This window comes from Sulfuracidifex tepidarius, assembly GCF_008326425.1.
Lineage (GTDB): Archaea > Thermoproteota > Thermoprotei_A > Sulfolobales > Sulfolobaceae > Sulfuracidifex > Sulfuracidifex tepidarius.
In genome coordinates, this window is sequence record NZ_AP018929.1 from 2288218 (window position 1) to 2345191 (window position 56974).

General features: G+C 42.6%; 61 protein-coding genes and 1 pseudogene (1 of these 62 cut by a window edge). 34 read left to right on the forward strand and 28 right to left on the reverse strand.

Annotated elements, in window-relative coordinates; translation table 11 throughout:
- The first annotated feature begins 31 nt into the window (after positions 1-31).
- The 8 genes and pseudogenes from IC007_RS11570 to IC007_RS11605 all read left to right on the forward strand — a co-directional run bounded on the left by IC007_RS11570 (position 32) and on the right by IC007_RS11605 (position 5672).
- Positions 32-1249, forward strand: coding sequence for a hypothetical protein (locus tag IC007_RS11570; RefSeq protein WP_149528806.1), 1218 nt, complete (start codon positions 32-34; stop codon positions 1247-1249).
- Between the two features lie 100 nt (positions 1250-1349).
- Positions 1350-1574, forward strand: a complete 225-nt coding sequence (locus IC007_RS11575) for an AF_0619 family ribbon-helix-helix protein (protein WP_054845853.1) — start codon at positions 1350-1352, stop codon at positions 1572-1574.
- A pseudogene (locus IC007_RS11580) lies at positions 1564-1942 on the forward strand (type II toxin-antitoxin system VapC family toxin); the annotation flags it as partial. The gene IC007_RS11575 and the pseudogene IC007_RS11580, both read left to right, overlap by 11 nt.
- Positions 1943-2332: 390 nt before the next feature.
- Positions 2333-2725 (forward strand): CBS domain-containing protein, encoded by a 393-nt coding sequence (locus IC007_RS11585; protein WP_054845854.1) that lies wholly within the window; start codon positions 2333-2335, stop codon positions 2723-2725.
- A gap of 42 nt (positions 2726-2767) precedes the next feature.
- A complete protein-coding gene (locus IC007_RS11590; protein ID WP_054845767.1) occupies positions 2768-3418 on the forward strand; it encodes a DUF5752 family protein in 651 nt (216 codons plus the stop codon).
- Positions 3415-4614, forward strand: a complete 1200-nt coding sequence (locus IC007_RS11595) for a glycosyltransferase (RefSeq protein WP_054845768.1) — start codon at positions 3415-3417, stop codon at positions 4612-4614. The genes IC007_RS11590 and IC007_RS11595 overlap by 4 nt, the downstream gene beginning before the upstream one ends.
- Before the next feature lie 172 nt (positions 4615-4786).
- Positions 4787-5116, forward strand: a complete 330-nt coding sequence (locus IC007_RS11600; protein WP_084739702.1) for a winged helix-turn-helix domain-containing protein — start codon at positions 4787-4789, stop codon at positions 5114-5116.
- Between the two features lie 94 nt (positions 5117-5210).
- Positions 5211-5672 (forward strand): hypothetical protein, encoded by a 462-nt coding sequence (locus IC007_RS11605; RefSeq protein ID WP_149528807.1) that lies wholly within the window; start codon positions 5211-5213, stop codon positions 5670-5672.
- Between the two features lie 65 nt (positions 5673-5737).
- Here the strand turns inward: IC007_RS11605 and IC007_RS11610 are convergent, their stop codons facing one another.
- From IC007_RS11610 to IC007_RS11625, 4 genes are all read right to left on the reverse strand, one after another.
- Positions 5738-6586: a hypothetical protein gene (locus IC007_RS11610; RefSeq protein ID WP_054845771.1), complete on the reverse strand. Its 849-nt coding sequence runs from the start codon at positions 6584-6586 to the stop codon at positions 5738-5740.
- A 73-nt stretch (positions 6587-6659) separates the two neighbouring features.
- The gene (locus IC007_RS11615; RefSeq protein ID WP_054845772.1) at positions 6660-8225 is read right to left on the reverse strand and encodes a cation:proton antiporter; all 1566 of its coding nucleotides are present in this window, start codon (positions 8223-8225) and stop codon (positions 6660-6662) included.
- Positions 8226-8319: 94 nt separating this feature from the next.
- Complete coding sequence (locus IC007_RS11620; RefSeq protein WP_149528808.1) at positions 8320-9189, reverse strand: DMT family transporter; 870 nt, start codon at positions 9187-9189, stop codon at positions 8320-8322.
- A 428-nt stretch (positions 9190-9617) separates the two neighbouring features.
- Entirely contained in the window at positions 9618-10928 is a 1311-nt protein-coding gene (locus tag IC007_RS11625; protein WP_173569919.1) for an ATP-binding protein, read from the reverse strand.
- 287 nt (positions 10929-11215) lie between these two features.
- Between IC007_RS11625 and IC007_RS11630 the strand changes: the two genes are divergently transcribed.
- Both IC007_RS11630 and IC007_RS11635 read left to right on the forward strand, forming a co-directional pair.
- Entirely contained in the window at positions 11216-11452 is a 237-nt protein-coding gene (locus IC007_RS11630) for an AbrB/MazE/SpoVT family DNA-binding domain-containing protein (protein ID WP_054845774.1), read from the forward strand.
- Complete coding sequence (locus tag IC007_RS11635) at positions 11418-11789, forward strand: PIN domain-containing protein (protein WP_232048927.1); 372 nt, start codon at positions 11418-11420, stop codon at positions 11787-11789. Before IC007_RS11630 ends, IC007_RS11635 begins: the two co-directional genes overlap by 35 nt.
- Before the next feature lie 86 nt (positions 11790-11875).
- Here the strand turns inward: IC007_RS11635 and IC007_RS11640 are convergent, their stop codons facing one another.
- Positions 11876-12871, reverse strand: coding sequence for an alcohol dehydrogenase catalytic domain-containing protein (locus tag IC007_RS11640; RefSeq protein WP_054845775.1), 996 nt, complete (start codon positions 12869-12871; stop codon positions 11876-11878).
- 239 nt (positions 12872-13110) lie between these two features.
- Between IC007_RS11640 and IC007_RS11645 the strand changes: the two genes are divergently transcribed.
- From IC007_RS11645 to IC007_RS11665, 5 genes are all read left to right on the forward strand, one after another.
- Positions 13111-13290 (forward strand): hypothetical protein, encoded by a 180-nt coding sequence (locus tag IC007_RS11645; protein WP_054845776.1) that lies wholly within the window; start codon positions 13111-13113, stop codon positions 13288-13290.
- A 76-nt stretch (positions 13291-13366) separates the two neighbouring features.
- A complete protein-coding gene (locus IC007_RS11650; protein WP_054845777.1) occupies positions 13367-13828 on the forward strand; it encodes a tetratricopeptide repeat protein in 462 nt (153 codons plus the stop codon).
- Positions 13829-14123: 295 nt separating this feature from the next.
- Entirely contained in the window at positions 14124-14333 is a 210-nt protein-coding gene (locus IC007_RS11655) for a hypothetical protein (RefSeq protein WP_054845778.1), read from the forward strand.
- A gap of 23 nt (positions 14334-14356) precedes the next feature.
- On the forward strand, positions 14357-15043 hold the full coding sequence (locus IC007_RS11660) for a dTDP-4-dehydrorhamnose 3,5-epimerase family protein (RefSeq protein ID WP_054845779.1): 687 nt from the start codon (positions 14357-14359) through the stop codon (positions 15041-15043).
- Between the two features lie 8 nt (positions 15044-15051).
- Positions 15052-16272 carry an MFS transporter gene (locus tag IC007_RS11665; protein ID WP_149528809.1) on the forward strand — a complete coding sequence of 407 codons (1221 nt, stop codon included), beginning with the start codon at positions 15052-15054 and terminating at the stop codon, positions 16270-16272.
- 468 nt (positions 16273-16740) lie between these two features.
- Here the strand turns inward: IC007_RS11665 and IC007_RS11670 are convergent, their stop codons facing one another.
- Positions 16741-18075, reverse strand: coding sequence for a DUF711 family protein (locus tag IC007_RS11670; RefSeq protein WP_149528810.1), 1335 nt, complete (start codon positions 18073-18075; stop codon positions 16741-16743).
- A 1-nt stretch (position 18076) separates the two neighbouring features.
- Entirely contained in the window at positions 18077-18349 is a 273-nt protein-coding gene (locus tag IC007_RS11675; protein ID WP_054845781.1) for an ACT domain-containing protein, read from the reverse strand.
- Positions 18350-18462: 113 nt separating this feature from the next.
- Here IC007_RS11675 and IC007_RS11680 point away from each other — a divergent pair, with 113 nt between their 5' ends.
- The 3 genes from IC007_RS11680 to IC007_RS11690 all read left to right on the forward strand — a co-directional run bounded on the left by IC007_RS11680 (position 18463) and on the right by IC007_RS11690 (position 22399).
- A complete protein-coding gene (locus tag IC007_RS11680; protein WP_054845856.1) occupies positions 18463-19428 on the forward strand; it encodes an alpha/beta hydrolase-fold protein in 966 nt (321 codons plus the stop codon).
- A gap of 2 nt (positions 19429-19430) precedes the next feature.
- Entirely contained in the window at positions 19431-20609 is a 1179-nt protein-coding gene (locus IC007_RS11685) for a hypothetical protein (protein WP_149528811.1), read from the forward strand.
- 356 nt (positions 20610-20965) lie between these two features.
- Positions 20966-22399, forward strand: coding sequence for an MFS transporter (locus tag IC007_RS11690; protein ID WP_149528812.1), 1434 nt, complete (start codon positions 20966-20968; stop codon positions 22397-22399).
- A 116-nt stretch (positions 22400-22515) separates the two neighbouring features.
- Here the strand turns inward: IC007_RS11690 and IC007_RS11695 are convergent, their stop codons facing one another.
- Positions 22516-22947, reverse strand: a complete 432-nt coding sequence (locus IC007_RS11695; protein ID WP_054845783.1) for an NUDIX hydrolase — start codon at positions 22945-22947, stop codon at positions 22516-22518.
- A gap of 228 nt (positions 22948-23175) precedes the next feature.
- On the opposite strand from IC007_RS11695, the gene IC007_RS11700 reads away from it, so the two are divergent.
- Positions 23176-24054 (forward strand): fumarylacetoacetate hydrolase family protein, encoded by an 879-nt coding sequence (locus IC007_RS11700; RefSeq protein WP_054845784.1) that lies wholly within the window; start codon positions 23176-23178, stop codon positions 24052-24054.
- On the opposite strand, the gene IC007_RS11705 is transcribed toward IC007_RS11700, so the two are convergent.
- The 3 genes from IC007_RS11705 to IC007_RS11715 all read right to left on the reverse strand — a co-directional run bounded on the left by IC007_RS11705 (position 24041) and on the right by IC007_RS11715 (position 25722).
- Positions 24041-24598: a hypothetical protein gene (locus IC007_RS11705; RefSeq protein WP_054845785.1), complete on the reverse strand. Its 558-nt coding sequence runs from the start codon at positions 24596-24598 to the stop codon at positions 24041-24043. The genes IC007_RS11700 and IC007_RS11705 overlap by 14 nt on opposite strands.
- Entirely contained in the window at positions 24591-24881 is a 291-nt protein-coding gene (locus tag IC007_RS11710; protein WP_054845786.1) for a winged helix-turn-helix domain-containing protein, read from the reverse strand. Before IC007_RS11710 ends, IC007_RS11705 begins: the two co-directional genes overlap by 8 nt.
- Positions 24882-25068: 187 nt before the next feature.
- Entirely contained in the window at positions 25069-25722 is a 654-nt protein-coding gene (locus IC007_RS11715) for a hypothetical protein (RefSeq protein ID WP_054845787.1), read from the reverse strand.
- Between the two features lie 36 nt (positions 25723-25758).
- Between IC007_RS11715 and IC007_RS11720 the strand changes: the two genes are divergently transcribed.
- From IC007_RS11720 to IC007_RS11735, 4 genes are all read left to right on the forward strand, one after another.
- Positions 25759-26721, forward strand: coding sequence for a phosphomevalonate kinase (locus IC007_RS11720; protein WP_054845788.1), 963 nt, complete (start codon positions 25759-25761; stop codon positions 26719-26721).
- On the forward strand, positions 26714-27706 hold the full coding sequence (gene mvaD, locus IC007_RS11725) for a diphosphomevalonate decarboxylase (RefSeq protein ID WP_054845789.1): 993 nt from the start codon (positions 26714-26716) through the stop codon (positions 27704-27706). The genes IC007_RS11720 and mvaD overlap by 8 nt, the downstream gene beginning before the upstream one ends.
- Positions 27707-28054: 348 nt before the next feature.
- Positions 28055-29329 carry a glutamine synthetase family protein gene (locus IC007_RS11730; protein ID WP_149528945.1) on the forward strand — a complete coding sequence of 425 codons (1275 nt, stop codon included), beginning with the start codon at positions 28055-28057 and terminating at the stop codon, positions 29327-29329.
- Entirely contained in the window at positions 29329-30339 is a 1011-nt protein-coding gene (locus IC007_RS11735; RefSeq protein ID WP_054845857.1) for an alcohol dehydrogenase catalytic domain-containing protein, read from the forward strand. The genes IC007_RS11730 and IC007_RS11735 overlap by 1 nt, the downstream gene beginning before the upstream one ends.
- On the opposite strand, the gene IC007_RS11740 is transcribed toward IC007_RS11735, so the two are convergent.
- On the reverse strand, positions 30320-30622 hold the full coding sequence (locus IC007_RS11740) for a ribosomal protein L13e (protein ID WP_149528813.1): 303 nt from the start codon (positions 30620-30622) through the stop codon (positions 30320-30322). The two genes, IC007_RS11735 and IC007_RS11740, sit on opposite strands and share 20 nt — an antisense overlap.
- Positions 30623-31020: 398 nt before the next feature.
- Entirely contained in the window at positions 31021-32706 is a 1686-nt protein-coding gene (gene treH1 / locus IC007_RS11745; RefSeq protein WP_167751119.1) for an alpha,alpha-trehalase TreH1, read from the reverse strand.
- A 349-nt stretch (positions 32707-33055) separates the two neighbouring features.
- Here treH1 and IC007_RS11750 point away from each other — a divergent pair, with 349 nt between their 5' ends.
- A complete protein-coding gene (locus IC007_RS11750) occupies positions 33056-35002 on the forward strand; it encodes a 4Fe-4S binding protein (RefSeq protein WP_054845791.1) in 1947 nt (648 codons plus the stop codon).
- A 132-nt stretch (positions 35003-35134) separates the two neighbouring features.
- On the opposite strand, the gene IC007_RS11755 is transcribed toward IC007_RS11750, so the two are convergent.
- On the reverse strand, positions 35135-35812 hold the full coding sequence (locus IC007_RS11755; protein ID WP_054845792.1) for a hypothetical protein: 678 nt from the start codon (positions 35810-35812) through the stop codon (positions 35135-35137).
- A gap of 327 nt (positions 35813-36139) precedes the next feature.
- On the opposite strand from IC007_RS11755, the gene IC007_RS11760 reads away from it, so the two are divergent.
- On the forward strand, positions 36140-37108 hold the full coding sequence (locus IC007_RS11760) for an NAD(P)/FAD-dependent oxidoreductase (RefSeq protein ID WP_149528814.1): 969 nt from the start codon (positions 36140-36142) through the stop codon (positions 37106-37108).
- A 134-nt stretch (positions 37109-37242) separates the two neighbouring features.
- The gene (locus IC007_RS11765) at positions 37243-38016 is read left to right on the forward strand and encodes a hypothetical protein (RefSeq protein ID WP_054845793.1); all 774 of its coding nucleotides are present in this window, start codon (positions 37243-37245) and stop codon (positions 38014-38016) included.
- 166 nt (positions 38017-38182) lie between these two features.
- Here IC007_RS11765 and IC007_RS11770 read toward each other — a convergent pair whose 3' ends face one another.
- The 3 genes from IC007_RS11770 to IC007_RS11780 form a co-directional block, all read right to left on the reverse strand.
- On the reverse strand, positions 38183-39235 hold the full coding sequence (locus tag IC007_RS11770; protein ID WP_054845794.1) for a glycosyltransferase family 4 protein: 1053 nt from the start codon (positions 39233-39235) through the stop codon (positions 38183-38185).
- A gap of 244 nt (positions 39236-39479) precedes the next feature.
- Positions 39480-40181, reverse strand: coding sequence for a class II glutamine amidotransferase (locus IC007_RS11775; protein ID WP_084739715.1), 702 nt, complete (start codon positions 40179-40181; stop codon positions 39480-39482).
- Positions 40182-40493: 312 nt separating this feature from the next.
- A complete protein-coding gene (locus tag IC007_RS11780) occupies positions 40494-40898 on the reverse strand; it encodes a hypothetical protein (protein ID WP_054845796.1) in 405 nt (134 codons plus the stop codon).
- Between the two features lie 497 nt (positions 40899-41395).
- Here IC007_RS11780 and ppa point away from each other — a divergent pair, with 497 nt between their 5' ends.
- Both ppa and IC007_RS11790 read left to right on the forward strand, forming a co-directional pair.
- Positions 41396-41902, forward strand: coding sequence for an inorganic diphosphatase (gene ppa / locus IC007_RS11785; RefSeq protein WP_054845797.1), 507 nt, complete (start codon positions 41396-41398; stop codon positions 41900-41902).
- Positions 41903-41911: 9 nt separating this feature from the next.
- Positions 41912-43045, forward strand: coding sequence for a glycosyltransferase family 2 protein (locus IC007_RS11790; protein ID WP_054845798.1), 1134 nt, complete (start codon positions 41912-41914; stop codon positions 43043-43045).
- Between the two features lie 171 nt (positions 43046-43216).
- On the opposite strand, the gene IC007_RS11795 is transcribed toward IC007_RS11790, so the two are convergent.
- From IC007_RS11795 to IC007_RS11810, 4 genes are all read right to left on the reverse strand, one after another.
- Positions 43217-43753, reverse strand: a complete 537-nt coding sequence (locus IC007_RS11795) for an HD domain-containing protein (RefSeq protein WP_054845799.1) — start codon at positions 43751-43753, stop codon at positions 43217-43219.
- Positions 43754-43755: 2 nt separating this feature from the next.
- Positions 43756-45105 carry a bifunctional hydroxymethylpyrimidine kinase/phosphomethylpyrimidine kinase gene (thiD, locus tag IC007_RS11800; protein WP_054845800.1) on the reverse strand — a complete coding sequence of 450 codons (1350 nt, stop codon included), beginning with the start codon at positions 45103-45105 and terminating at the stop codon, positions 43756-43758.
- Positions 45092-45787, reverse strand: coding sequence for a MoaD family protein (locus IC007_RS11805; protein ID WP_054845801.1), 696 nt, complete (start codon positions 45785-45787; stop codon positions 45092-45094). Before IC007_RS11805 ends, thiD begins: the two co-directional genes overlap by 14 nt.
- Positions 45788-46014: 227 nt before the next feature.
- Complete coding sequence (locus tag IC007_RS11810) at positions 46015-48291, reverse strand: 4Fe-4S dicluster domain-containing protein (RefSeq protein WP_054845802.1); 2277 nt, start codon at positions 48289-48291, stop codon at positions 46015-46017.
- Between the two features lie 55 nt (positions 48292-48346).
- On the opposite strand from IC007_RS11810, the gene IC007_RS11815 reads away from it, so the two are divergent.
- Together IC007_RS11815 and IC007_RS11820 are read left to right on the forward strand one after the other, a co-directional pair.
- Positions 48347-49087, forward strand: coding sequence for a GHMP family kinase ATP-binding protein (locus IC007_RS11815; RefSeq protein WP_054845803.1), 741 nt, complete (start codon positions 48347-48349; stop codon positions 49085-49087).
- On the forward strand, positions 49042-49842 hold the full coding sequence (locus tag IC007_RS11820) for a phosphopantothenate/pantothenate synthetase (protein ID WP_149528815.1): 801 nt from the start codon (positions 49042-49044) through the stop codon (positions 49840-49842). Before IC007_RS11815 ends, IC007_RS11820 begins: the two co-directional genes overlap by 46 nt.
- Here the strand turns inward: IC007_RS11820 and panB are convergent.
- Complete coding sequence (gene panB, locus IC007_RS11825) at positions 49821-50621, reverse strand: 3-methyl-2-oxobutanoate hydroxymethyltransferase (RefSeq protein WP_054845804.1); 801 nt, start codon at positions 50619-50621, stop codon at positions 49821-49823. The genes IC007_RS11820 and panB overlap by 22 nt on opposite strands.
- Complete coding sequence (locus IC007_RS11830; protein ID WP_054845805.1) at positions 50521-51177, reverse strand: hypothetical protein; 657 nt, start codon at positions 51175-51177, stop codon at positions 50521-50523. The genes panB and IC007_RS11830 overlap by 101 nt, the downstream gene beginning before the upstream one ends.
- Between IC007_RS11830 and IC007_RS11835 the strand changes: the two genes are divergently transcribed.
- From IC007_RS11835 to IC007_RS11845, 3 genes are read left to right on the forward strand one after another with little or no spacing between them, the layout of a single operon-like run.
- A complete protein-coding gene (locus IC007_RS11835) occupies positions 51122-51991 on the forward strand; it encodes an ABC transporter ATP-binding protein (protein WP_173569923.1) in 870 nt (289 codons plus the stop codon). The genes IC007_RS11830 and IC007_RS11835 overlap by 56 nt on opposite strands.
- Before the next feature lie 45 nt (positions 51992-52036).
- Entirely contained in the window at positions 52037-53212 is a 1176-nt protein-coding gene (locus tag IC007_RS11840) for an ABC transporter permease (RefSeq protein ID WP_054845806.1), read from the forward strand.
- Positions 53213-53241: 29 nt separating this feature from the next.
- A complete protein-coding gene (locus IC007_RS11845; RefSeq protein ID WP_054845807.1) occupies positions 53242-53475 on the forward strand; it encodes an Lrp/AsnC ligand binding domain-containing protein in 234 nt (77 codons plus the stop codon).
- 289 nt (positions 53476-53764) lie between these two features.
- Here IC007_RS11845 and IC007_RS11850 read toward each other — a convergent pair whose 3' ends face one another.
- Positions 53765-54049 carry a hypothetical protein gene (locus IC007_RS11850; protein ID WP_054845808.1) on the reverse strand — a complete coding sequence of 95 codons (285 nt, stop codon included), beginning with the start codon at positions 54047-54049 and terminating at the stop codon, positions 53765-53767.
- A gap of 147 nt (positions 54050-54196) precedes the next feature.
- Between IC007_RS11850 and ccr1 the strand changes: the two genes are divergently transcribed.
- Positions 54197-54373 (forward strand): aCcr1 family cell cycle regulator, encoded by a 177-nt coding sequence (gene ccr1 / locus IC007_RS11855; protein ID WP_054845809.1) that lies wholly within the window; start codon positions 54197-54199, stop codon positions 54371-54373.
- On the opposite strand, the gene IC007_RS11860 is transcribed toward ccr1, so the two are convergent.
- The 4 genes from IC007_RS11860 to IC007_RS11875 all read right to left on the reverse strand — a co-directional run.
- Positions 54368-54994, reverse strand: a complete 627-nt coding sequence (locus IC007_RS11860; RefSeq protein WP_054845810.1) for an MBL fold metallo-hydrolase — start codon at positions 54992-54994, stop codon at positions 54368-54370. The two genes, ccr1 and IC007_RS11860, sit on opposite strands and share 6 nt — an antisense overlap.
- An 8-nt stretch (positions 54995-55002) precedes the next feature.
- A complete protein-coding gene (locus IC007_RS11865; protein ID WP_149528816.1) occupies positions 55003-56166 on the reverse strand; it encodes an isopropylmalate synthase in 1164 nt (387 codons plus the stop codon).
- Between the two features lie 12 nt (positions 56167-56178).
- A complete protein-coding gene (locus IC007_RS11870) occupies positions 56179-56757 on the reverse strand; it encodes a 6-hydroxymethylpterin diphosphokinase MptE-like protein (RefSeq protein ID WP_054845811.1) in 579 nt (192 codons plus the stop codon).
- Positions 56758-56819: 62 nt separating this feature from the next.
- On the reverse strand, positions 56820-56974 hold the 3' portion of the coding sequence (locus tag IC007_RS11875) for a hypothetical protein (RefSeq protein WP_054845812.1). The gene runs 40 nt beyond the window's last position; only the last 155 of its 195 coding nucleotides appear in the window; its start codon lies beyond the right edge, outside the window; its stop codon occupies positions 56820-56822.

The following is a 56974-nucleotide window of genomic DNA, read 5'->3' on the forward strand; positions in this document are numbered from 1 at the left end:
TCCTTTTTTATTTCCGTAATTCATTTTTCCTATGAATAAGAACCAGAAAATTTTGGCTGTAGGTATAGCTATATTGGTTATCCTAGTAGCCTTGGCGTCTCTATATCCGTATCTGAGCAAGAAGTCTGAAGTGACTGAATCATCGTTTTCAGGCTACCTATCGACCAGCGACCTTGAAAAGGCTGTAGGAGGTACGTGGAGCTTTGATGAGAGCGGATCGTATAACTACACGGTAAGCAACGGAAACGTGACATATCACTACTATAAAGGGAGTCCTAAAGTATATCCCGTGGATACTGCCATAGGAAAGGATCCATTCTCGTACCTCATACACCAGGAAGAAGCAGTACTCGGGTATTTCCCAAGCTCTCCCGCATCATTCGTCAGTGGAGTGGTGAGAGGATATCACCTGAAGTTCGTTAACGGAAACGACGAAATAGAACTTGATCTAGTCAACATGTCTTCGTCTCTCGCCAGTCAGCTTTACAGCTCAGCTAAGTCCTCTTCTTACTATGTGTCTACCTCAAAAGGAGACCTCTACTACGGGTTCTACAGCGGTAGCGGATACTGCGCCGTTGTGGGGGCTGTTTCGACTTACATGTTCAATATCTACTTCAAACCCGCTCAGAGTAAAACAGCGATGACGCAAGTGCTAGAGGACGTAGCAACTAACTTGGGCCTCTCCCCTTCATCTTCCGTCTCGACCAAAGAGCCAACTGTGAGTGTGGCTCCAAAGGAGATCAAGCTACCTTTCAACCTGAGCTTGACTTCAAGTGAGGTGAGTAGCGTGTTGGGTAATAAGTGGACTTTCGACCCAACGTGTACGCTGAACGCTTCCATATCTAATGGTGACGTCCAATACCTTTTCTATAACGGTAAGTACTATAACGTGAGCGTGGACAAGTTCTCAGCTGCAGATCCAATGTATTACCTGTCTGGGAACATGAAGGACGCAATGAACGTGTCCATTCAGGACCAATACCTCTACGGGAACTCATCTTACGTCCAGATAGTCACTTTCGAGTACAACGGGACTCAGTTCCAAGCATACGTGTTGAACGTGTCAACCTCTATACTTAACATGTTGCCTTCTTCAGGAGTTCACGTGTCCAAGTACGACACTATACTCAGCTTCAAGTACGACGGTTTGCTGTTAAACTTGTACGTGGGGATGTCCACCAGTTCGTCTCAGCAGTCACAGTTGATGAACTTGTTGGAGAAATCTCTGATTATAATTAATAATAATTAACCTTTTTCTTATCAAGTTCTATTAATTCCTCTTTCTCTTATTTGTATTTTATTTATTGTGTCTTTTAACTCTTATATACATTATTTTCGTATATATGACTATATCAGACGTAATAAGCGTAAGGGTCAGGAGGGAACTAAAGAAGAAGGCAGAAGAGTTAGGAATTAACTTTAGAGAAGTTGTTGAGAAAGCATTAGAGAATGCAATAAATGAGAAGAAGGGAGATGAACTCAGGGACACTGCTACTAAGATTAAAGACTTGATGAAGGACGTACGAGAAGAGGACTGGGTAAAGGCAGTCAGAGAGGATAGGAATGAAAGATAGGTTTCTCTTCGATACTTCTGCTTTATACCCTGTTCTCAACTACATCGATGAAATTGATGTGAGTAGAGTTCACATATTGAGTTTAACTTTCTACGAAGTAGGAAACGTAATATGGAGAGAGTTTTCTGTGCGCAAAAAGATCGTGGACCCCATCTCACTGGCTAAACTTTTTCAAAAAATTCATGAAGGAGCTCAGAGTGTTGGAAGGCCCTCCATTAGATGAGGTGATGAAAGTAGCGTCAGAAAAGGGCTTAACTTTTTATGACGCTTCATACGTCTGTTCCGCTGAATCAAATGGGCTTATCCTAGTATCGGAAGACAAAGAGTTGATAAAGAGAGCTAAGGCTATTCCTTTAAAAGATATCCTAAATAGGACAAAAAAATTAGGGTGTTCTTCAGGGAACGGCGACTCATGTGACCTCTGCAAGTTATATTTCAAGAAGAGACGAGTATAATGAAGTAGATTGCTAAGCGCAAATCCTTACCTTGTCGACTTGAAAACATTCAATTAATTTTATTATAATTATTTAAATAAACTGAATCTGCAGTAGACTCATGAAGGACCGTAAAGCCACTGGAGCGTCATCCTCTACCAGTCCTGGTGAGGTAGAGTGACGAGAAAGGAAGTTACGTGGAATTTACGTCCATGAGGCGGGATAGTTCACTAAAAATTACGTTTCTTCGTTTTTACTACGTATTTCAAAGAGGGTAGAAATCCATGATAGGTTTTAAATATGTATATGATCAGATGAATGATAATGGACGTAGGAGAACTTATAAAGAGAGAACCGGTTAAGGTCGCTCCTGATTCTTCTATAAGGGAAGCATGCGTAATCATGAAGAGGGAAGGAGTAGGTTCTTTGCTCGTAGAGTCCGGTGGGAACCCCGTGGGGTTCTTCACAGAAAGAGACGTGATAAACGCTATAGCGAACGGTATTTCGCTTGACGAGAAGGTCTCCTCAGTGATGACACAGGGAGTGGTTACGATACAAGCAGACAAGGACGTGTCGGAGGCAATTCTGCTCATGAATAACGAAGGGATAAGACACTTAGTGGTCGTGGACGGACAAGGAAAAGTGATAGGCGTGATCTCCATGAGGGAAGCAGCTTGGGCCCTGAACTCCATGACGCTCGACTCTTCGGTTTGGTGACGTATCTATATTTATAAACAATAAAAGAGAATTTTAAGTGAAATGGATATCTACAGCTACGGTAAGGGTATACCCTTCGTTTTTCAAGGTGCTTATTACCCGAAGAAATACTCCAAATTGAAGGCAACTAACCTGGTTCAGTTAGCTGACGGAATAGCTAAAGCTGATAAGTACTCGATCTTCTACCACATGTTCCATCCTATATTCACATCGCACCTCGTTACAGAAGACCTACCTAACGACTTCGCAGTTTGGATAGACCAATCACTGGGACTTAGGGAACTTGCTGAGAAAGTGGCTGACTTACCAGGAGCTGAACCGAAGACAGCTGAGGACGTCAGGAAGGACCTCTTCAACGTCATCAGCTCATACAAGAGTGTGAGGGAAGGCCTTAGGGAGTTCGTCTTCGTATCGTGCTATCCCATAGTTTACGATACTGGAAAGAGAGCATCTACCCTGGCTGAGTTCCTGGACACGTTAGCTACTGTAGACCCTAGGTCTGTGGTGTGGCATTTCGTGTCGAAGAGGATCCTCGGGATGAGTCCTAAGAACGACTTCTCTTTGTGGCTGGAGGAGAACTTCGGGCTCAAGGACTTGTCCTCTAAGTTGTCCTCTATAGACCCCCAGACGTACACCAGCGAGGAGAAGCTCAGGGAAGACCTGATAGAGAACCTAGAGGAGGAGTTGCTATGATCGAGAAGTATGCTCCAATCGTTGGAGAACAGGAAATAGACGGTATAGTGAAGATAGCTGAGAAACTGAAGGGAGTTTCAGTCCTACACGTGAACTCCACCAAGGCTGGTGGGGGAGTCGCTGAGATCCTCAATAGGATGGTCCCACTCATGAAGGACCTCGGTATCAACGTGGACTGGAAGGTAATAAGGGGAGACTCGGAGTTCTTCAACGTGACTAAAGCGTTCCACAACTCGCTTCAAAACGGTGCAGGGAACCTCACAGATGAGCACTTCAAGATATACGACAAGTGGCAGGAAATCAACTCCACGGAGGTCCCCCTCGACTACGACGTCATGTTCATCCACGACCCTCAACCTGCTGGATTAGTGAAGTACAGGAAGAACAATACTTGGATATGGAGGTGCCACATAGACATTTCAAACCCATATCCTCCCACATGGAAGTTCCTGAGCCAATACGTCTCTCAGTACAAAAGCATGATAATCTCAGTACCTTCCTTCGGAAGGGACGACATGGAGATACCTCAGTTCATCATCCCACCTTCAATAGACCCTCTCTCTGTGAAGAACTCTCAAATCCATGACGTTACAGTCAGGAGGGTGCTGAAGAAATACGACATAAAGGAGGACAAACCTATCATCACACAAGTCTCGCGTTTCGATAGGGCCAAGGACCCGATAGGAGTAATAAAGGCTTTCAAGCTCACCAGGAACCACGTTGACTCACAGCTAGTTTACGTCGGTAGCCCGGCGTCTGACGACCCAGAGGGAGAGATAGTATATAACGAAGTAGTCAAGGAAGTGGACGGTGAAAAAGACATACACCTCCTCATGTTACCTCCTGGGAGCGATCTGGAGATAAATGCGTTCCAGAGGGCTTCTTCCCTGGTGATGCAGAAGTCTATCAAGGAAGGGTTCGGGTTGACGGTGAGCGAGGCATTATGGAAGGAGAGACCAGTCATAGGAGGGAACACCGGCGGGATACCGCTTCAGGTGATCCACGGCGTAACAGGGTACCTAGTTGACAGCGTGGAAGGGGCATCACATTACATGACTTTCCTCTTGAAGAACAAGGAATACGGTTCTCTCCTTGGAAGCAGGGGGAAGGAACATGTAAGACAGAACTTCCTGATAACGAGAGAGTTAAGGGACTATTTGCTTACTATTCTATATTCAATGGGAAAGTCACTCTGAATTTTCTTTTAATTTAATTCAGTTTCCTACTATAAACATTATAATTGCACTTCAAAAGATAAAAGCTTTAGTTAGCACTCAATTCATGAATTAAAAGTTTAGGTTTCTTTCAATCTAATCTACGTTCAAGGCAACATAAGTTATAACCATTTTATTTAACTAAAGGGATTTAATGACAACAAGAAGAAGCTCTATTTGCCTTGAAATGGAAATTATACTAGCGATGAGCTCTGGACAGGAAACTAGGGCATCAATCATAAAGACATTGAGAATAAATTCTATGATATTTGAAAAATACATAAATAGTTTAGAAAAGAAAGGAATAGTAAAACAAAAAGGTGATAGTTATTTCGAACTTACAGAGAAAGGAAAAAACATAGCAATAAAAATAAAAAAGCTGTATGAAATTTCTCAGAGCATTAATTTTATAGAAGAAGAGGTTAGAAGATATTTGGAGATGACAGATTCAGAAGAGCTTAAAGGATCTAATAGAACTGCTTAAAGAAATTCAGGCAGGCAATCAACTGACTAAGTTTCAGATAAGGGAAAGGATAGGAAACTCGTACACTAAGTTTCTCATCGATATAGGTTTTCTTGTGAAGACAGGCAATAAATTGTCAATAAATAGTAATATAATAAATGAAGGAATAATTTATAGAGTATCTAAGGAAATTAAAGTAGACAGTATAGGAAACAAGGAGTCAGCCACTAAGATCGTTTCCCTTAAAAATATGAAAATTAACGTGGAGAAAAAGAAGGAAAGTGTCCCGCTCTTCTATCCCATGAGTGTAGAAGAGAGTTTGAAGAAGTTCAATAGTAAATGGAGCTATGCTGGAGTGTTCATCCCTTACGCCTACTCATTGTCTATAAGGGTTATTCTACCTTTCACACCCAAAGAGGTTTTCGTGTTCCAATCAGAAAAGGTAACTGATGACGTTCCTCTGAATCCCGTACCCATTAGGGAGCCCAAGGTGTATAGCCCTAGAGTATTCTATTATAACTTCAAAATGGTTAGAAGAGGAGGTTACTTCATAGGTTGGGTTCCACCCAATTTATAGGCTTACATGCGCTTGTCCTACAAATTGAATTTTAAATTTTCATAGATCTTTGCCCCCATCCGGAGTTATCGAAATAAGTTAACTGAGGAGAAGAAGCTGTTTAACGCTTGGGCTATCTCTCTATCTACGCTTATATTTGCCTTAACCTCGTCGTATGGAGTACAGCTTAGAGACAGCTTCTTTTCGTTAAACTTTATTGTAATTTCTGATCTAGAAGTCTCAATAGAAATCTTCACCGGGCCTGAGGAGTTACCAGAATAGTTTGTTACACCTTTCTCGGTCACTGTGATTATCACCCTAGAGAATTCGCTTATCTTATTGTTTGAGATAATCTGCCCTTTACCTAGGATCAGGTAATACATCCAAAGCTTTATCACGAAGAGGTCCTTGTCTATCTTTCTGATGTTGTACTCCTCGTCTCCGAAGACCGAACAGCCCCTCATCCCGACACAGACCTGAGGTCCGAATATGTAAACCCCGTTCTCAGCCATTTCATTGAACTTATCAGCAGGTCTGAAGAGGGGCTCTTTATCCACGAAATACCCGTTCCCTATCTCTATGAGCTTTGAAGGGGGCAAGTAGACGATAGAGTCTTCGGGCATATCCGTGAAGCTAACGTGGCTAGGCAGTCCGTTCCTCCATATACTATAAACACCTTCAGCGGTCTTGTGTACCTCCTTCACTGGAGTCGTGTTGTAAAGTGAGGCATATACCTTCTCCCCCTCCTCAAGTTTACCTATTACTAAGGCCCTGAAAGCAGGGGTAAGCATGGAAATGTAAGGCATTATTTCCTTGTAATTTTTAATCCGTTTAATTATTCCGTTCCTGACCACATATACTTCGTTCTCATCGCTTATCTGTACTTCCAGCTCGCACATCTCAGGGCTTCCCTTGACGCACTGCCTATATACCATTGATTATTTACTTTCTTGTCTCTTCCTAATAATATTTTGTACTTACATTGGAGGATTGTCTATTTGGAACTTGTTAGACTGAGGAACCGACTATTTTACTGATCCTGTGCCTGAAGAGAAAAGACAATACTAAAATGACAAGCAACACAATTGAAGCCAAAACTATCCCAGGGATTGGGAGAGAGTAGACTTCCACTCCAGTTACCATCCAATCCAGAGAAAGAGTACCTGAAATTAGGTACAGTATTCCCCTCACAGTTCCCCTCAGTAGTGGGTCGATCTTGTAAGTTAGCCTCAACACCGTAAAGAACCAAATAGCTGTAATTGAAAACCAAGTAATGAGAAAAAGCAATGCCCTAGTTAGCTCTGAGAGAGACCCAGGCAGGAAAAGGTCTGCTACACCTCCCACGATATAAGAGGAAAATAACAATGCAATACTGTAAAATGAAAACTTTGTCAGGACGGCCAAGAAGTAAGGATACCTTATCTTAATGTCCCTCGCGGATAGGGATCTGATTACGTAGTCAGTCTGAGTTACAAGCTGGGTCTGTGATACCCTGGATAGTCCCTTCAGGATAGTCCTCTCGAACAGGACCAGTATGGAGGAGATCGTGGAGGAGCCTGTTATAACGAGTGTCGATACGTCGTAGGCTAGAGGTACTTGATAGCCCAAGCTCATGGCGTTCATGGAGAGGATGAGACCGAACTCGCTGAGCGGGGTCATGTAAAGACCGAGCCTAAATGCCTTCAAGAATTGGTCTCCGGTTATCCAAGTAGCGAAGCTGAACGCGAAGTACTTCAAGGCTATGAGAACGAAGAGGAAAGGTAGGGCGTCCCATGAGAATTGAAAGTAAGTCCCCGCTATAATGAAGAAGAAAATCAGGGAGAAGTCCCGTATACCCTTGAGGCTTTCCACTACTTTCTCAGCGTTGTTAACTGCGCTCGCGACAGAGAGGCCTAGGATGAAGGAACCAAGGGAGGAGGGTATGTCCACAAGCCCGCTTATGAGATTGAAAAAGAAAATTGAGGAAACTGCCGAAAGTATGACGCTCTCCGTCCCTAGAGATAAGTTATACCTTATGAAGTACTTTGAAATCCCTATGCCTATCATCAGGGAAGCTATAGAGAAGAACACCGTGTAAATCACACTTTCTCCAAGCAGAGAGGAGAAGAGCACGAAGACCATTACGTCCTCTACTGAGCTCACGGCTAACATGAATGACCTATCCTTAGGGTCTACTCTCCTCTCAGACATCTTGTAGACTATGCTCGTACTGGAGTCAACCCCTATGATACCTATCATTACTGTCTGGATGAGCGAAATATCGAGGAATTTAGAAGTCAGGAAGACCGCGATCAGCACTATGGAGCTCTCTATCAGGACAGTGAAAGTCACTCTTCTCCCCGTGGCACGAAGGTTCTTCACGTCTAAGGTAGCTCCTATTTCGAACGAAACCAGACCCGTGGCGAGTAAGGTCAGGAAGTTGAAAAGATCAGGAGGGTAAGAGAAGCCCAAGGTCTTCCCAAGAAAGCCTGCGAGCAGGTAAGCGACCACAGGGGATATCTTAATCCTGCTGAGGACCAACCCAAGTCCTCCCGCAATGAGAAGGACCAAGGTTAGGCCTGCGTTGGAGTCCACAAGAATTAGAAGAATGACACTAGTTTAAGATTGGTAATTAGAAAGAGTTAGAAAGAGTAAGAAGTAAATGTTTCAATATAGAACTTCCCCAGTATCACGTAGGTCTGTGAACTTGTCCTAGTCTCTTCTTCGGCTTCACCTTTCCTATTCCTCCCTTTAACCTTGACACTCCTATTCCTAGCGTCATTAAGGTGAGCCCAGAGACGGAGTAAGATGAAGGCAAGCTGTAGGACGTGAGTGACTGGAGGACAGTAGTGAAAATTGGAATAGAGTAGCTAGCCACAGTGACCTTATTCACCTTTTCATACTTCATCATCATGTTCCAGAGGAGAAATGTCACTGACCCTCCAAAGGTGCTCACGAAGAGCAGGTCCCCTACCTCGTTGACAGTGAAGGCGATCTGAGTCCCAAACAATGGAGAAACCACGAGTATCATAAGCCCGCCTATGAGGAGCTGAGACGTGTTGACTACCATGGGATCCATGTCCTTCATTTTCCTGTAATAAACAGTATAGGAAGCCCAGAAGAACGCGTTAGCTAACGTGAGGACAGCCCCTTCCAGCTGGAAACCTCTCATTAAGGGTATGCTGTAAATTCCCAGACCTAGAGACGCTACTGCGAGTCCGACTATTTCCTCCTTCTGAGGTATCTCCTTTATCAGGAGGAGAGCTATCGGTAAAGAGAAGATCGGCATTGAGTAGCTCAAGACCGCAGACTCGCTGGGAGAAACGTAAACCAGACCGTAACCCCAGAGCACTGAGCTTATTGAAGTGAGGAGAGCTAAAACCACAGTGTCCTTGTTTATTACCATCTTTCTAACAAAGAGGAGGAGAGGGAGTCCGGCTATCACGTACCTGATCCCCATGAAGAAAACGGGTGAAGAGTGTTCCACACCATCCTTAGCGAAGTAAAAAGCTAAAGTAGAAAAAATTATATAAGGGATTAAATATTTTGCTATATTCATAAATTGGTCTTTAACTTTTTCATCCTTGTGACATTTTTAAAGTTAGCGAGTGCTTCGTCCGTTTCTGTTACAACTGAAATGAGTTATGAGAACCAGGAAACCTTGTAAGTTGGAAACCTAGATGGACAGGACGATACAGACTGCTCAAGAATGTCTCCGCTAACTATGTCCTATGTCTGACTAGACGAAAGATATGGTAGCTAAAGTGGGGAAAACATACAAAAAATAAATCAGTTATTTTTAATTCATATAATCGGAAGAAAGATGGTATATCTGATTAGATAACTTAGATAGCACGAAAAAGCAAGTTTCGTCATTAGTTACAGTCTCCGTTCTAGCATGTTCTACAATGAAATACCCTAGTAAGGGAAGGCAGTTCTCATCCTCTATCCTTAATCTCCAGGGCAAAGACGAAACCTTAGCGAACACTATAATTCATAAAATATCTTTTTTGATGATACTAAGTAGAGAAATATTGACAAGGGCAACACGATTTTCTTATCGCCGAACTCCATCTCGTCAAACGTGAGTATGTATCCTTTTTCCATCCTTAAGTCCGTGAAATTTCCCTTCCCCCACTTGACCTCTATCCCGATACCTTGCACTACGAAATCCACTTCCCTTCCACCTTTAAAGAAAGTGTACCCCACGCCATTGTATTCTCTAGCTAAGTGCTCACCAACCACGCCCTCTATCACGTGGGGGATTTCTCCCTCTTCCATGTCGCCCAGTCCCTTTGTGTATCTCTTCATTACCCTATAGATGAACGGGTCGGTGAAGTATATCTTCTTGAACGACTTGTTGTTTACTTTGTTTCCCTCTATCTTTCGGAAGACCCTCAACATGAAGAGGTTCTCAGTCAGGTCCAAGTAGTTTGACACTGTGCTATGAGATCCTATCGATGTGTCTCTCGCTATCGTGTTCTCAGAGATCCTAGAGCCGTAAGAGTCTATGACCTTCTCGACTATTTCCTTGAATATCCTCTCGTCCTTGCCCAGTTTAGCTAGGTCGCTCAACACTGCGTCCTTATAGGTCTCATAGAGGGAATACAAAGGATCGCCATCGACGTAATTAGTCGCGAAAATTCCCCCTCTCTTCAAGTACTCGAATAAGGCTTTGTTGAGCTCACCCAAGTACGGGACTAGCTTCATCGCATTAGCTTGAAGACCTTTCATGTCAAGGACGTTGGACGCACCCACGTTCAGACTTTTCTTGAAAAATATGTCAAAGAACATTCTAAAGTTTAATGGAAGAAAGGACACTTTCATCAAGGGTCTTCCAGGAAGAGTCTCCTTCTTTAGGGACACAGACGAGGACCCGCTCACATACACCAAGGAGTCTTTGAAATAACCTCCGTTGAATAGATGGAGTAACCCAACGTTCCACTCCCTCACGAAAGTTATTTCGTCCAGGAAGATGAACCCTCCCTCTTGGTTGATGAGCGATCTGTACTGTGACAGTAGAGATATGAGATCTTCCTTGTCCTTCAGGGAATCACAAGAAAAGAAAAATATCTTCTTGGGTTCAACACCTTTCTCAAGGAGGCTCATTATGGTCGTCTTCATGTAAGTCGTTTTCCCCACCTGCCTAGGTCCCACAATGAGGGCACTCTGCTCTGAAGGGGGTATTACAAACCTCGGGTTCGAGGAGAGGACTTTCCTCACTTGGTCGTCATCATAAATTCTCTTTACGTCTATCCACCACGGGTTCTGAAAGCTCATCTGCGATATTAGGGACATCTTGAGATAGTATAACGGCAAGTTTAACTTAAAACTTGCTTTAGATCTGTCAAGTTTTACGTAAAGATTGATTTCTAATTAGCAAGTTTTCCGTGAAATGTGGTGGAATTTCCAACACAAAGTCTAGAATAATGAAAGATAGATCAAATGATCCTTCCTAGATTCACCACTTTCATAGAGAGCCTCTACCTCGAACTTACGTTAGGTAAATGGATCGATGCGTTTTTCGTTCTAGTTTCCTATAATAACTTATAACTTTTATATATTACTAGTCATCGTTACTATTTATGGAAGAGGTTGAGGTGACAAGAAACTATCAAACCGCAATACCTTACGAAGCTAGACGAAAGCTCGGCATAGAGGTCGTAGACAAGTTGATAGTGACAGTTGAGGGTGATAAGATGATAATTCAGAAGAAGAAGGGGGACATAGCATCCCTTAACCTTACGTTGGGTAAGAAAATAACTGATGAGGAGATCGACAATATAAATGAAGCCGGAGAGAATGTTGGAAGCAATAGTTGACACGAACTTAATAGTAGCGATTATTTTCAGACATCACGAAAAGCATTGTGAAGCTCTTAAGGAATGGAAAGACATAGATAAGGCATATTTACCCCTGGTATGTGTCTCGGAAATCGCTTATTTCTTCATAAAGAACAGTCTTAATTTAGAAATATTAAATGAGGTCTTGAACGACCCAAAAATTGAGATAGTCCAAAACACTAATGAAGACGTATATTATACGCTACGTAATAAAGAAGCCGTAAAAGGTTACGACGATTTCAATGACCTTCTAATACTATCTGTAGCTGGGAGACTGAACTTACGTTACTTACCTTTGACAGAAAGTTCAAGATGAAGATGAAAAGTGGAGGTAAAAAAGACCGCGTGTAGAGACATGCATGTGAGTACAACTTGTCCTCAAACACACAAAAAAACAAAGACTTAGTTTACCTTGATCAATATCCTGCCGTCTCTCGAAGGGTCAAATAACATTTTGAGGGCCTCTTGACCTTGTTCTAAGGGATAAGTCCTCCATACCTTAACTTTGCATTTATCGCAACTGTTCAATATTTCCATTAGGTCGAGCCTCGAACCTCCTGTAGTGCCTATTATCCTCGTATAGTTGCTGTATACACGAGAGAGATCTAAACTAACGTTAGAACCTGTGATCCCTCCGAAGAACACAATCCTCCCCGCGACTCCCAACACTTGAAGGCTGGAATCCCACACGGAAGATCCAATAGAGTTGACGACAACGTCCCCCATTTTACCTTTGGTTACTCTGGATACCTCTTCCTTTACGTTTTCGTACCCCATCAAGTAGTCTGCACCGAAGTCTTTTAACCAACCCTTCCTGCTCACTGCCACTACTGTGGCACCCATCCTCTTGGCGAATTGAACTGCGAACTGACCCGTGTTCCCGGAAGCTCCGAAAACCACTACATTCTCGTTCGCCCTGACACCTGCAGACTTGAGCGCGTGATACGCGGTGAGGGCAGAGACGGGCATGCTCACTGCTAGCTCGTCGCTCATGTAATCGGGCACTTTGAAGACGTTTTTATCTGGAGCCACGAAGTACTCAGCGTAACCTCCGTTCGTCACCACGCTCATTATGCCTCCGTTCCTACACAGCATTTCCCTTGACGATAGACACATGTCGCAGGTTCCGTCGAAAACCCTGTTATACACCACAACACGGTCTCCGCTCTTGATGTTTCTCACGTGTTCTCCCACAGCTTCAACTTCTCCGTAAATCTCGGCCCCAGCTATGTGGGGCATGGGTTTCACAGGGAGGGCATTCACTACAAAGTAATCTATTGGGTTCACTCCAGCCATCTTCACCCTTATTCTAACGTCATGAGTCCCCACGTCAGGCTTTTGGACATCCGCTACCTTCAGGTTATCTACTCCACTTTTCTCAAACGAGAGAGCTTTCATAATATATTATGATTTTATTGATAATAAAAAAATTAGCTTAATATAAGTAAAGTTACTTACTTTCACTCTAGTTTAGTAGGTGACGCATATATCTCCCTGCTTATATTATCTTCAACATTCTCTTCAATATCTATTAATAATAAAATTTTATTACACTTCGCTTTATTGAAGTTTAAGATAAAAGATGTAAATTTCTTTAAATAACATTATTATAAGTTAAAATATTTTACAGCTAATAAGTGTTAATCAAGCAAAAGGATGAGCCAAATGAAATGAAGAATGGAAGGAATTCGTTTAGACTTGGAGAAACAGAGAAAACTGGTATTCCGCTTGAAGTTCAGCTAATCTCTAGAGATGTCAGCAACGAGTATATTAGACAGGTAACAATGGAGCTGGAATTCTTTAGAAGAGACGTGTAGAGTCTACATGTCTACCTAGTATCCTCAGAACCTTTAAAAGAAGAGTTATATTTTATAATAAAAATAAGCTTATAATATGAATATAACCGATGGAATCTCTCTTTTTAATCAAAATAAATACAGAGAGGCTCTCTCATTCTTTGAAGAATACGTAAAGGAGAACCCTGGTGATGGTAGAGCATATTATTATATCGGTATGATTTATGACGGAAGAAATAAGGAGAGAATAGCAATAGGATACTATAAGAGAGCTCTAGAGTTGGGTCTGAAGGACAAGGAGTTAATTAGTTGTCTGCTTAGCCTATCAAGTTCCTTAAGGAAAGTAGGAGAATATGAGGAGCCACTCAAATACCTTGAGAAGGCGGAAGAGTTAGGGAGCAGAGATCCTTTCCTTTACTATGTGAGGTCGTTATGTTTGATGAAGCTAGGCAGGATAAAAGAGGCTGAGGAAAACATAGAAATCGCAATTAAGTTAAATCCTAAAGCGATCATATATAGAAGAATAAAAAATGAAATACTAAAAATATATAGTAAATAAATTATAAATAAAGAATGTCGTTATACTAAAAGTATAATAATATTCTTCCTTATATACTAGATCGAATGAGATATTTGAAAGTTTATCAAAATTATTTTCCATAAAAATGATGTGGAAGTTAGATCATTGGAGAGATCTATGGATAAATAATAAAATATATTTAAGTTAGAGCCTTATTATTTATAAAGTATTCAACCCTCAAAATGACTCGCTCATCTAGAGTTTAATTATTTTTCATTAATTATGACAGTAATATATATATATATAGGATTGATAAGAGTTATAATGAGCAAAAATGAGTGAATATATATATAAATCTGGTGAAAAAGATCAAGATATATTTTTTGAGATGCAATTATTAAATGGTAATATAGCAGCGCTCGGTGTAGGTGTGAAAAGAACAACAGCAAATCTGATTGAAGAGCTACTACGTGATCCCAATAGAGATGAAAGAGAGATAAAGAAAATAGTAGAAGAGTATGGTCACGAGTTAATAGCAGCCTAGAAATGCCTTTCAGGTAGAATGAATTGGGCGAGATTGTTAAGTCTACTGAAATAGAAGGACTAGTCTTTGAAAGAAATCATTTTTTTGATACCGGTGAAGGAAGCAGGATTCTCATACCTTCAGAAGGTTCATTATTTACCACTATAGTTTATCACGCGCCGAAAAAGAATGACGAATGGAGTTATCCCTTTTTCGCACTTCACCTTTCCGGAGACGATAAGCTAACTTACATTAATCCTCCCTTGAACGGTGGAAAAATTATAGGAGAGTTCGTAGATTGTAGAGCTAATTCTCCAACCTTACATAAACGAATTAGAATAGAATTTGATGCGGATCCAGACGTTTCATTAAAAATACCTGCAGGAGTAGCTCATCTATTCATGAATCTAGCAGGAGTTGTAACTAGAAATGAACCAGTATTAAGATGGGATCCAGAGCCAGATAAGTTGTTTTCACCTATTGCTGACATATTGAACGTCTCAGCCAACGCAAAAGACGAAGAGTTTCCTGTGGTGAGGCCTCATCGGTATGTGGTTCCATTGAGTTACCATCAGTACATAGCTAGCCTTCATAGAAAGTGGAGCGAAAGAGTAAAGGTTTATCCCGTAAGACTTGTGATAAAAGACAAAAGTTATTACATTATCCCAAAGGAATACGGATCTAATTATGTCTCTAAGTTTACCTCTAATTTGTCAAAAAATTCCATATAGGATTGTAGGTGAAGTTTATAGCCAAAACTTGGTATAATAAGGGTTTCATCTACTACATGATAGGCAGATTGCTTGAGTTAGCGGAAGCAGTGTTTTATCCTGCTATAATGGTTTTTATTATATTTTTTATTACTAGATCGCCAATTTTCGTCTCCCTGGTCTACTTCGTTGAGATGATAGTCAACTTAGTGGGTACAACATATTTCTCAAAGCTACCTCGAAGGTTTTCCCTGAAGAAGTTGCTCATTTTCCCTACTTTCCTCTCAGCAATTAACGACTTTTCCTTCGCCACTATTATAAAAGCATTCTTGAACCAAACATTAACTGACGTAATATTCATTTTAGTGAGCACTACAATCACATCTTTCCTTTTTACTTTCACCTACAGTGCACGAAGGCTCTACGTTTATAACGTGATAGGCAAAGACTTCTTGAATAAGGCGTACTCTGTTCTGTCAGGGACAAACCAAGCAGTTCAGCTTATTTCGTACCTAATAATTGCGTTAGCTCTAAATATAAATAATTTTCAGATATTAATTTACATAGGCGTAGCATTGACCTTACTTGGGGTGCTTTTCTATTTCCTGTTGTCAGATGTAAAGGTCGATTATCGCTCAAAGGAACAAGAGGACAGAGAAGGAGAAAATCTCTTCTCTTTAAAGAAGGATTTCAAGTTGCTCTTAGGTTATAGGAAACTTTTACTTCTAATCATGATGTCGTCGATTTTCAACTTTCTTACAACTTTCCCTTCTACCTTAGAAGTAGTGTACATATCTGCATTTCACATCCTTTCATCTAAGTACACTATCCTCGAGTCACTGAACTTCTTAGGATCAATCGTGGGATCATATGTGGTTAATTTTCAGTCCAGTAAAAGACTTACCTTTAACTTGGTTTTATCCCTCTTTCTAACCTCGTTCTTCATTTTAGGGCTTTCCTTGACGAGATCTTTCACTGTAGGTCTTGCACTTTATGGTGTGATCGGTCTATCTTCAGCCTTATTCTCAGTGTCGTATACATCTTTCTTCCAGATGACCTGCCCTAAGGAGAATCTAGACGTGTTTTCAGGCATAGAAAGTACCTTATCATACATTTTCGTGCCCGCGGGGATGTTGCTCAGCGGTATAATAACGACCTTAGTTGGAGTGTTCAACGCTTTTCTTATAATATCAATAATTTCCTTTATTGTTTCCCTAATGGCGTTTTTCATAACTAAAACAAGGCTCTAATGTCAACAAGTTTGTGATTTTTTAGAATTTTTGATTTAATTACAATTTCTTTCATGGTTTCTATTTAGCCAGGAAAATTCTCATGAAATGTTCTGACCTTACGGACATGGATTCATTCTTGATAGCCATCAACTTGAGAGATTAATCGGACGAGAAGAGGCAAACACTGGAGCTGAGGTCGGAACGACCCTGATAGATTGAAGTAACATTTATGAATAGACAGTAATTCTGTTGATGTACCAGAGATTACGCTTCATTAACTATCATTATTTTACCAAGACAACTAGACGAGGTTTACCCTCTTTAAATATCATGAATTTGACCTCTGATTTTGTCTGTACTTGTGTATCACTTTCTAAATCTGAGATCTTAATGTGTTGACTATCTCTCAATTTGGTCTTATGTCCCCAACCTAACAATATAAATGAAGTGTCTTGAAAAACAAGTCGGAATCCTGAAAACCTACTTTCAACCGAAGTCAAGTCTCTTTAGGAAGTTGGGTATGAACCCATCCATGGAGGATATGGAACTCGAAATACCTTTTAAAGGCATTATAACCACTTTCCCGAGAAGCCCTCCTAAGTCAACCACGGACCCTGGCTTACCATCTACGGGTACAAGCCTCACTCCAAGCGACTTGTTCAAGGAAAGGCCCAAGGTCAGTTCGTCCAGTATCATGGAAGCTACCTCGTTTCTGTCGGAATCCTTGCTTATTCCAACCATGTCTATCCCAGTGTTACACACTGCAGACATCATGATCAGAGTTTCGAAAGTAATGGAACCTGACATGGCTGCTTCCGTCATGCCGGAGTCCTCGCTCACCGGTATGAAGGCGCCGCTCAACCCCCCGACCGAGGATGTGGCCATCGCCCCTCCCTTCTTTACCGCATCCAAGAGAATCGCCAGGGCTGTCAACGACCCGAAACCTCCGACCCTCTGTACTCCCATAGCTTCAATTACCCTAGCTACGCTGTCCATTGTCTTCGGGGAGGGAGCTAACGACAAGTCTACCGCTCCGAAAGGGACGTTCATGAGCCTCGACACTTCCTTTCCTACTAACTCCCCTAGTCTAGTTACCTTGAACGCATGCCTCTTTATCAGGTTATGTAGCTCCCTTATGTCGTTCACTCTGTTCTTCCTTATCGCTGACTCTATCACCCCTGGTCCGCTTACAGCAACGTTGACCTGCATGTCGGGCATCCCCAACCCGTGAGTTGCGGAGGGGACGAAGGGGGAATCGGGTGGGAGGTTGACCATCACTGCGACTCTTGAAGATGACTCGGGTCTCATGTCAAAAATTTGATCCACGAAGCCCCTCACAGACCCCAAGTTGATCCCGCTGAACGTAGAACCTGCAGAGAGGACACCCGCAATCCTACTAGTGCTGTTCATCACGTCTGCCAGAGACGATATGTAGACGTCAGCGCTCCTCGATGTACCTCTGTCAGCGAAAGCCGAGAACCCTCCCACGTAGTCTATCCCTCCCTTGATAGCGAGGGAATCTAGGGCTTTACCTAGCTTGATAGCATAGCCCTTGGAGGGGTTCGCCTCAAGGAAGAACTGAACCGGCGAGGTCGCGACTCTCTTTGTGATTATACTTACACCGTACTTTTCTTTCACTTCGTCGACTACTTGAGAGAACCTCTGAACTACCTCTACTCTATCCATGATTCTGGAGACAGATCTCTCCTCTTCTCTATCGATGGCGTCGAGCATGTTCATACTCAGAGTCACAGACCTTATGTCCAGGTCTTCCTCCGTAAGCATCTTTATTACTTCAGTTATCTCCTCAGGAGAGAACATGTCAGATCCTCTCTATGTAGTTGAACACATCTATATGATAAAGCAACACGTCGACATTGAGGTCTTTCCCCTTGTTTTTCAGGGAATCCCTCAGCTGACCTATCTTCACAGACGAGTTTGAGATGTCTACGACCATTATCATGGAGAAGACCCCTCTGAGGACGGTCTGGGAGATGTCTACTATGTTCACGTTGTTTTTTGCTAACTCAGATGATATCCCGGCTACAATTCCCGGCTTATCCGAACCGACCACCACTACAACAGCAAGTTCCATAAGGAGAAATGTAAGTTCAAGGATTTAAGTGAAGAGAAGAGATTCTGTATGTTAGGCTCTATCTGCATCTCTCGCGAAACCTTCAAGATGTGGAAAAGCTACATGGTCTAGAGATGAACCTTAAGTTAGTGGAATTTGAGAGCGAATCACTAAAGGACAACCCCTTGAAAGACCCTTACAAGAGGAAAGTTGCAGTAATAGAGCCGGAAAACCCCCAGGGAAAACCCTTGATCATTTACCTCAGCGGTTTCCTCAGCTCCTCCTTGTCCATGTTGAACTACGACCCTTTCTCAGAGGACATGAAGACGAGGCTGGAGAGGATGAAAGCTGAAGGGAAATCCAACGGGGTCGTGATGGTACTTCCGGACACTTTCACTAAGATGGGAGGGAATCAGTACCTGAACTCATCTGCCGTGGGCAACTACGAGGACTACGTTATGGAGGTAGTGAAGACGCTTTCTGAAACATACAAGACAGACAAGATAGGGATAATGGGTAAGTCCTCGGGAGGATACGGCTCTGTCATGATAGGGATGAAACACAAGGAGATCAGGGCTATCGCTGACCACTCAGGTGACGCTTACTTCGAGTACATATATATTCCCGAGTTCCCCGTGGCAATAGAGAGGCTCGGTAGGTTTTCCTCATGGAGGGAATGGTTCACGACGTTCTGGAACAGGGAGACCAAGAAGAGAAGGGACGAGTTAACCACTCTCATGATCTTAGCAATGTCAGCGTTCTACTCACCCAGGGGAGAAGACGTGGAACTGCCTTTCAGCTTAGAGACCGGCGAGATAGTGGAGGACGTATGGAAGAGATGGGTAGAGAAGGATCCAGTTAGGGCTTTAAAGAACTACGTGACTGCCCTCAGAGAAAAGGAAGTGGTTTACATAGACGTGGGCAAAAGGGACGAGTACAACATACAGTACGGCAGTAGGATTATTCACTCCATCCTTTCTAAGTCTGGAGTTGACCACGTCTACGAGGAGTTCGATGGTGGGCACCACGACACTTCCTTTAGATACGATTATTCGATAGCCATTTTGGAGAAGTATTTAAATGATGGAGAGAAACAATGAGAATGGAAGCCATTCTTAACGAGGTAAAGGATAAAGGGATAACCGCAGTTTACGGGTATGAAGACCTCGCGAAGATTTACAATTCGTACTATATCCTGGATTATGAGGGGTATTCTCAGATAAGGAAAAGGGTAGGGTGGGAGCTAGCTTCAGCCATAACTAGGGGAAGTGAGGGAAAACTGGAGAGCTTCTACATGACATTGACTACCTTACTAGTGTTCTTCAGAGAGGTTTCCTTCAAGATGATAAAGCCGTCTAAGGCAATTCCTTTACTCAGGGAGCTTGGCACTCCCCTTCCAGTCAAGTATGAGAACTACACAGTCTCGCTGGAGAACCCCGTGAGAGTTGAGGTCAATTTCGACTTTGAAAAGGTAATGGGCAGGATTATGGAAAGGAAGGTAGAAATGGACTTATTTGACGTACACGGCAGCAGGGAAGTCGACGGTTTGAAGTCTATAGCGATGAAAGGGCTTAAAATCCTGTTGAAGGTTGACTACTCTCAAGGAAAGGTTTCCCTTACACTAGACTTGAGGGTGAAGGTTGAGGATAGAGGACTGGACAGGGAAATTAAGATAGACGAGCTCAGGGCAGCTGTAGGCAGAAGCTTGAAGGAAATCCTTGGAGGGTCGTTCAATATACACTCCGAGTTCGAGGAAATGGTCTCCCAGGAAATGGAGAGCATGATTGAACCCGTAATCTCGGCGTATAGGAAGAAGCTAGAAGACGAAACCGGCTTCCAGGAAGTAGTGATCGTCCCTGCGGATAGGGCTTCACTCATAAACGTGTTAGAATCCGGGATATCGCAAGAGGAGATCATCCAGTTCGTTGACGACATTAGGCTAAAGGCGATGTCGAGGATAAGGAAAGGGATAACAGAGATCCATAACCTTGAAATAGGAGACTTAGTTCCGGAAAAGGTCGAGATACAAGGAGGAATAATACAATACGGGAATGGAAGGCTGTCAAACTCTCCTACTTGGGTTAAATCTCTAGTTACAATGCTGTCTATTATCGCCTCAGCCCAGCCAGGATCACTAGTACTTGTGGATGAACCTGAAGAGCACTTGAAAGATGAGGACGTCGAGAAAGTGGGGAAATTCCTGCTTTCACTGTCGTCATTCAAGGTAATCGTTTCAACAAGGAATAGGAAACTTTACGATCTGATAAGAACATCATCCTAACCCTATTTCTCTGCTTCAATATTTCTTAATCATGTCTCCCTATTCTGTTTTCATCGTAATTCAAGTTATTTTTCTCGCCCACTAAGATAAAAGTAATGTCATTTCAGTTCTACTTTAGCTCTTCTTTTGAAACGTTCTTATTTCATTGCAATTACAGTTAGTTTAGTTTTTCTTTATAGTTAAATATTAAGAATCAATGTCTATTGTACCAGAACTCTTTCTCAGGTCGAAGTTACAAGGAAGAAGCCTCTAACATTCCTTAGGATACATAATAAATAGAGAAATATATAGATATATATAACAATAAATAGAATATTTTCAAAATGCTTAAATTCTATACGTTTCATATCGAGTTAATGAGACAAAATCCCTTCAAACCTTTAGACGAGACCAGACTGAACTTTTTCCACTTCAAGAATCTGTTCACTACTGGAATGGGCGTATTCACAGACGGGTACGATCTATCCTCCATAGGAATAGTGCTTGCAATAGTCTTGTCCTCTTATGGGATAAAACCGGGAAGTTCAACATACGTTTTTTACGACTCGTTAGTTGCAGGATCTGCGTTGATAGGAGCGGCTGTTGGTTCAATAATCTTTGGTCAACTATCAAGAATGGGGAGAAAGAAGTTCTATGGAATAGATGTAGCTTTAATGACTGTAGGTGCATTGCTACAAGCCTTCGCGCCTAATGCTCCTACGTTAATAGCTATCAGATTTCTCCTGGGTATGGGTGTTGGAGCTGACTACGTTCTGTCCCCTATGATAATGGCTGAACATACTAACGCTAAGGACAGAGGGAAGATAATTGCGTTAGGCTTCGGAATGTTCTGGGGATTCGGAGCTACAGTCGCAGCTGCAATAGCTTTGGTACTGGGATACCTCCATGTTTCTCCCGACCTTACCTGGAGGATCGTACTCGCTGCAGGGGCCATTCCAGCGGCTTCAGTCATCTACCTCAGAAGGAAGATACCAGAGACTGCAAGGTTCTTGGGCAGAATAGAAGGCAACGTTGAGAAGGTAAAGGAAGTCGTAAAGGAAGTCGCGAAGAGCGAGGTCTCAATAGACGCTGACTTGAAAGATAACAACGGATTCGGATATTACTTCAGGAAGAACCTTAGGGTATTCTTTGGAGCTATGTTCCTCTGGTTCCTGTTCGATATAGCTGCATACTCTTCGATCTTGTTCGGGCCAACAAGTATAGCGAAAGTCTTGGGTCTTACCCCGTCTCTGTTTCAGTTTATGACCGAATTCGCGTTCACAGTTCCCGGAGGAATACTTGCAATACTGCTCATAGACCGCGTTGGGAGGAAACCCATGCAAATAGCAGGATTCTTAGGAATGGCAGCGTTCCTCCTTGCCTTCAGCCTTTACCTCTCTTCAACCGGGACTTCTTATGATCTGAAGACTGGAGCACTAGTTATAGGTCCAGCCTTCTCTCCTCTCCTTGGAATATTGTTGTTCGGAATGTTTAACTTCATGGAACAAGCGGGTCCAGGCTCCATAAGTGCCTCAGGAATGTTGGGCGTTGAACTGGCCCCTACTAAGATAAGGGGACAAGTACAATCCTTCACAGTTTCTGCAGGCAGAATAGGAGCATCATTCTCGTCTTTCGTCTTCCCCTCTCTCTTGGCGACATACGGACTGTCATTCGCGATCACCTTCCTATCTGTGCTCATGTTCATAGCTGCAGCGGTTACGTTCTTCATGATTCCTGAGACTAAAGGTAAGCCTCTGGAAGTATCCTCAGGAGAAATAACGGAGATAGAACAAGGACAAAACAAGACATAAAAGAAGTTTTTCCTCTTCTCTTATTTTTACCTTTAACTTATAACTTCTTTTTAGAATTTCTATAATATTTTTGATATCAGATCATAACTTCTTATTTAGAGCTCTTCAGATTATTTTTATATTCCCTTCTTGCGGTCGAAAGCCATCTTCAAGATCTGTCTAACGTTCTCATATGTATCTAGTTGGTCAATCTCTTGATAAGAGAACCACTTCCCCTCAGACAGCTCCCCTCCTATCCTTTTGACGAGAAATATCATGTCATAGTGGAGATGAGTGACGTCTGGGTAATTCACGGTTTCCATGGAAATGGTAATTGGTAACGGTTCCGGAGAAACTAAAGGGTCATTGGTTTCGAACTTATCGCCTATAACGTTCACCCTTAATCCAGTCTCCTCCAGGAACTCCCTCTCAGCTGCTTCATGAGGGGTCTCGTTCTCCTCTACATGTCCTCCTGGATATAACCATTTTCCAAGCTTCTTGTGTTTTATGAGCAGAACCTTATCGTCTTCTATAAGTATACCTCCAGCTACAATACATTTCTTTACCATGAGATGTGTAAAAGAGAAAGCTAGAAATAAGCGTTGTGCCTCACTCCTTTCATTAGGTTACTTTTCTAGGATTTTCTTAGCAATTTTTGAGAAAAAATGGCTTCAATAAGAATTCGCTCGTGAACTGCGAAAACTTCACCTATTTTTTACGAAATCGAAGATAGAGATTATCAATCATTTTCACTTCCTTAAAGTTAAATATTTAACTTCTGCTTTACCCCTACTCATGTGAAAATAGGTTACGCCATACTTGACGAAGGAAAAGGAGTCGTACTTTTGAAAGATGGAAAGGTATACCAGCCTGAGAATGAAGCTTTTTCATGCGTTTTTCAAGACACCTCAAAGGTGATCTCAGGATTCGAGGAGGTTAAGTCACTTAAAATGAAGGAGGTAAGGGTGAAGAAATTCCTTCCTCCGGTATATCCAGAGAAGATATTTCTCCCAGCGGTTAACTTCAGATCTCACTCTAAGGAGTCCTCCATGGCTCCTCCAAGCGAACCGTACTTCTTCACGAAGTTCAGGAACGCCTTGATCGGAATAGGAGATCCCATAGTTATCCCCCATTACCTCAAGAAAGTAGATTATGAAGGGGAGATAGGCATAGTCATAGGAAGGAAATGTAAGGATGTTGAAAAGCATGACGCTATGGAATGCGTCTTCGGGTTCACGGTAGTGAACGACGTCAGCTTCAGGGATTATCAGTTCCCCGGTATTCCGCATTACGGTCTGAACTGGGTGAAAGGGAAGGGACTGGACAAGGGACTCCCAGTAGGTCCTTGGGTAGTCTCCCTTGACGAGGTTAACGTTGACAGCCTGAGGATAATCACCAAGGTGAACGGAAGGAAAGTGCAAGACGGAGGGATAGAGGACATGATATTCGATATACCTTCTTTGATATCCTACTTGAGCAAGGGGATCACATTACTCCCAGGGGATCTAATCACTACAGGTACTCCAGCAGGTGTAGGAGAGTTCGGAGAGAAGAACTACCTCAAGGACGGGGATGTAGTTTCAGTTGAGGTACCACAAGTAGGTTTGTTGTGGAATATAGTAAAGGAAGATAAGGGAAAGGGGAAAGGGGAAGGAGGAGCTTCTAGTAATATTTAGAGTAGAGTTTAAAGTACTCTGAGAACCCCTCTAACATTCTCTTTTCATAATACAAAGATATCAAAACGGTAGCTGTGGATAAACCAGCGAAAAACATTGAAATTGCGGGAAACATTAAAACGAACAGAAGAAGGCTAACTGTAGTCAGAAACATTGATGAGGAAGAAGAAACCAGTGTGTAGTAATAGCTATTCTCGAAGTTCCTCATCAGAAATCCTATTCTCCTTTCGACGTTCATAAGAGAGGATAAGCTACCTAACCTCTTCCTCAACTTTGGCCAACGTTTCTCGAGCTCCTTCATGAAGACATCTCCGTCTATTTTCATACTTGCCCCGATTATTGACTCCTCAATTAGGGAGGAAGCCTCCTCAGACGAGAGAAAGCTTATTAAGCTCTTGAACGTGAGGAAGACCAGTTTATCTTCCAATTTTTCATTTTCCTCCCTTATTGAGGTTAACCTTTTCCTTACGTAATAAAGGAAAATTGATGAAACTATAGTGAGAAATGTAGGGATCAGCAGAAACATGAAATCGGGACTATTCATTAACCAAATCTTCATTTATAGAGTTTAAAAGTGTTACCAATTCAGTTTCTAGAGATCTTATTTTCCGTAAGTTTTCAAGCAGTCTCTTACCTTTGCTGGTTATCCTATACTCTCCGTCCTTTTCCTCAACAAGACCATTGCTTATCATCATATTGACGTATTTTTTTGTTAAAGTGAAGCTTAAATTGGCATTCTTCATAAGGGAGGAGGTCTTGTTGTAACCCTTGTCTATTACCTCTAATATATCACCAACTATCTCCGCATTTGATCTCTTAACTCTCATTATTATCTTATTGAATATGTGAGTTTGTCTTTTTAAATCTTTTCTATATACGCTTTAGAATTAAGAGATTAATTTCTCCTGCGATTTTTAATCAGATAGAAAAGAAATATAATACATATATATAACCTATATATCTATATTCATTAAAACTTCAAATTAATTATAAAAATTGAAGATTTACGAGTTCTTACTGCTGGCCTGACTCTCCTTGATTCTTTGGCTGAGCGTTTTCTTCCTGCTGTTTTTTCTTTTGTTCCTCACTCGCGTAAAGCTTGTCGAGGACTAGCTTAAGCTTCTCAGCGTCCTTTTCTCCGCGGTATCTTGAAACTAGCTTCATGAGGATTTCAAGTTCCCTCTTCGAAGGTTTACCTTCCAAAAGTGGAACTAACTTCGACAGGAAGTCTCTATTTATTGCGTCCACTATGTCAAGGTATTCTGGCACAGTCAAAGACGGAGAGCTCTTCAACAAGCTTAAAATGGAGTTGGAAATCAGGATTGAGACTTCCTTCACCGAGTTAAGGATAGCCTCAGCTTTGTCCTTGTCCTGATTCTTGGACAGTTCCTTTAACTCCTCCAGCTTCTCAGCTAACTTGTACTTCTGAAGCTCGAGAGCTATCATGGATTCCCTGATATCCTTTGACGCTACATAACGTATCTCATTGCCGTCCCTGAGAATGTTGACACTTCCGTCGAAATAGAGGTCTTCTAGAACATGAGACAGTGTTTCCTTGCTCATCACCAAGTTCATGCTCTGGAAGAGGTCGTCCTTATCTATCCCTGCAGGACCTCCTTGGGCTATACTCATGACAACAATTCTATGTTTCTTATCGAGAAATTCCATCGCTTAATTATTAAGGACACTACTTAAATTATTGTCGTGAGATCGTTTTCATTTTCTTCCCCAGGGAAGGTGCTCTGGATAGGGAGTTACACAGTAGTCTTTGGGGGAATTTCCCATTCAGTGGCTATAGACAGGAGGGTGAGGTGTACCTTAACGGAAGGTAAAAAGAACGTGTTCGATACGTCATACGGTAAGTTCAGAGAAGGAGAGAACCCTGTCATAGACTCTGTTCTGTCAGTGGTGAGAGAACACTTAGGAGATGTGAAAGGAGTTCAAGTTAGTCTGAAAAACGACGAAGACTTCTCTTTCATGGGAAGAAAGACAGGACTGGGAAGCTCATCAGCGTCTACAGTTTCCTTAACCGGATGTCTTTACTACTACATGAGAGAGAGGATCGATCTGGATGAGATACACTTCCTCTCCCAGAAGGCAAATTACGTCAGACAGGGAGGAATAGGTAGCGGGTTCGACATAGCTACTGCAGTGTACGGTAGCGTGAAGTACAGGAGGTTCACCACCCCTGACTCAAGGGATTGGAATGTAGAGAAGGTAGAGTTTCCCACGGGTTACGAGATACTTCTGGGGTTCACGGGCAGGAGCGCTGACACGGTGAACTTAGTTAGGGAGTTCAGTAAGGCAAAAGACACTGACTACTTCAGGGAGTCATTCCGAGAAATAGAGAAAGAAAACGAGATGGCAGTGAAGTATCTAGAGAAGGGAGACCTCATAAGCGCTATACCTCACGTGAAGATGGCTAGGACTGAACTGAACTTGCTCGCGGAAAAGGTGGGAGTGAAACTGGAGAGTCAACAGGAAAGAAAGATCCTTCGCGAAACGGAGAAGAGAGGGGCTTTGATAGCTTTCTCCCCTGGGGCTGGAGGAGGCGACTCTCTCCTGGCTATAGGAAAGGAAATGGAACAAGTGAAGTCTTTCTGGGAGAGCGTCGGGATCAAGGTTATAAAAGTGAAAGAAGATAGGGGACTGACTAAGGATGCTTGAAGGAGAGGCTGAAGCACCTTCCAACATAGCCATAGTGAAATATTGGGGGAAGAGGAACTCAGCACTTAACTTACCCCTAAACGATTCCCTATCCATTTCCTTGGAGGCGTTAAAGGTAAGAAGCAAGGTAGTCTTCGATCCCGAGTTAAGCAAGGACAAAGTGAGAGTTAACGGAGTTAAGCTATCCGACGAGGAAGTTAAGTCCTATGCTTCAAGAGTCTTGGACAGAATGAGAGAAATCTCTGGAAAGAGTATATATGCCGTAGTGGATTCGTGGTCTAACTTCCCTTCCTCTGCTGGGTTAGCCTCATCTGCGGCTGGTATAGCTGCTCTTACCTTAGCTTCATCAGACGCCCTAGGGCTTAAAATGGATCCCAAGGAATTGTCTAAGATAGCTAGACTTGGATCTGGTAGCGCATGCAGGAGCGTTTACGGCGGTTTTGTCATATGGCACTCTGGTGCCAGGGACGACGGTGAGGACTCCTTCTGCGAACAAATTTTCACTCACGACCATTGGAGAGATCTAGTAGACTTGATACCTATCTTCACCGACGAGAAGAAACGCATTTCATCCAGAAAGGGGATGAGTGTCTCGGTAGAAACATCAAATCTAATGAAATGTAGATTGGAGTTCGTTAGGGAAACTTTACCTTCTGTATTAGATTCGATCAGAAATAGAGATGCTAAGAAGTTCTTTGAGATGACGATCAGGCACAGCAACAGCATGCATGCGATCATGATGGACTCCTTCCCTCCTCTGATCTACTTGAACGCAATGTCTTTGAAGGTAATTGATAGCTTTGGGGACGGAAAGATAGCTGGATATACCTTCGATGCAGGTCCGAATCCTCACGTTTTCACGTTAAGAAAGGACGCAGAAAGCGTAGAGAAGACGTTGATTGAGCTGGGAGCTACCAAAGTAATTAAGTCTGACATATCCGCTGGACCGAGAGTAGGGAAAAAGGGAGTGGACGAGAATAATTGATAATTGAAAGAAGTAACAGTCTAAATTTAATTTTGAGTTTCATAGACCACAAATCGGAGATTGTTCAGTTCATGTAACTTTTTCTCTTATTTTCTCTTATAAATAGAAAATATTTCAGGTTACATTCAAACTGATCCGTCAAGCCCAATCCTCTGATATATGAGAAAGTGGTAAATCCCGATTCACCTTCAGAGACTTATGAAGCGTGAACAGAATCAAGAGGAGATCAGTTAGCATTTCAACGTCAAGGATAGGGCAGTTTAAAATCACATGATGATAACATGGCAGTTTTAATATCCATATTCATTTTTAAGACAACAAGAGTCAAACTCTCGAATGGTGTCAAACTTGTCTAGAGGAGACGTTTTAGATCAGTTAAAGAGCGGCAACATAGATTACATCAGAGTTGAGTTCATAGACGTCTTGGGAAACACTAGGGCTAGGTCGTTGAGGAGGGCCGAATTCGAGGAAATATCTAATGGATTGAAGGGGGTTCTCTTTCCTGAGAGCTTGCTCCTTCTAGATTATCAGGATAGGCCCATAAGGTCAAAATACGATGACATAGTTGCAATTCCAGACCTAAGCACCTTCGTGTTAATACCTTATCTGGAGAGAACAGCCAGAGTTCTATCTTTCATAAACATGCCTGACGGAAGTTCATCACCTTTCTGCACGAGAACAATACTCAAAAAGGCAACTGAAGCTTTAGAGGAATTAGGATACAAGCTACAGGTAGCGTTTGAGCCTACGTTCTACCTTCTGAAAGAAAATACCATGGAGCCCGCTGACGTGGCAAAGGCCTTCTCTCCCGAAGGGTTAATGGAGGAACAGAACTTCCTCAGAAACATGATAAAGAACTTGGAGAGCGTAGGCGTCCAAGTAGAGCTTATAAACAAACACTACGGTCCAGGGCAATACGAGGTGTCTTTCGCTAAAGGAGATGCTATGGAGGCTTCGGATTCCCTAATAGCGGCTAGGGAGGTCATAAGGGACACTACCAGAATTTTCCATATGTATTCTACTTTCATGCCCAAGCCTTTCAAAGAACACCCAGGGAGTAGTATGGATGTTTACTTCTCCCTTACTTCCCTAGACGGTAAGGACGTGCTCTACGACGGCAATGACAAGAACGGCTTCAGTTCCACAGCTTACTCCTTCCTCGGAGGGATAATGGAACACCTGCCTTCAATCATGGCTTTCGCTGCACCTACTGTAAACTCTTACAAGAGATTCAGAGAAGTGTTCACTCCTAGTGTCCCGGGTGTGGGTAACGAAAGGCACTTCATGATAAGAATACCAAGTAACTTCAGGGAGTCGAGAAGCCTGGAGTTCCGTCTAGCAGACCCATTGACTAACTCATATTTGTTCCTTGCATCGTTGATTTATGCAGGGATAGACGGTCTTAAGAGGGGACTTACGGTGGAGGTCAACACGTACACTAATCAGTTGCCTTCCACGTTGGGTGAATCGCTAAACAAGCTTGAAAACGACAGTTACATGATGTACTCTTTGGGACAGGAGATCCACAGTGCGTACTTGGAACTCAAGAACTCAGAAATAGAGACATATGAAAGGGAGATAACTCCTTGGGAACACAACACATACCTTAAGGCTGGATGGTAATGAGGGCAGCGGTCTTCCACGAAGAGGGAAAACCGTTATCACTGGAGGAAGTACCATACCCAGAGAGAAAGGAAGGAGAGGTCATACTCAAGGTTAGGGCTGCGGGACTCTGTCACGGAGATGTCCACTTGGTACTAGGAGAGTGGAGCGGAGACCTTCAGATCTCCCCTCCCGTGATTTTAGGCCACGAGATAGTTGGAGACGTGGTTGAGGGAGGAAAGAAGTTCAAGGACGGAGACCGAGTCATTCTGTACAGCAGTATAGGCTGTGGTAAATGTAAGTATTGCCTCTCAGGTAAACCGCAATTCTGTGAAAGAGTAAGCGTCGTTGGAGTCCAAAGGAACGGCGGATTTGCAGAATACGTTTCAGTCCCAGAGGACTATCTATTCAAAGTTGATGGAGACCCTATTCACCTAGCTCCGTTAGCTGATGCAGGTATCACTGCATACAGCGCTGTTAAGGGGATTAAGAGGGGCGATTCTGTGGCTGTAATAGGAACCGGAGCGGTTGCTATGATCGCGTCCCAGATGTTGAAAAGTAATGGAGCTGACGTCATAATGGGTGGGAGGAACCCATCCAAGTTAGCCAAAGCCGAGGAGATGGGTATACCCACCGTAATGATGAAGAGAAAAGACAACATGAACATGTCACAAACCTTGTTTTCCTACAGTCAAAAGAAATTCGATTACGTACTCGATTTCGTCGGATCACAGTCCACCCTTCAGGACTCAATGTGGTTGCTTTCAAGAGAAGGAGAGCTTAGAATAGTCGGAGAATTCGGAGGCTACCTGAACGTTCCAGAACAGCTGATAGTACTGAGGGGATTGAAAGTTAAGGGCGTCCTTTACGGGAGCTTTGAGGATATGAATGGGATCATCAAGTCGTACCAAGAAGGGAAGTTCAATACAATGCCTGTACCTTACAAGCTTGAAGAAATAAATGATGCAATAAACGACTTAATAGAAGACAAAATCATAGGAAGGGCAGTGATTACTCCTTCCTCTGACTAGCCTTCTTCTTTTCAGCCTTTCTCTTGTTCTTCTCCATCTTTTTCTTCTTAGCTTGTTCTAGCTTCTCCTTACCTTCTTCCTTTATTTTCTTCAAGGCCTCTACGTTCACATCATATACTGATTTCCTCTTTATATCGACGTTAACATTGAGCGTCCTAACTTCGCTCTTAGTCAAACCCGCTTTAGCCAACTCTCCTAGACTAAATCCTCTTCCCTTCTTCTCCTTATCTACCCTATTAGGGTTCTCAAAATGGTAATAAGGCCTCTTTACTATAGGCTCCATATCTGATCAATAGTCCTCTGCTTCCTCTGTAATAAAAATCTGACTTCTCTTTATGTCCCATAGAATCAAAAACGCACACGTATGCATCATGTAATGCACAAGCTTCTCTTAGAATGGCTTGACCATAGTCTTACGTATAGTGTCCCTTGCCTTATTTTAAGGCGTTATTATACCGAGGTCCAAAAGCTTCATGTGTTTGACGAAAACCCTACTTACGGTTTTCTGAAATACTAAAGATAATATCTCTTTATAATATATTTTTATTTATGTGTGTAAATATAGATATTGCATATGACTAGAGAGGTAAGAAGGGGAAATCATGAAAAATATGGAAAAAATAAAGGACGTTACGTAAATTTTCACACTCAAAAATTGTACTATGTCTCCCCCTTTGTCACCTAAATCTTAGATTTTCCATTTATCTCTTCAATAGCAAGCAAAATTTGTGCATGAGTGAAAACTTGTGGATAATTTCCTGTATATTCCATTTTATCTACATCGATATGCTCACCAATCAGATACAGATTACTAGAAGGCCGAGTCAAGTTCTTTATCAGCTTAATTGCTTCCTCTTCCCTCCCTAGTCTAGCGTATATTCTGGCCAACCAAACGTTAGCTAATGTAAAAGGATGAACTGCCTCACCCATGAAGTCTTTCCTATACCTCTTCACGAATCCGTTCTTAAGGAGATCAGTCTCAACTTTCCTTAAGGTATTCATGAAAACTGGGTCTCTTACATCAACGAAGCCGTAAATTGGCAAGGTAAGGAGATTAGCGTCAACTTCTTCTGATCCGGCATATCTTACGAAATAACTATCTTTCACGCAGTTCTCAATTATCCATTGTCTCAACTTTTCCTTGCTGGAAGTCGACACTTTCTTTCCTATTTCTTTCCCCATCTTCTCTATTCTGTCTAAGGCTATCCACATCATGACTTTCGAATGAGTGTAATGTTGTGGCCTTCCCCTGTCCTCCCATATCCCGGCGTCTTTCAATTTCCAATTCTTTGAGACCCATTCATGAATATACTCCAGTTTAACCCAATTTTCCCTCAAGAACTCGGCGTCTCCCGTTTTCAGATAATATTGATAAACAGCTTCCACAAAGAAACCCTCTATGTCTAGTTGAACCTGAGAAGCCGCACCGTTTCCGACCCTCACTGGTTTAGACCCTTTAAACCCGGATAACCACTTAATTTCCCTTTCTGGTGGAGGGTCTCCTCCGTCCACAGTATAGAGAGGATGAAGGAAGGGTTTCGAGGAGAAAGTCATTGACCCTAAGAGGAAATTGATTATTCTCCTCGATTCAACTATATACCCGGTTGAAAGTAGGGCCTCCGAAACCATGGAGGAGTCCCTAACCCATGTATATCTGTAATCCCAGTTCCTTCCCCCACCCTCAATCTCAGGCAGGGAAGTGGTAGGAGCAGCGATAGAAGCTCCAGTGGGGGAGTATATTGAACTCAGAAGTACCATCAAACTTACTTCCCTTATCCTGTCAGTTTCATCTGTACCTTTGAAAGGAACCTTCCTTTCCCAGTAGTTGAGAGTAGCTCTAAGCGACTTCTCAGCTTTCCTTTCTATCCTCTTTTTGAAAGGACCGTAATCTCGAGCTGTAGAATAGATTAGATATAACGTTGCTCCAGGCGGGGATATGACGTGCAAGTTGGGGGTCAAAGCTAAGCATTCCCTAGACTTTGGGTTCATGAACCTCACTCCTTCCTCATGTTCCTCCACTATAGGCTTGTAAAGCCCGTAATGGAACATAGGCTTAACTTTCACCTTCAAAGGAATGGTTGTCCTCACGACCCTCACCAGCGACCTCTCTCCAATGGGCATTACATCCATGATCTCAGCCTCTCCTTGACCACACCGAAATTTAGTTGATAACACGTTAGCGTTCACGTAAGAGACTGAGACGTCACACTCGTCTTCGGGGAATATAGAAAACTCTCCTCCTTCGTCGTCTAGGAGCTTGCCAAATATCGAGGGGGAATCGAATCTAGGGAAAACCAACCATACCACTGATCCATTATCTATTAAGGCACTCGTTAAGCCGTTACTTATAAACCCTAAAGGTCTCATACTGATTATTACGCCATAATTATAAAAGATGTTTCGCATCTCAGTTCAATTAAGTATGAGAAAAGATCTCAACATAGGGCAAAAATGATTCTTGCAATGATCTATGAAAATAATCCTAATAATTAAGTATATAGTAATTAGTTTACTTATCTGGCTCTTTATTTCAAGTTAGTTAAATTAATTAAAACAACTGTGCCCATCCAGATCATAATCACTGTTTTTTCAATTAACTTATCTATTTGTTCTAAATGAATAAAAGTGTTTTAAAAAATTTAGTAAGAAAAAATATTAGTATTTTTTGAACATTATAGTATACAATTTAAATACTTCATTTATCATTACGTTTATTATGGATTATCTCCAGTTAGCCATAATTATATATATTGCAGGAATGATGTTCACTGACCTTTTTCTCCTATATTTGCTGTACAGAAGCTCAAACGCATCTAGAAGAGCTGTTCTCTTCACTTCTTCCATATTCTTCTATATGTCAGCTGAAGCTATAGACATAGGATACATACTCTTTCAACACGGCTCAGTCCTTGTTGAGCCTATTAGCCTCATGCTAGCGTCGATTCCAATATTCCTTTCCTTGGCAGTGAAAGACAAGGGTTTCTGGAAAGAGGACTGGGTATCTTCTACTTTCCTAGCATTAACCTTGGTGATAGACGAGCTGGCAATGGGGTACTCTTACTCTGCAGCCTTCGGGCCTCACATGAATCCTTTAGTTTCAGCCGTTAGTAACCCAGCGTTCGGAATAATGATGCTCATTGACGCTTCCTTCTTCCTGACAATGAGCAGGCATAACATCAACGTGAAGGAGGTCTCGTTATTCACATTCGCTGTCTCAATGGCGTTCATGCCAAACATTTTCAGAACTTTCGAGTCTTCAATTCAGCTAGTTGGTGCTGTTCTTTCTTCTATAATAATGATAGTGAATATAGTGACATTATACCTCCTACAAATGAGGAGGATCTCTCTGAACGCACAGGTCCTATCATTATCTTTAGCTGGTTTCGATTTCATCATGATGTTAGGTCTTTCAATTTTCGCCTCATCCTCGGATCTAACTTTCCTGTCGTTATCGATGATAGCTTCAATGGTTTGGTACTTTGTTCTTATTTTCTATAGGTTTTCAGATAAAAAGATCACTTATGGACTTAAGATCCCTATCCTTTTCGTCTTCCTTATTAACATGGCAGAACTCACCATGGGTTTCGGAGACAGCGTGATGGGGTTCAACATAACTAATGATATTTTCTCCGCTCATATGATGAATCATGGTAGCTCTATGATGAGGAGCCCCCACACGAATCCGTTCTGGTGGATTTTCCCCATGAACCCACTATCAATGACTTTAATGAGCTTCCATTCCGTTTTGATGGTTTCACATAATCTACTGTTGTCATCTTTCTGGGGTTCATACATTTTAGTCATGATGACTACTATGATGCCGTTCTACGTCTTGATGATGGGGGCCGAAATGCTCTTCCTAGTCTATGAAAGATACAAGAGATCCAGACCTTCGTGTGTAAAGAGATGGGCTTTAGCTATAATTGTGGCTATGCCTATCTTCGTATGGCTAATTCCGTATTATACCAACTTTTACATTTTCGGTATGAGCGGAATGCTTGTCCCCGTAACTCTCTTGGGCTTCTCGTTGTCCATGATCGCGATTTCTGTGGCTTCAATCATCTTCGGAAGAAGAGCATTCTGTAATACCATGTGCATGTCAGCCCACATGTGGACTAACGTATATTACGATCAGTTCAAGGCTAAGAAGTCCTCAAAGTTCTGGGAATACTTCAGGTGGGTTCCCCTAGCTGTAATGATAGGTTTCTTCTCCTATTGGGTCGCAGGAGAGATGGGAATTGTTCAGTTCCTAAAGCTTGGAAGCTCTATACTAAATCCTCTGGATCTTTTCGGAATGTTCACCCTAAATTACGTCTGGTGGTTCTTCTTCTTCATGACCCCGGTTTTCGGGACTTACTCATGTGCAAGACAAGGATGGTGTGGGTATGGAACTTTCACCGGACTCTTCAACAAGGTCATCTTCAAGGTGAAGTCTAAGGATGTGGAAGTGTGCAGGTCTTGCAATAGCGTCTCATGTGAATCTTCATGTCCTTCCAAGATAGATATCAGGAAAGACGTGTTGAGCAAAGGGTTCTCAAACAGAATTTCCTGTGTAGGATGCGGTGACTGTATTGAGGCTTGTCCCTTCAACAACCTCTACATACAAGATATCAGGAACGTGTTTAGAAAGCAACCTAACAATGGAGTTAGGGGCACTACATGAAGAAAGAAGTTTCTTGCCGAAAATAAGTTTTTTATATTTTTTCTCTATACATAAAGAATAGTAAATTTTTAGAATAAAGTATTCAGAAGCTTCTCTTCAGAAGCCCGAGATATCCGTTGATTTTCATTTTACTCACTTATTCCCAGGATCATTTTGAGTTAACTCGATGACCTCTGAAGCATCCTGAATCCTGAAAGCCTGAGGGACGAACCCTCCTTGATCGATGAAGGGAACGTACTCTATCGAATCTCTAGTCTTGACCTCTACACCTTGAAGCTTGAAGAGGGATCTTGGGTCTTCCACGTCGTCCTTCCATACGTGTATGTGAAAACCCCTTTTGGTGGTTATCACCAGCCTGGACTTTATTCCGCTTAGTTGGGTCAACAAGCCCTTTTCCTTAGAGTCTATATCTATCATGAAAATTCTGAAGTCTATGTTCTTTGGCATCTCAGAGTGGTATATTTTCATCACGTCGGCTTTCTCACCGCACATGTCCACATATCTGGACGCGGTCTTTCTGGAGGTCTTAACGAAATTCACCGGGTTCAAGACGAACATTATCTTAACCCATTCCTTCTTGACAGGATAACCCTTCACCGTGAAGACTTCGCTCCTCTCCCTTATAGCCTTCATTATTTCCGTAGCCCTCTTAGGGTTGACTTCGATTATTCTGAAAAGTACTTTATCGACGCTTGTACCAAGTTCTTCCTTCGCTTCCTTATCCCTTGATATCAAGTATAACAAGTAATACTCTTCATCGTTCAGTTTCGGAAGGTAGTTGAAGAAATCGTCTAATGAAATGGGTTCCATATATGGTTTAAGCTCTCTAGTAAATAACTGTAAGAAATATTTAGTCTACCTCATTCTCAGAGAACACCTTATTTCTCCCCTCGTCATTCTCTTATATTCTCTTTTTTTCAGAAAATATCTAATTAGTATAAAAGTCAAAACTAGATAGTCCTTTCGGTTGAGATATTTCCTGCGCGTCTATGTCGGCTCTATTCCTTTTAGAACTGACCTTAAGCTCTAAAGAAGGACGGACTAAACTTTTAACATTTTTTATTAATTACGAATCAAAAGAATTCAACTTTAAACTATAGTAGAAATATTTAAAGATTCTCACTGAGATATGATGTTATGAAAGTCGTAATAATAGGCGGAGGATTTGCAGGATTATCTGCTCATAAAGTTCACGATTCCCTTCTTATAGACGAGAAGGATTACTTCACTTTAACACACAAGTTGGTAGATGTCTTCAGGAGTGGAAACCCTGATGTCGCCAAGATACCTTATCAGGGAAAGGCAATGAAGAGCAGAGTTAGGAATGTAGACTTCAGGAGAAAGAAAGTGATAACTGACTCCGGATCGTTCGACTACGACAAGCTCCTGATCGCTTGCGGATATTCACAGAAGGTGATTCCGAACACGTACAAGATAGAGAACGTAGAAGACGCCCTAAACCTTCACCAAAAAGTCCTAGGAGCTAAAAGCGTCACAATACTTGGAGGCGGACTTCTAGGAGTGGAGTTGGCTAGCGTTTCTAGGGAGATGGGAAAAGAGGTCTATCTAGTGGAGGGAAGTGATAGGCTGTTGAATTTTATGACAAGGGAGTCTTCAGATTTCGCACTGAGGGAGCTAAGGGAAATGGGAGTTCACGTAATTTTAAAAGAAAAGGTCGAAGGAATAGAGAAGAACAAGGTCAAGACAAATAACATGGAAATAGAGAGCGATGTTGTAGTCTCGTCTATAGGTTTCAAGGGACCTTCACTGATACAAGAGCTTGGTTTAACTAACACGAACGGAAGGATGGTTGTAGATGAATACTTGCGTTCGGTTGATTACGACGACGTCTTCGGTGCAGGAGACTCTGCTACCATGAAGAAGTTCGTTCCTATGTCTGCACAAGTAGCAGTACAAGCTGGCAACGTTGCGATGAGGAACATGATTGGGGCATCTGAGGAACCATTTCAGTATAAGCAATATGCTGTCATAGCTAAAGTGAACGGAAAATACTTCGGAGACCTAATGGGTAGATTCGTGAAGGGAAGGCTAGCGGAGATAGCGGAAAAAATGGGTATCACAAAAACTGTAATGCTAGTAAAGTAAAGTTTTTTTTCAATATAATTTTTTATTACCTGACAGCGGAAGCTATCGTTAAGCTTATTCGAATGTAATACCTTTAAGCTTGAAGAAAAAATACTACGAAAAGACTTTAAAACGATCAACTTTTCTTCTCAAGCATGGAGAAAAGCAAACTAGTTATGAGCATTATGTTGACAGTCATTGTTATATCAGCCGTGATCTCCGCAATCTCTTTCTTAAACTTTGAAAATGCAAGGGACTCAATTATCGGAAAGACAATAGTTGTCACGCTTCCAAATGCGAACAATGAAATGCTCTCCAAGCATAATGTAAGAACTCAAGGATATCTTGTCGTATGCAACGGAACTAAGCTAATAATGAAAGAGCCTAGCACGGTTGGAGATATTCTCATTCACCTGAAAGTTGAGAATGCCTCAGGCCCACGCGCGTCAGTAGTCATGATAGCAAGTTGGGAGAACGGTTCAATGTTAGTTAAGGGCGAAGTTTATCCTTTCTGGGACTCGGGTTTAGGAGCAGAAAGCGTACTGAAAAATGGGACTATGATACCTGATCCCTTGGGTTCAGTAATCACTAATGCTACGTTAAAAGATCTACAGGAAGCAGTAGCAAACAAGGCTTGGGCATACCCTAGCAGCCAGCCTTCTTATATGGGAAGATGGATTAACTTTTCCTTCACGTATACAGTTTACAATGCCAGCGGATATCATATCTCTGAAGGAACTGATGCGTTCGCAGCAGGATCACAGTACAGCCTTTATTACACGTTTTATTATAATTCAAGTGGACCGGTTCCAGTTTCAGGGGAACCGAACCAACTGATTTACACGATGATCCAAATGACGATGAAAGAACTTGGGCTGAACATTAATCCAAACGATGTCTACTCTCCATTGACGGGTATGTTCTATTAGGCTATAACTCTAATCTCTTGAAAAATATCCTGATTGTTTTTTATTTATATATTATATTTCTAACTTATATATATTCTAACTTCCTCCATCTCGCAGAGCTTTCGGTGCTCTATAATAAATTGAATCTAAATATTTTCTAAAATTATAACAACTTTCCTAAAGATTCCTAAAAATTACTAATCTTCTTTAAGAATTCGTTATAGGAACGTGCCGTGATGTCCCAGTCGTACTTCAAAGAGCTATCGTAACTCCTTTTCGACATGTATTTCATGACCGACTCGTCCATGAGGTAGTCCAGAGCTTTGGCTGCTGACTCGTAGTCTTTATAGTTGACTACGAAACCGTTCTCCCCGTCTTTGACAACCTCAGGCAATGAGCCAGACCTATACACCACCGCAGGAGTTCCGCATGCGTTCCCCTCAACTATGGTCATTCCCCATCCCTCTATGAAGGAGGTAGAGAGGATGGCCCATGACCTTTGATATAAATTCACTTTATCCTTCTCGCTCACCCTCCCCAAGTACTTCACGCCGTGCCTTTCAGCCTCTGTCGAGAACTTCTCGGACATTTCCCCCGAGCCTACTACTACAATTTCCGCTTTCGTCTTCATTCTCTTCTTTATCTCAAAGATGTCGAATGGGTTCTTATACGATTTCATCCTACCTATCCAAAGTATCATAGGTTCCCTGCTCTTTTCCCCTGGCTTGAACTTGTCGTGATCTACACCGTTATATATCACCTTCACTTTAGATTCGTCAACGTTCAACTTAGTCTTTAGATCGCTCTTGGTTGTACACGAAACAGCGATCAGGTAATCATACCTCTTGACTTGTCTCTCCATGAACTTGACCAAGGCTCTGGAGAAGGTTCCAAGTTCTAGCTGAACTACGTCCTGATGTATATGGTGTATTAAAGCCACAGTTTTTCTGTTGACTGTAAATGAAAAGAAGGGTACTGCATGTGCTACACTGTCCACTACTATTTCGTGCTTCCTGGCCTCCAGAATAGAGTACACGTGAACAGAAGCCCTTCCTCCCCTTCTCTTTAACGTTATTCCCTCATAGCTCTCTACAGACGGTCTTCCTTTCACTTCCTCGGAAAACCAGGTAACCTGATCTCCAAGGGAAACTAGCCTCCTCCCCACCTCCTTTATGACCTCTTCTGCTCCCCCAGCTTGAGGATGGTAAATGTCTCTGTGGTTGACGAAAAGTATATCCACAGCAGATATAGTAATTAGCTATGAAAATAAGACTGATCTCAAGCATCAAAGGGGAGAAAGGGAGGAAGGCTTAACACGCAAAAATTAAGATGCAGAGAGTAGGAAGAGAAGGAGAAATACACTCAGAAGCGTTTCAGTGTATATTTGAAGTCTGATAGATACGGAAATAATCTCCGGTTTTTTATTTTTATATATATAACATTATTGTTTTTCTCTTTCTGAACCTGCTCTAACATAGAACTTGCTATACCGCTATCTCTCTTTCAGAGTTATTTACTTTTATTTTCCCTATTGAGTTGAAACCTTTCCCTACTCTCTCCCTCGAGAGATCCTTGCATAAATATGCGAGGGAGGAGGAGTAGACTGCGATCCCGTCGCTTGTATCGATGTAGAGATGATAATAAGGTCTGTCGTGATGAGGCGCTACGTAATTGAGGTACCTGAGTTCTGCTTCCTGGGTGTATCTATCTATCTTAACATAAAAGAGATTGAGGGCGGTCTCTGTATAGTCTTTCAGTGTTTCTATATCTCCAGTATTTATAAGGTATTTAAACGCTAGTTCCGAATCGACGAAACCTTGATCCTCAATTCCCATCTTTTGAGCTAACCTCCTCTTATTGATAGTCCCATTGTGCGCAAAGAAATGGGTACCGCTTTCGTTAGTCTCCATGTAAGGATGTGAGAACTGTGAACCTACAAGACCAGTTGTAGCTTTCCTCGCGTGAAATATAGCTATCATGTCTTCGTCGTCCAGGAAAACAGGAATGGTTTCCTTAAATATGGGCTTTCCTGACCTATAGTAACTGATCGAGTCCTTCTTTATCAGAACGTATCCCCATCCACTATCATGAGACGCACCGTTAAGCGGGTCCTTCTCAGATGATAACTTCAGGCAGGATATGAGCTCGTTTAACCTCCTAGAGGAAGATCCGAAATAAGCTAACATTCTACACATTAGGAAGTGTTATATCTTCATAGTTTTTAAAGCTTTTGAGAATTTTATGAAAAAATATTAATGAACAAACGTGTTTTATTTAAAAAATATTTACAGAACCATGAATGAGAGACCCATAAGGCTATGACTATAGTTACCCTCAGAATCTCACTCTAAATCATGTTAACAGTTTGACCCAAAAGAAAACATATAGCGAGACCTTGTCATTTCTCTCTTATATTAAGAGGAAAACACGAGTTTATTATTATATATATAATCAGATAAGGAAAATTATAAAAAGGGAAAATAATAAAGACTATACCATTATACTACTGGTTCTCCTTTTGCTATCGCTTCAAGCTTCTTCAAAAGATCTCCTTCAACGTGAGAGTTCCACAACATCTCAGGAACGTCTACGACCAGGAAAAGCTCTGACAGCAAAATAGCCTCAATTGCGGTGACTCCAAGGTTCTGAAGCCATTTCCCTACTCCTACATTTACTAAAATCTCTTGAGGCCCTGTCTGTTCCATTGTGAAGGTTAGTGCTCTGTCAGCGGTGAATATGTCTCTAAGTATTCCGGCTTTCTGTGCCTGAACTACTGCCTTTCCTGCCCCAACACTATTCTGAACTTTCCATCCTTGGCCCCTTAGATATGAAGAAAAAGACTCAACAAGTTGCTGTAGAGGGACTGTTGTCATGATCCTTTTTTCTTTTTTAAATAGACCCATATATTACTACATTCTATACCGTATTAAAATCTATTCGAATGTCTAACTCTTTAATGTAATAGAGTTAGGAAAACGAGCAGGTGAAATGAGATTTAAATTTTTAGTTGAAATACCATGAATTTATGTTCTAAAAACCTCAAACCCTTAGGTCTCCAGAAATAATCGATTCATAACTCTAAGGCTGTAAGGCTACATGTTCTCTCTTTACCTCATGATACCAGGTCTATTTCTATGTAATCCTAAGTACAACATTACAAGCATTTCTAGAATCTAGTTATTTCATTTCTCGCACATGACACTTTATACTTTACATGAAGAGAGGTATAACTCTAGAAAGCGGACTACCCCCTAATTGTCGGCTTCTCTGACGGGAACGTCAACCCCCTCAACCCTCAGGGAAATAAATGGAGTTCAACTTACATCTTCACAACCGAGGTCTCTGAAACGCTAACTCAGAATCATTTAAATATGAAACAACTGATTGTATTGCGAGAAAAATGAAAGTCTCAGTCGGAAAGGACTTTCCTAAATTAATTAATGTTTTTATAGAAATTCCTATGGGATCAAACGTGAAATACGAATACGACGAAGAGGAGGAAGTAGTCAAGGTCGATAGAGTCCTCTACACTTCCATGGTATATCCGTTCAACTACGGTTTCGTGCCGGGCACTAAGGCCGACGATGGAGACCCAATAGATGTGTTAGTGATCAGCAACATGCCTTTTTACCCTGGTACAGTAGTAGAAGCCAGACCCGTAGGTATGATAAGGATGACAGATGAGGAAGGAGTTGACACAAAGATAATAGCGGTTCCAAAAGACAAGATAGACCCAACTTTCTCCAACATACGAGAGATAACCGACATTCCAGATGCGCTCAAGAACAAGATGGTTCACTTCTTCGAACACTACAAGGAATTAGAGCCCGGAAAGTGGGTTAAGATATCAGGGTGGGGAACATCGAGCGAAGCAATGGAAAACATTAAAAAAGCTATGAAAAGTTAATAAATCGCTGTGCTGTCTTTTATCACCGTTCTCTCGTTATTTCTCTTCGTCCTAATCTTACCTTCGTCATTTTGGAACCTCTTACAATTCATTTACGTTAAGGTAAGCGGGAGAGCGGAAGAGAACCTCAACCTTGAAAGGAGGAAGAGGCTCAGTGTCATAGTTGCGATCAAGGGGGAGAGCCCTAGAATGGTGAAAGAACTCTTAGAGAACATGTCGAAACAGACCTACAAGAACTTCGAAGTAATAATAGTATCTGATGACGATGAGAGAATTTTTCGTGAAGTAGAAAAAATAGCACGGGAATTTCCCTTCGCTAGGTTAGTGAAAGGTAAAGGAAAAGGACTGAAAGCTGGCGCTCTCAACCTTGGTTCGAAGCTAGCAAGCGGAGAATTCTTGGTTTTCCTGGACGTGGAAGCTAGGGTCGAAGATGACTTCCTTGAGAGGGCATCTTCTTTACAAGGAGATGCTTTCGCATTCAGACTGAAGATAAGGAGAAATTTCTCATCCGCGCTGGAGGACACTTACCACGCTATGACCGAATTCTCAATGAACGCCTTATTCAGAGGAAGAAGCTCCCTGGGTCTGCCTATATTTCCAAATGGGTCTGCCTTCATGATCAGGAAAGAAGTCCTTTCCAGGGTAGGGGGTTTCAAGGAAGGTGCTTATGCGGAGGACTTGGAGATAGGAATAAGGCTCTTCATTCATGGGATTAAAGTCAATTATAACAATGATATTCCTGTTTATACTATATCAACGCCAGACGAAAGGGCACTCAGGAGTCAAATATCGAGATGGGCTTACGGATCCGCAGAGCTATTATACGAATCGCTCTCCATGATCAAGAAGGGTTTAAGGGGCATAGAAGGTTTCATGTACTCTCAACAATGGGGACTTTACTTCATGCCTTTCATCGTACTCGCGATTGAGATAGCGTTAATACCTCTATTAGGCCCTCTTCCGTTCCTCTCATCGTTAGCAGTTTTCATCGTCATGTCAATTCCGCTAATACTAGTGAATAAGAGTGCGAAGACTAGCTATGGAACTTACTTCCTCATAGCAATAATGGATGGATACCTGAGGGGATTGCTGAGAATAAGATACGAATGGCGCGTCACACCAAAGGAAGTTATAGATAGATAAGTGAAACGGAAAATTCAACTAGTCATAATTGATGTTAATGACACAGAGAAGAGCGATTCTTTATCAATGTTAAAAAGTTCTAGATATAATAATCACTTCTGCGTATAGTTTATAGATTTCCTTCGTAAGGCTTAAACCTAGAGATATTATCCTCCCTCTCTTATCACACTCTTACTTTGTGGTCGAGTCAAGCATTTCTAACACGATGTTCTTTACCTTGCTTAGGAAAGGATCGTCAAGCATTTTATTTATTTCAGGGATATAGGTCTCTATAATTTTGCCCACGTCATACCCTCTTTTCATGAGTCTATTTGCCTCCATTGAAGTTGAAAGCCTGTCCGATAGCTTAGCTACCTTAGCCTCCAGAGTTGTACCTTCCTTAAGCTCAGCGAAGAGTCCCTCACCGATCCCAATTTCCCTGAACGCTTCCTTTTCGGCTTCCCTCTTGTCAAGCCTCAATGAAGCCCACTTAGGTAGATCCCCCAGGAGGGACTCACCCAGATCGTGGAAGAGAGCTATTGACGCTGCATGGTCAGAGTTAACTTGGACTCCCATTTCCCTCAATTTCTCCGAGATATAATACGCAATAACAGCTGCCTCAAAGGAGTGGGAAGCCACGGTATCACCCATGGTAGGTGGGACTCCGCACTGCATCCAACCCGTCCTTACCAGATTTTTACATGCAGATAACGTGTTTCTAATCATCATTTTTACTCACTTAAGAGTAACTTCAAGGTTCTAATTAGCCCATCTATTCCCAGCGACCATATCCTAATCATCGCTTCCTTCCCTTTCACCCCTCTATCGAACGCAACGCTGGCTTTCTCTTTCGAGGATATCTCGGCTATCCAGTCCATTGTCCTCTCCTCACCCCAAGATGGTTCGTTCTCTCTGAATATCTCGACAACTGAATACCCTTCGTCAGAGAGCTTGCGTATGAGCCTCTCATCGAACCTCACGTTAATCAGGGAGTCAGCCAGAACCCCCCTCTTTATGAGCCCGTTCAGGAGTCTAACAGTATGCGTTGGATTGCCGAAAACTGCGGGGAAACCTACCCTAACCTTGCCGTCCCATTCCTTGATTATCCTCCCCTGATATGTTGCAATGTCCTCTAAACCATCAACTAGATTTGGAGGGATTGAGTGGGCCAAATTAGATTGAACTTCAGGTATGAGTTTCGAGAAGCCCTTCTCTTCACTTATGAATTTAGCGAATTCCCTCATCTCCTCAAGTACATGATACTTATGAAAGTCCTTCCTCATTTTAACTAAAGGATCTATAGGACCTATTCCCTTACCCACATGGAGGCCGTGTTTTATTCCCCAGTACACTACCGTCTTGGCTTCAGACACAGCATTCACCATATTACTGCCCTTGAGGTAAGAGGACAGGAGGGCTGAGGCAAAGACGCTCCCCGTACCGTGAGTATCGGTGTTTTCCAGCCTCGGAAGAATGTATTCAGCGTGCCCTCCTCTCCAGCAAAGGACATCTCTCGCCTTTTCCCCTGGTATATGGCCTCCCTTTAGAACCACGTATTTAGACCCGAAACTGTTGAGGAGTTCCCTGCATGCTGAGACGGGATCTTCTACCTCTTTACCCCCTCCCATAAGCAATGAGGCTTCTACCGCGTTAGGAGTTACGACTAATGCCCTCCTCAATAGTTGTTTGAAGTGTTCCACGTCCTTTATGAGCGGAGTTCCGTCCTTTGCGAAGATCACGGGATCGACTACCAATGGCACGTGATGGCTTGCAGCCTCTAGTCTGTCTACCTCCTCGAGCACAACGTCCACTTGGTCTGCACTATAGATCATCCCTGTCTTTATCCCAGAGACGTGAAAATCCTCCACTATCGTCCTTATTTGATGCCTTAATTCCTCTGCCTTAACGGGATAAATCCCTTTTACCCCCGTAGTGTTCTGAGCTGTAATCGCCGTTATAGCCCCCGCTCCGTGGAAACCGAAAAAGTCGAAAACCTTAAGATCCGTCTCGACTCCTGCTCCGTTTCCAGAGTCATATCCTGCTATTGAAAGGAGCGTATCACGCGAATCAACTCTCTGCATCTCCCTTCTTCACCCTCGTGTTACCTGCAACCACCCAGTAATCACCGTCGTCTCTCTTCTCTAACTTCCATATTCCCGTGGTATGCTTCACCAGTTCCACAGTTTCCTTCACTGCATCTATGGAGTCCTTCCTTCCCCTCCCGAGCGCCATAATTACCATCACGTCTTCACCGGGTTTCATCGAATCTATAGCATGTACTATCTTGAGGTCAATAAGGTCCTTATATTTCTCTTTCATGGATCCCTCGATTTCATGAAACCTTTTCCTGGTGTACTCTTCGTAACTCTCGTAATCGAGTTCTCTCACTTGATGACCTTCTACATTACCCTTGACGAAGCCAACATATACAACCAGGGAGCCTGCGTCTAGTGGCGCTGAACTCCTGAATTTCCTGATTTCCTCCATGATGTCTATTTTTCCTTTCACTAAGTCTCCTCCTGCTGGAGGAGGCATGAGGGCCACTTCATCGCCTTCCTTTATTTCGCGACCAGTCTCTCCGTTAACAAGAAATATCACTTTAACCCCTTTTCTCCCGTTAACTAAATTTGAAAAAGATGCACCCCATCTCCTAGAGAGCTCCTCCTTCAGGCACTCGACGTCCTTACAGTCCGTCTCGATGTATTCCTCCTGCTTTCCCGTTATGTCCTTCAACAAGGCAAAGTAAAGCACCTTTATTCTCATCTATTTTCAGGAAAATGTTGCTTTCGCTCTTTTTATGTTCTTTGAGCAAAACGTTCTCAGAGAAGTTACCGTGATCACAAAGGAGAGTTTTAAGAATTTGTTTCTATCTTGGTCTATAATTGACTTTTAACTTAAAGGAGTAATGAAACCAAGGTCCCATCAAAAGGGCAGGGTAGTTTACGTCTTAAAAATGTAAATTTTATATCAACTTTAATTTCCTTTACTGCCTAGAGATACGCCGCTTCCGCGAGAGCGTCGCTTATTATGGTAGGCGATACAATTGTCTTTGAAATTTTGCTTAAAGCTTCCACGAATTCCTTTGAATTCACCACGTCAGACATACTGTACTCCAAGTTTTGCGATTGAAGTATCTTCTTCTGCAACTCTGTGACCACGGAGGAGAAATCTTGGTGCGAAATTATCTCAGATATAGACTTTATTTTCTCATCGAAAAGAGGCTTATTAACTATTATTTCTCTTGTTGCTTCTTTTACTTCTTTATTTTTAGTTATATTTTCAAAGAGAATTTTATAGAAGTATTTTTTCGCTATTGAAGAGGAAATAAGAACGAAGTACTGTGACCCTCCTGCCTTCCAGAAGTAAACTTTGCCAGCTATTTCGTCTGCTGCAGCTAGCAAGGACCTATTTATTGAATCGATAATAACGTTTAGAAGATCAGTGTCGTTAAAGTTGCTCTTTGAGGTCTCCTGTCTATTCTCATCTTTAATTATGAACTTGCTGTATACCGACGTGGTTCCAAATTTCCATGTAGAGAAAGGACAGATCGTCAGATAATTCTTTATGTTTATTGGAAAGCTCTTTCCCTTATATGTCATAGTCCATATGCCCGCACATTCGGAGTGTTTGCCTTCTATCCCCAGCTTCCTTGCCCAACAGCCTGCGTGAACTTCGCCTTCACCGACGCTATCCTTTACTACGTCATATGCAAGTACTCCCTTGTCCCCGCTAAGTTTATTGTATACGTAAAGTCCTTCAGGGCAGAGAAAGTACACCCCCTGAGCCCCCAATTGATCCTTTAGAACCTTGATTTTGTCTACATACTTCTTGGCTTCACTCTCGTTCCCTGAGACGTAATCGGCGAAACCGCAACATTCTCCATCCATGAGGGACACTCTAGGAGAAAGTCCTGAAGGCAAGTTCCCGTTAGAGGAGCTTAGAAATCCTAAGAAGCCTTTCAGACCCAGAGGATCGTATTTTGTAGAACATCCGGCGAAAAGTAGGAAAACCGGTCTGTTCTTGTACCTGGTTTCTAGGTCTGCCACAAGCTGTTTAATGTCTGCATCCGCCTTTGGTGTCTCTACGAAAAGTTTCTCGAACTCTTCGTTGTATTTGGGTATGGTCTCGGTAATTGATGATATTGGAATACCCACTGGACAAGCGTCTTCGCATTCCTTGCACCCAAAGCAGTAATCAGCGTTTGCCTCATTTAGCATTCTCCCGAACCTTCCCGGAGGAGAATAGAGAGGATTCTTGGTGACTCTGAAGGATAAACATGAATCCAGGCAAGCCCCGCAGTTAACACATCTCATTCCCTCTTCGAACTCATTCCTCATCTTGACAAGTCTCTTCGGAACCTTAATTTCAGCCTTCTTCACCTTGGAAATTATCAACTTGTGGACCTCGTCATATTCCTGAAGAGCTGGCCACGGATAGACGTCGGGGTTCTCCTTAAGGAAAGACAGGATTTCCGGTACCCTGGTCTCCTCAATTGAACCCAAGAGCACACCGTACTTCACAGGTGAGTTGTAATTTACTACATAACCCAAGCTATATTCCATATTAATAGAAGACCTAACCTTAGGCAGTTTCTCCATGGTAGACCTAACAATGAGGGGAACGTAACCTCTTTTCACTGTCTTTGACGCTCTGTCATCTATCTCTTTGATCAACTTCCATGTATCCACGCTAGCCCTCTCACCGCTGGGTATCAGAGAGGAGTAAAATGCAGGGGAATAGAAGGTTACACTTCCATCGTCTTGCATGATGCCACTCCAAGCATGATAGTTCTCATCCTTAGTTTCAATTAGCTCTGTGTATTTAGCTACCATTAGATATGCAAGGTCGTTTTCCAGGGAGTGGACGTTCTTTTTATAACTCACGAAGCCGAACCTATAGCTCCCGAAGCCGGATCCATTAGTAGCGATAAACCCTCCTACCGTTCCCTTCAGGTATACAGGGAATAGAACCGGGAACAATCCAAGCTTGTTCAATTCCTCCATGACGTTTTTAAAGGTTGCTCCTGAAGGTGTTTCTACCTGAGAGTAGACGCTGTTTATCTCCTTTGTTACCCTCACTACTTTGCCGTCTTCGAACTTATCAGGAACAGACCTGACCTTAACCCCTCCGTATTGTAGAGTGCTCCCAGTCATTGAGGTAAGCCTTCCTAGTACTACCTCACTTCCTTCCTTGTTCTGTATCTTCTTTAGTTCACTAACATCTAGAAATTTTATCGCTCTACTGAAAATAGAGGCGTCTAGAATCAATACTATCTATAACTACTATTTTAAGAGGTCTATTAATCCTTTCTATTGATAGTTAATGGTTTTAGTTAGAGTTCCTCTCTCTGTATCAGCCCTTTGGTACCCTGTGATAGGTAATACAACTTCAGAAAGCGGATCAATAGGAATCTCGATCACCTTAGAGCCTGCTCTGATAGCGGAAGTGAGAAAAGGAGAAGGCGTGAAACTGAACGGAAATGAAGTCCACGTACCTAACCTCAATTTCCTCGAGAGGAAGCTCGGAAAGGTTAGAATGGAAGTTTTCTCGAGGGTCCCCCTCGGGTATGGCTACGGCATGAGCGGGGCAATGAGCCTAGCCTACGCCCTTGGGATATCAGAGATTTCCGGAATAAAGACAGAGAATGCAGTAGAGGTAGCACATGAAAGCGAGGTGATAACTGGTAACGGCTTAGGGGATGTCCTGTCAGAGCTACACGGGGGAGTAGTATGTAGAGAGAACGCTGGGTCTCCATCTAAGGCTACTTTCCACAATTTCTATCCCGAGGATCGAATTATCTTAACTAAGACTGTAGAGAAGCTTCCCACAAAGTCCATACTGTCCAGAGTTGAATGGGTTCCTTCCTCGGTGAAGAATCTGTGTAATTCACTTAATATTGAGAGAATATTTAATGAAGCTAGACGCTTCACCGAGGCGTTAGGCTTCGTCTCCCCTTATGCTGACTCGTACAGAAAGAAGGGAATAATAGTTAAAATGGGGAACTTTGAAAGTGGAGTGTGGACAGTCCATACGATAGCGAGAAAGGGGGCATCAGTAGTTTAGTCCCTGAAAACCACCCAAGAAGGGAGTCACTTCTATTGAGGGAAAGGCTCACTGAGTCTATGCGTGAGGGGAGCGTAGTACCTCAAGGTCTAATAGCTCACGGCAGGGGAGAGTGTTTCGATTATCTCCTCGGCGAGAGGACTAACGACTTCGCCATGAAGAGCATAAACGCTTCTGCAGCCTTACTTTTGATCTCGTCTCACCCAGTGATCTCAGTAAACGGAAACATGGCTGCGCTGACGGCGCGCGAGTTGGTGAAACTCTCTAAGGAAATTAAGGCTCCTCTAGAGGTAAACTTGTTTTACAGGAACCATGAGAGAGAGGTCAAAATAGAGAGAACATTGAAGGAAGCTGGGGCCGAAGAGGTCCTAGGTGTAGGTAATGACGCATCAGCTACAATACCGGAATTATTCAGTGAGAGGAGAAGAGTTAGTCCAAGAGGAATACTGGTAGCTGACACAGTGTTTTTAGCAATGGAAGACGGTGACAGGACCGAGGCTTTGACGAGAATTGGAAAGAAAGTGATCGCAGTGGACCTAAACCCTCTTTCCAGAACATCATTGAAGGCCTCGATAACAATAGTGGACAACGTAATTAGAGTAGTTCCCCTTCTGATTAAGAGAATCGAGGAGTTAAAGGGAAAAGGAAAGGATGAGCTAGTTCAAATTGTCAATTCATTTGACAATAGGAAAAATCTGAGGGAAGCTCTCCAGTTCATGTCGGAGAGGCTGAATCAACTGGCCCTCTCTTTATAGTTTTCTTTCCCCGGGAACTTGCCAGACCTCACGTCATCCACGTAAGCTGAGACCGCTTTTCTTATTTCGCTCTTGAGGTCAAGATAAGCCTTGGCAAAGTAGGGTCTCATCTCACTCAAACCCAGAAGGTCATGTATCACCAGGACTTGTCCGTCGCAGGATAAACCAGCACCTATGCATATTGTTGGCATTGAAAGAGATCTAGTTACCTTCTCCGCTACGTCAGCGTAAGTGTTCTCTATTACTATCGAGAACGCTCCTGCCTCCTCAAGTGCTTTAGCGTCCTCCACGATGGAGTCCGACTCTGCATCACTCTTCCCCACCACCCTGAAACCTCCAAGCTTCAAGTACCTCTGAGGCGTCATCCCTATGTGCCCCATGACGGGAATCCCAGCGTTTATGATCGCCCTAACTACGTCCACGATTTCCCTGCCTCCCTCGAGTTTCACAGCATCAGCTCCGGCTTTCACAAGAAGACCCGCGTTCCTCACAGCTTCCTCCCTGCTCACTTCATAGGAGAGAAAAGGCATATCAGCGACTATAAGTTGCGGCGGATTGGCTCTGCTCACCGCTGACGTGTGCCTTATCATGTCTTCCATATCGACCTTCTGAGTGCTCTGATACCCTAAAACCACCATCCCCAATGAATCACCTACGAGGATAGAGTCGATCTCAGTCTCAGAGATTATCCTCGCCACTGGGTAATCGTATGCCGTCAACATAGTTATTTTCTCTTTTCCTTTCTTCTTGAGCAAATCTCTTGCTGTTACTTTTTTCATTCATTCTCATAGCAACAGACTTTGCCATGTTTATTACTTTTTTTATCCTTTCGGCGATCTCCTGGGTCTCCTCGTACTGTACCGCATCGTTATAGACTTTGACGAAAAGGGGTAACTCCTCAAAGGAGAACTGCCTGAAGATTCTCCTGTCTACCTCGGAGAACGAGACCTTCTTCATCATGATAGATAGCTTCCTCTCTACTCCTTCCATATCGAGGCTCTGTGCCTGAACTTTGACCACGGATATCGCGGGGTCCTCTTCCTCTCCTGAAGATAGGGCTTCCTCGACTTGCTCTCTATCTAGAAATTTCCACCAGTGTTGGTTAGCTGACTTGTAACTAGTCTCGGTGATCCCGAAGTCTTTCTCTAAGGAACGGAGAAGCATCTTCGGGTCAAAGCTTTGCCCTCTCTCTGCCAGCTTTTCCTGAACACATCTGTAGCTGAAATCTCCGAGCTGGTTCGGTTCGCACGTCAGGGCTACGTTCAGAACCACAGCTCCCCTGTCTCCGAACTTCAGGAGAAACTCCGTAGTTCTATCCCTGACGTTACCGACCATGAGGTCATTATATGAATATAATAATATATCATATCCAGTAATAACAGATTGTATGATCGAGAGTGAAACCGTCGTTGATGTTACCGACCTGAAGAAGCGTTTCGGTCAAAAGTATGTCTTGAAGAAGGTGTCTTTCAAGGTCTTCTCAGGGGAAGTCTTCGGGATAGTAGGACCTAACGGGGCCGGAAAGACGACCACATTGAGAATACTAGCAGGGATAATAAGGTCTTTTGAGGGCAAGGTTGAGCTCAGCGGTACCACGCCTGAGAAAGCAAGAGAGAAGGGGTTAATAGCTTACATGCCGGAGGACACTTTCCCGTACGATAGGTTGACCGGGATAGAGAACTTGAGGTTTTACGCTGAACTGTACGCTAAGGGCGATAAGAGGAAGGTCGAGGAGTACGTTGAGACCGCGATAAAGATAGCTGACCTAGGGGACAGAATAGAGGACAGAGCTTCCGAATACAGCAGAGGAATGAAGAGGAGGCTGATCATAGCGAGGACTCTCATGACCAGCCCTAGGTTGGCAATTTTAGACGAACCGACCTCTGCCCTAGACGTGGAGTCTGCAATCAACGTCAGACATAAGATCACCGACATAGCCAGAGAGAAAGGGGTCACAGTCCTCCTCTCATCTCACAACATGTTGGAGGTAGAGTACCTTTGCAACCGAGTGGTGATGATAGAAGGAGGGAAGACTTTCCTTGAGGGTACTCCTAAGGAACTCGTATCTAAGATGGGGGTCCAGAACTTGGAAGAGGCGTTCATAAAGATGACCAAGATGAATGAGGGGACTCAGCAAAAGTCATTTTAGCGTCGCGGGGGATCATGAAATCTAAAGGTGTCGTTTTTGAGCTTAATGACTTTACTGAGGAAGGAATGGATAGACATAAAGAGGGACAAGAAACTCCTTATAGGTACCCTGATCCTTCCATTCTTCATTCTCCCTCTCATAGGTGTGATACTGTACGCTTCAGTCGTATCACAGCCTCCGGTCATAGAACTGGTAAACCAGTCTCCATCAAATTCGGTTTATGTGGACGAAATAGCCTCTTATATAACATCCCACGGAGGGCAAGTGATAAACTCGAGCGATTCTAACGTTACTCCTGACGTTATCCTCACGTTCCCTGCAGGGTTCTATAAGAACATGACGTCGCTGGGAGGAAAAGGGGAAGTATACATGACCATAGAGATTTCCTCCAACACAAAGGCGCAAGACCTTGTAGACAACGCGCTCTACAACGTCCTCTATAACGTGTCCTTGTCGAGGATATCCCATCTCATAAACGCGTCTCACCTCAACGTGAGCCCTTCTAACGTAAGGGAACCTCTAGAGGTCGTTTACACTTACATTACCCCAACTCACCACGTCACGACTCAAGCTAGGGATCAACTGGTAGAGCTCGCCAGGATAATAGCCTTAGTACTTTTCCCTAGTGCTACTCCCGTGATCTTCTTCATTACTGACGGGATAACTGGAGAGAAGGAAAGGAAGACATTGGAGTCGCTCTTGGCTTCTCCCATATCGCCAATGGAGTTCATAGTTTCCAAACTCGTAGTGTCAATGTTTCTAGGTCTCATGTCTTCCTTAGGAGACCTGATAGGCATTTCCGTGTTCTCCCTGTTCGCATCAACCATCTTCGGTATATCACTCTCACTTTCTGCGTCCTTCGCTTCTCTCATAGTAGGTATTTACGTAGAGACGGTTCTACTCACAGCTGCAATCAGCCTCATACTTCTCCTAATTTTCGGAGGGTCGACGAGGAACATACAGATAATAAACTTCCTGGTATTGAGCTTCGGCATGATAGCTTCCTTCACTGCACTTTTCATCAACTTAGCTCAGGTTACTTTCCCCCTGTCTTTAATATACATGATACCTTACGAACAGTTAAGTGCCTCGCTTCTGTTCTATGTATTCGGATTGCCTGGAGAATCCATATTCTATCTATCAGTAACGTTAATTGCATCTATAGTTCTGCTATTTATATCATCTAAGCTGTTCAACCCTGAGAGACTACTTTTAAAATAAGACTAAGAGAAATAGTAATGGGCTATTAAATGGCAGAAAGATACGCTGCGTATGTTTTGGTTGTAACTTCCGTGGGTAAAGAGCAGGAAGTTGCGGAGCAATTGAAACAGTTAAACTACGTTAAGAGGGTGGAAAACGTTTACGGAGAATATGACCTTGTTATAGAGGTGGAAGCTCCTAACTCTGGGGAACTTAAGAACGTCCTAGAACAAGTAAGGAGAAACTCCTCAATAATGAGGACGGTTACTCTAATAATGATGTAAATTCAAGGAAAATTTTTTAAAAGTTTATTCCGATCTTTTTTTGGGTCCGTGTGAAATGCTCCTGTGTCCCAGGAGCTAGTGAGCACGGAAGGGTCCCCTCTGGACTTCCTCGTTTTAAGATGTTAGAGACGGCATGTATTGTATTACTCAGTTATTTTTCCTATCTCGTTCAGATTATTTCAGGGTAGAAGATAATTCGTATACTAAGGCCTAGATATATACTTCATGGATAAAAGATAGGATAAGGAGAGAACTCTGTGAGCTAGAGAAATAGTTTCAAACATGTTTCCTATTTATCTACTACTTCCACGTCTTCCTTGTCTTCCTCCATCATTTGCATCTTTCTCAGGAGCTCGTAAACTATTGCGTCCAGCTGAGCAACTTTAGCTTCTAAAAAGGCTATGCTCTCTTCATACTTTCCTTTCTCTTCGTCTTTTTCGTTGTCTGTATTACCCTCTACTCCATCTTTTATATACATCTTTACAAGGTCTGTCATTTGTATGCCCATTTCCTCAGCCTTCCTCTTCAGTTCGTCATACATCCACTCGGGCAAAGACAAATGTATAGTTGGCAATGTATTTTCTCCTCAATACAACTATTGCAAAAGGAATATTTTAGTCTTATTCTTGATGTAGTCTTCCTCTTTGAATAGGAATACGGTGTTACCGCTCCACATAATATTTAAGCCTAACGAGAGAAAGAAGTATATTTAGATGCAAAAATGAGAGTTGTTACGTTTAAAGTAGAGGAGGATTTACTAGAGCTACTAGATAGATACGCTATAAGGTACGGTCTAAATAGAAGTGAAGCAATAAGGAAAGCCATCGAGAAAGTCGTAAATGAGGAGATAAGTAAAGATACGGTACCATTGGCGAAAGTGGAAAAAATCAAGTTATAAATAAAACAATTTACCCTTGATATTAGTTTCGTCAAGATTTGCGTTTTTAGGACATATTTTGTTTATTTCAAATTTGTTTTTCTCTAATTCTAGAAAGCTTTCCACTGGATCCAAAGGCATGTAATGACCCTTCGTCCAGTAGTGAAGTGGGATAATTGCTTCAGGTTCAAGTTGCTCCACAAGCTCTGAGGCCTCCTTTGAATCTATGGTTATTATCCCACCTACTGGTAATGCCAAGAGATTTGCGCCCCTCAACTCCTTCATAAGCTCATCGTTAAGCGAATGGCCTAGGTCCCCCATGTGGACTAGAGTGAAATTATCACTCTTCCTCTTTATCTTGTAAATGACGTTCTTTCCTCTCCTTTTTCCATTCTCCTTGTCGTGAAAGGATTTGTATCCAGTAATAAGATAAGAGCCGAGGTCGAAAGTGCCTATCTGCTGTTCTTTTAGGACCTCATATTTCACTATCTGATATGCATTGTGGTCGTAATGATCGTGAGTAACAAGCACCAACTTCACTTCTGGATAGTCAGGAACTTGAAGTCCAATGCTTCCTCCGTCATGAGGATCGAGTAGAATCGAGTCAAATAAAAGAGCTGAATGACCAAAATACCTTATCATGGTTTAAACTAATGGGCCACGTATTTAAGGGCTATCCGCCTAGCGTCTTCCGATGTTATCTTCTCTCCCTTATCTGCCATAGCTTTGATCTCTGAGAGGACTTCCCTGAGGGAATTGTCGTCTAGAGATATTCCCTGGTCTTCGAGTATCTTCTTGAGCCCATGTATCCCACTGTGTTTACCCAGCTCTATCCTCCTGAAGTTCCCTACTTCCTCTGGAGTAAGGGGTTCGTATGTTGAAGGGTTCTCCAGAACTCCATGAACGTGGATTCCCGCCTCATGCCCGAAGGCGTTGTCGCCGACTATTGCCTTGAAGTAAGGTACGGGGACTCCAGTCAGTTCTGACACCATCTTGCTCGTCTCGTACAGCATCCATGTTTTCACGTTGACGTCGAAACCGAAGAGCTTCTTCGCACCCATAACAACCTCCTCCAGCGAAGCGTTTCCAGCCCTCTCCCCTATTCCGTTAACTGTAACGTGAACTTGTCTGGCACCAGCGTATACGCCTGCCAAAGAGTTAGCAGTAGCCAAGCCGAAATCGTTATGACAGTGGACGCTTACCACTTTATCTCCAGCTACGCTCACCACTTTCTTGATGAGGTCATAGAACTTGAAAGGTTGCATTGTACCTACAGTGTCGGGAATGTTAATCCTGTCAGCTCCCGCTTCAATTGCAGTCCTGACTGCAGTCAACAGGAAGTCCTCGTCTGTCCTCGTAGCGTCCTCGGGGCTATACTCCACAACCAAACCATGGTCTTTAGCATACCTCACGTTGTCGTAAATCCTATCCAACACCTCTTGCCTGCTCATCCTCAGCTTGTATTTCAAGTGTATGTCTGAAGTAGCTATGAACACGTGTATACTTCCTAGCCCGCTTTGGATTGTCTTATCTATGTCGTTCTTATTTGCTCTGGATAGACCTATCACCTCTGTGTTATCGCCCACTTCCTCCAAAATCTTCTTTGTTGATATGAATTCCCCTTCAGAAGACGCAGGGAAACCGGCTTCTATCACGTCTACGCCCATATCGGATAGACGCTTAGCTATCTTAACCTTCTGCTCTACAGTTAAGTCTATCCCTGGGGCTTGCTCACCGTCCCTTAAAGTTGTATCAAAAATTCTAACCGTGGAGAATACGCATCCCTTTTTGCACCAATGTTTTCTACTATTTATACCATTTAAATCTTACGTTAGAGAGTCGGCAAGACTCACCTTATTGTTAATGAGGTATATAACTTCCTTCGCTATACCAAGTTTGATCTTCTTCCTGAGATTTATGGGTACGTCTGCCTGAAAGTAAGGTTTCGAATACATACCTATCAAGTTGCTATCAAGATCCATGGCATAGAGTCTCACGGAAGATGCTCCTCCAACTAGAGACAACAAAACTGCCCTATCTCCATCGGTAAACCCTCCGTAGAGTTTTGCCCTACCAGTGTTAGCTACTTGACATGTACCTACTACCTTCTTGAGCTCTAACAATCGTTCGAGTTTGTCCATGTTGTCTCCATGAGCGTGAACCACATAGATTGGGCTTCTGTTCGGTTTGACTATCCCGTCAAGGTCAGTCACTACGATGTCCGGAACTCTTACGTGGGCCTCTAGAAACCTTGAGGCTCCATCTGCAGCAACTATCACTTCCTCTTCGATATGGCTTAAGTTAGATAGTGAAGGTCCTGCACCTACTACTGCGACTCTCTTATGCCTTATAACGTTCAGAAGATCTTCCTCCAGATCATCGAACAGAAACTGATTGAGCTTCATGCATGATAAATAGTCATCCCTTTCACTTATCCTTAGATATCCTCTTATCTTAGAATAAAATCCTATCCAGAACTCTTTATCTTGAAATAAATTTGATCACCGTCGTCCTTTACTACCTCTATCCCCATGTTCACTATATCGTGATAAAGGGGATTTCTCTTTGAAATTTTAAAAATAACTTGTTCTTTTAAATAATTTATGGCTTCTATCGGGTCTG

Coding starts and splice junctions, on each gene's coding strand:
- IC007_RS11780 (WP_054845796.1), bottom strand. CDS start 40,898: ATGGGTCTATTTAAAAAAGAAAAAAGGATCATGACAACAGTCCCTCTA.
- IC007_RS11715 (WP_054845787.1), bottom strand. CDS start 25,722: ATGGAATTTCTCGATAAGAAACATAGAATTGTTGTCATGAGTATAGCC.
- IC007_RS11870 (WP_054845811.1), bottom strand. CDS start 56,757: ATGAAGCTCAATCAGTTTCTGTTCGATGATCTGGAGGAAGATCTTCTG.
- IC007_RS11845 (WP_054845807.1), top strand. CDS start 53,242: ATGGCAGAAAGATACGCTGCGTATGTTTTGGTTGTAACTTCCGTGGGT.
- IC007_RS11600 (WP_084739702.1), top strand. CDS start 4,787: ATGACAACAAGAAGAAGCTCTATTTGCCTTGAAATGGAAATTATACTA.
- IC007_RS11690 (WP_149528812.1), top strand. CDS start 20,966: ATGAGACAAAATCCCTTCAAACCTTTAGACGAGACCAGACTGAACTTT.
- IC007_RS11775 (WP_084739715.1), bottom strand. CDS start 40,181: ATGTTAGCTTATTTCGGATCTTCCTCTAGGAGGTTAAACGAGCTCATA.
- IC007_RS11760 (WP_149528814.1), top strand. CDS start 36,140: ATGAAAGTCGTAATAATAGGCGGAGGATTTGCAGGATTATCTGCTCAT.
- IC007_RS11570 (WP_149528806.1), top strand. CDS start 32: ATGAATAAGAACCAGAAAATTTTGGCTGTAGGTATAGCTATATTGGTT.
- IC007_RS11735 (WP_054845857.1), top strand. CDS start 29,329: ATGAGGGCAGCGGTCTTCCACGAAGAGGGAAAACCGTTATCACTGGAG.
- IC007_RS11755 (WP_054845792.1), bottom strand. CDS start 35,812: ATGGAACCCATTTCATTAGACGATTTCTTCAACTACCTTCCGAAACTG.
- IC007_RS11640 (WP_054845775.1), bottom strand. CDS start 12,871: ATGAAAGCTCTCTCGTTTGAGAAAAGTGGAGTAGATAACCTGAAGGTA.
- IC007_RS11765 (WP_054845793.1), top strand. CDS start 37,243: ATGGAGAAAAGCAAACTAGTTATGAGCATTATGTTGACAGTCATTGTT.
- IC007_RS11655 (WP_054845778.1), top strand. CDS start 14,124: ATGAGTGAATATATATATAAATCTGGTGAAAAAGATCAAGATATATTT.
- IC007_RS11695 (WP_054845783.1), bottom strand. CDS start 22,947: ATGGTAAAGAAATGTATTGTAGCTGGAGGTATACTTATAGAAGACGAT.
- ccr1 (WP_054845809.1), top strand. CDS start 54,197: ATGAGAGTTGTTACGTTTAAAGTAGAGGAGGATTTACTAGAGCTACTA.
- IC007_RS11805 (WP_054845801.1), bottom strand. CDS start 45,787: ATGAGAATAAAGGTGCTTTACTTTGCCTTGTTGAAGGACATAACGGGA.
- treH1 (WP_167751119.1), bottom strand. CDS start 32,706: ATGAGACCTTTAGGGTTTATAAGTAACGGCTTAACGAGTGCCTTAATA.
- IC007_RS11860 (WP_054845810.1), bottom strand. CDS start 54,994: ATGATAAGGTATTTTGGTCATTCAGCTCTTTTATTTGACTCGATTCTA.
- IC007_RS11590 (WP_054845767.1), top strand. CDS start 2,768: ATGGATATCTACAGCTACGGTAAGGGTATACCCTTCGTTTTTCAAGGT.
- IC007_RS11635 (WP_232048927.1), top strand. CDS start 11,418: ATGAAGCCGGAGAGAATGTTGGAAGCAATAGTTGACACGAACTTAATA.
- IC007_RS11685 (WP_149528811.1), top strand. CDS start 19,431: ATGGAAGCCATTCTTAACGAGGTAAAGGATAAAGGGATAACCGCAGTT.
- IC007_RS11705 (WP_054845785.1), bottom strand. CDS start 24,598: ATGAATAGTCCCGATTTCATGTTTCTGCTGATCCCTACATTTCTCACT.
- IC007_RS11815 (WP_054845803.1), top strand. CDS start 48,347: ATGGTTTTAGTTAGAGTTCCTCTCTCTGTATCAGCCCTTTGGTACCCT.
- IC007_RS11610 (WP_054845771.1), bottom strand. CDS start 6,586: ATGGTATATAGGCAGTGCGTCAAGGGAAGCCCTGAGATGTGCGAGCTG.
- IC007_RS11840 (WP_054845806.1), top strand. CDS start 52,037: ATGACTTTACTGAGGAAGGAATGGATAGACATAAAGAGGGACAAGAAA.
- IC007_RS11750 (WP_054845791.1), top strand. CDS start 33,056: ATGGATTATCTCCAGTTAGCCATAATTATATATATTGCAGGAATGATG.
- IC007_RS11740 (WP_149528813.1), bottom strand. CDS start 30,622: ATGGAGCCTATAGTAAAGAGGCCTTATTACCATTTTGAGAACCCTAAT.
- IC007_RS11680 (WP_054845856.1), top strand. CDS start 18,463: ATGAACCTTAAGTTAGTGGAATTTGAGAGCGAATCACTAAAGGACAAC.
- ppa (WP_054845797.1), top strand. CDS start 41,396: ATGAAAGTCTCAGTCGGAAAGGACTTTCCTAAATTAATTAATGTTTTT.
- IC007_RS11650 (WP_054845777.1), top strand. CDS start 13,367: ATGAATATAACCGATGGAATCTCTCTTTTTAATCAAAATAAATACAGA.
- thiD (WP_054845800.1), bottom strand. CDS start 45,105: ATGCAGAGAGTTGATTCGCGTGATACGCTCCTTTCAATAGCAGGATAT.
- IC007_RS11670 (WP_149528810.1), bottom strand. CDS start 18,075: ATGTTCTCTCCTGAGGAGATAACTGAAGTAATAAAGATGCTTACGGAG.
- panB (WP_054845804.1), bottom strand. CDS start 50,621: ATGAAAAAAGTAACAGCAAGAGATTTGCTCAAGAAGAAAGGAAAAGAG.
- mvaD (WP_054845789.1), top strand. CDS start 26,714: ATGCTTGAAGGAGAGGCTGAAGCACCTTCCAACATAGCCATAGTGAAA.
- IC007_RS11625 (WP_173569919.1), bottom strand. CDS start 10,928: ATGTCCCTAATATCGCAGATGAGCTTTCAGAACCCGTGGTGGATAGAC.
- IC007_RS11795 (WP_054845799.1), bottom strand. CDS start 43,753: ATGATGATTAGAAACACGTTATCTGCATGTAAAAATCTGGTAAGGACG.
- IC007_RS11620 (WP_149528808.1), bottom strand. CDS start 9,189: ATGAATATAGCAAAATATTTAATCCCTTATATAATTTTTTCTACTTTA.
- IC007_RS11595 (WP_054845768.1), top strand. CDS start 3,415: ATGATCGAGAAGTATGCTCCAATCGTTGGAGAACAGGAAATAGACGGT.
- IC007_RS11630 (WP_054845774.1), top strand. CDS start 11,216: ATGGAAGAGGTTGAGGTGACAAGAAACTATCAAACCGCAATACCTTAC.
- IC007_RS11585 (WP_054845854.1), top strand. CDS start 2,333: ATGGACGTAGGAGAACTTATAAAGAGAGAACCGGTTAAGGTCGCTCCT.
- IC007_RS11830 (WP_054845805.1), bottom strand. CDS start 51,177: ATGGTCGGTAACGTCAGGGATAGAACTACGGAGTTTCTCCTGAAGTTC.
- IC007_RS11675 (WP_054845781.1), bottom strand. CDS start 18,349: ATGGAACTTGCTGTTGTAGTGGTGGTCGGTTCGGATAAGCCGGGAATT.
- IC007_RS11710 (WP_054845786.1), bottom strand. CDS start 24,881: ATGAGAGTTAAGAGATCAAATGCGGAGATAGTTGGTGATATATTAGAG.